Origin of the sequence: Oleidesulfovibrio alaskensis DSM 16109 (assembly GCF_000482745.1) — a bacterium.
GTDB classification, from domain to species: domain Bacteria; phylum Desulfobacterota; class Desulfovibrionia; order Desulfovibrionales; family Desulfovibrionaceae; genus Oleidesulfovibrio; species Oleidesulfovibrio alaskensis.
The window spans coordinates 632,116-689,786 of record NZ_KI519494.1; the positions used below are offsets into that span (position 1 = coordinate 632,116).

Annotated in this window: 44 protein-coding genes, 1 tRNA gene and 2 riboswitches (1 of these 47 running past the window's edge); of the genes, 25 read left to right on the top strand and 20 right to left on the bottom strand. The window is 59.2% G+C overall.

From position 1 onward, the window contains the following. Positions 1–496 precede the first annotated feature (496 nt). The 6 genes from qrcD to rfbC all read right to left on the bottom strand — a co-directional run bounded on the left by qrcD (position 497) and on the right by rfbC (position 7,415). Positions 497–1,753: a menaquinone reductase integral membrane subunit QrcD gene (gene qrcD, locus H586_RS0114990; RefSeq protein WP_011368711.1), complete on the bottom strand. Its 1,257-nt coding sequence runs from the start codon at positions 1,751–1,753 to the stop codon at positions 497–499. Positions 1,754–1,758: 5 nt separating this feature from the next. Then, on the bottom strand, positions 1,759–2,526 hold the full coding sequence (gene qrcC, locus H586_RS0114995) for a menaquinone reductase iron-sulfur cluster-binding subunit QrcC (RefSeq protein ID WP_011368710.1): 768 nt from the start codon (positions 2,524–2,526) through the stop codon (positions 1,759–1,761). 12 nt (positions 2,527–2,538) lie between these two features. Continuing rightward, complete coding sequence (qrcB, locus tag H586_RS0115000) at positions 2,539–4,608, bottom strand: menaquinone reductase molybdopterin-binding-like subunit QrcB (protein WP_027182451.1); 2,070 nt, start codon at positions 4,606–4,608, stop codon at positions 2,539–2,541. Between the two features lie 16 nt (positions 4,609–4,624). Beyond that, positions 4,625–5,254, bottom strand: a complete 630-nt coding sequence (gene qrcA, locus H586_RS0115005) for a menaquinone reductase multiheme cytochrome c subunit QrcA (RefSeq protein ID WP_011368708.1) — start codon at positions 5,252–5,254, stop codon at positions 4,625–4,627. Between the two features lie 140 nt (positions 5,255–5,394). Beyond that, positions 5,395–6,837, bottom strand: a complete 1,443-nt coding sequence (locus H586_RS0115010; protein ID WP_011368707.1) for a mannose-1-phosphate guanylyltransferase/mannose-6-phosphate isomerase — start codon at positions 6,835–6,837, stop codon at positions 5,395–5,397. Between the two features lie 20 nt (positions 6,838–6,857). Then, complete coding sequence (gene rfbC / locus H586_RS0115015; protein ID WP_011368706.1) at positions 6,858–7,415, bottom strand: dTDP-4-dehydrorhamnose 3,5-epimerase; 558 nt, start codon at positions 7,413–7,415, stop codon at positions 6,858–6,860. Positions 7,416–7,608: 193 nt separating this feature from the next. Here rfbC and H586_RS0115020 point away from each other — a divergent pair, with 193 nt between their 5' ends. The 5 genes from H586_RS0115020 (at position 7,609) to H586_RS0115050 (ending at position 14,292) form a co-directional block, all read left to right on the top strand. Then, a complete protein-coding gene (locus H586_RS0115020; RefSeq protein ID WP_011368705.1) occupies positions 7,609–9,267 on the top strand; it encodes a response regulator in 1,659 nt (552 codons plus the stop codon). A 92-nt stretch (positions 9,268–9,359) separates the two neighbouring features. Continuing rightward, positions 9,360–9,451 (top strand) — tRNA-Ser (locus H586_RS0115025). Positions 9,452–9,993: 542 nt separating this feature from the next. Then, complete coding sequence (locus H586_RS19495; protein WP_051364051.1) at positions 9,994–11,253, top strand: DUF697 domain-containing protein; 1,260 nt, start codon at positions 9,994–9,996, stop codon at positions 11,251–11,253. A 543-nt stretch (positions 11,254–11,796) separates the two neighbouring features. Next, entirely contained in the window at positions 11,797–12,258 is a 462-nt protein-coding gene (locus tag H586_RS0115045) for a cytochrome c family protein (RefSeq protein ID WP_011368654.1), read from the top strand. Between the two features lie 9 nt (positions 12,259–12,267). Further along, complete coding sequence (locus H586_RS0115050) at positions 12,268–14,292, top strand: methyl-accepting chemotaxis protein (RefSeq protein ID WP_027182454.1); 2,025 nt, start codon at positions 12,268–12,270, stop codon at positions 14,290–14,292. 134 nt (positions 14,293–14,426) lie between these two features. Here H586_RS0115050 and H586_RS0115055 read toward each other — a convergent pair whose 3' ends face one another. Next, a complete protein-coding gene (locus H586_RS0115055) occupies positions 14,427–15,293 on the bottom strand; it encodes a DMT family transporter (RefSeq protein ID WP_034619343.1) in 867 nt (288 codons plus the stop codon). Between the two features lie 110 nt (positions 15,294–15,403). Between H586_RS0115055 and H586_RS0115060 the strand changes: the two genes are divergently transcribed. From H586_RS0115060 to H586_RS0115070, 3 genes are all read left to right on the top strand, one after another. Continuing rightward, positions 15,404–16,588 carry a putative sulfate/molybdate transporter gene (locus H586_RS0115060; protein WP_011368651.1) on the top strand — a complete coding sequence of 395 codons (1,185 nt, stop codon included), beginning with the start codon at positions 15,404–15,406 and terminating at the stop codon, positions 16,586–16,588. 19 nt (positions 16,589–16,607) lie between these two features. Next, positions 16,608–17,810, top strand: coding sequence for a hypothetical protein (locus H586_RS0115065; RefSeq protein WP_027182456.1), 1,203 nt, complete (start codon positions 16,608–16,610; stop codon positions 17,808–17,810). A gap of 141 nt (positions 17,811–17,951) precedes the next feature. Beyond that, positions 17,952–19,121: a hypothetical protein gene (locus H586_RS0115070; RefSeq protein WP_011368649.1), complete on the top strand. Its 1,170-nt coding sequence runs from the start codon at positions 17,952–17,954 to the stop codon at positions 19,119–19,121. Positions 19,122–19,393: 272 nt separating this feature from the next. Here H586_RS0115070 and H586_RS0115080 read toward each other — a convergent pair whose 3' ends face one another. From H586_RS0115080 to tgt, 4 genes are all read right to left on the bottom strand, one after another. Further along, a complete protein-coding gene (locus H586_RS0115080) occupies positions 19,394–20,785 on the bottom strand; it encodes an alanine/glycine:cation symporter family protein (protein ID WP_011368648.1) in 1,392 nt (463 codons plus the stop codon). A 150-nt stretch (positions 20,786–20,935) separates the two neighbouring features. Then, positions 20,936–21,031: riboswitch (glycine riboswitch) on the bottom strand. A gap of 2 nt (positions 21,032–21,033) precedes the next feature. Continuing rightward, positions 21,034–21,127, bottom strand: a riboswitch (glycine riboswitch). Positions 21,128–21,391: 264 nt separating this feature from the next. Further along, on the bottom strand, positions 21,392–23,560 hold the full coding sequence (locus tag H586_RS0115085; RefSeq protein WP_027182458.1) for a thioredoxin domain-containing protein: 2,169 nt from the start codon (positions 23,558–23,560) through the stop codon (positions 21,392–21,394). Between the two features lie 238 nt (positions 23,561–23,798). Continuing rightward, on the bottom strand, positions 23,799–24,641 hold the full coding sequence (locus tag H586_RS20265; RefSeq protein ID WP_051364052.1) for a YdcF family protein: 843 nt from the start codon (positions 24,639–24,641) through the stop codon (positions 23,799–23,801). 319 nt (positions 24,642–24,960) lie between these two features. Further along, positions 24,961–26,094 (bottom strand): tRNA guanosine(34) transglycosylase Tgt, encoded by a 1,134-nt coding sequence (tgt, locus tag H586_RS0115100; protein WP_027182460.1) that lies wholly within the window; start codon positions 26,092–26,094, stop codon positions 24,961–24,963. A 225-nt stretch (positions 26,095–26,319) separates the two neighbouring features. Between tgt and H586_RS19505 the strand changes: the two genes are divergently transcribed. Continuing rightward, on the top strand, positions 26,320–26,709 hold the full coding sequence (locus tag H586_RS19505; protein WP_011368642.1) for a hypothetical protein: 390 nt from the start codon (positions 26,320–26,322) through the stop codon (positions 26,707–26,709). An 82-nt stretch (positions 26,710–26,791) separates the two neighbouring features. On the opposite strand, the gene H586_RS0115110 is transcribed toward H586_RS19505, so the two are convergent. The 3 genes from H586_RS0115110 to H586_RS0115120 all read right to left on the bottom strand — a co-directional run bounded on the left by H586_RS0115110 (position 26,792) and on the right by H586_RS0115120 (position 29,824). After that, positions 26,792–27,595, bottom strand: coding sequence for an AsmA family protein (locus H586_RS0115110; protein ID WP_011368641.1), 804 nt, complete (start codon positions 27,593–27,595; stop codon positions 26,792–26,794). A gap of 87 nt (positions 27,596–27,682) precedes the next feature. Next, entirely contained in the window at positions 27,683–28,525 is an 843-nt protein-coding gene (locus H586_RS19510) for a DUF1848 domain-containing protein (protein ID WP_051364053.1), read from the bottom strand. A gap of 42 nt (positions 28,526–28,567) precedes the next feature. Beyond that, the gene (locus H586_RS0115120; protein ID WP_011368639.1) at positions 28,568–29,824 is read right to left on the bottom strand and encodes a BPL-N domain-containing protein; all 1,257 of its coding nucleotides are present in this window, start codon (positions 29,822–29,824) and stop codon (positions 28,568–28,570) included. Between the two features lie 171 nt (positions 29,825–29,995). Between H586_RS0115120 and H586_RS0115125 the strand changes: the two genes are divergently transcribed. The 6 genes from H586_RS0115125 (at position 29,996) to H586_RS0115160 (ending at position 37,609) form a co-directional block, all read left to right on the top strand. Next, the gene (locus H586_RS0115125) at positions 29,996–32,647 is read left to right on the top strand and encodes a valine--tRNA ligase (protein WP_027182461.1); all 2,652 of its coding nucleotides are present in this window, start codon (positions 29,996–29,998) and stop codon (positions 32,645–32,647) included. Positions 32,648–32,951: 304 nt separating this feature from the next. Further along, a complete protein-coding gene (cobA, locus tag H586_RS0115135) occupies positions 32,952–34,463 on the top strand; it encodes a uroporphyrinogen-III C-methyltransferase (protein WP_027182462.1) in 1,512 nt (503 codons plus the stop codon). A 241-nt stretch (positions 34,464–34,704) separates the two neighbouring features. Next, positions 34,705–35,133: an MOSC domain-containing protein gene (locus tag H586_RS0115145; RefSeq protein WP_027182463.1), complete on the top strand. Its 429-nt coding sequence runs from the start codon at positions 34,705–34,707 to the stop codon at positions 35,131–35,133. A 76-nt stretch (positions 35,134–35,209) separates the two neighbouring features. Then, positions 35,210–35,884, top strand: a complete 675-nt coding sequence (gene purN, locus H586_RS0115150; protein ID WP_011368635.1) for a phosphoribosylglycinamide formyltransferase — start codon at positions 35,210–35,212, stop codon at positions 35,882–35,884. Between the two features lie 116 nt (positions 35,885–36,000). Then, entirely contained in the window at positions 36,001–36,930 is a 930-nt protein-coding gene (locus H586_RS0115155; RefSeq protein WP_027182464.1) for a LysR family transcriptional regulator, read from the top strand. Positions 36,931–36,970: 40 nt separating this feature from the next. Further along, positions 36,971–37,609 carry a LysE family translocator gene (locus H586_RS0115160; protein ID WP_011368633.1) on the top strand — a complete coding sequence of 213 codons (639 nt, stop codon included), beginning with the start codon at positions 36,971–36,973 and terminating at the stop codon, positions 37,607–37,609. A 7-nt stretch (positions 37,610–37,616) separates the two neighbouring features. On the opposite strand, the gene H586_RS19515 is transcribed toward H586_RS0115160, so the two are convergent. Together H586_RS19515 and H586_RS0115170 are read right to left on the bottom strand one after the other, a co-directional pair. Continuing rightward, on the bottom strand, positions 37,617–39,854 hold the full coding sequence (locus H586_RS19515; RefSeq protein ID WP_011368632.1) for a sensor histidine kinase: 2,238 nt from the start codon (positions 39,852–39,854) through the stop codon (positions 37,617–37,619). Next, a complete protein-coding gene (locus H586_RS0115170) occupies positions 39,851–40,978 on the bottom strand; it encodes an ABC transporter substrate-binding protein (protein WP_011368631.1) in 1,128 nt (375 codons plus the stop codon). Before H586_RS0115170 ends, H586_RS19515 begins: the two co-directional genes overlap by 4 nt. A gap of 112 nt (positions 40,979–41,090) precedes the next feature. On the opposite strand from H586_RS0115170, the gene amrA reads away from it, so the two are divergent. From amrA to H586_RS20730, 7 genes are all read left to right on the top strand, one after another. After that, positions 41,091–41,654 (top strand): AmmeMemoRadiSam system protein A, encoded by a 564-nt coding sequence (amrA, locus tag H586_RS0115175; RefSeq protein WP_011368630.1) that lies wholly within the window; start codon positions 41,091–41,093, stop codon positions 41,652–41,654. Positions 41,655–41,726: 72 nt separating this feature from the next. Further along, positions 41,727–42,917 carry an MFS transporter gene (locus tag H586_RS0115180; protein WP_034619351.1) on the top strand — a complete coding sequence of 397 codons (1,191 nt, stop codon included), beginning with the start codon at positions 41,727–41,729 and terminating at the stop codon, positions 42,915–42,917. A 106-nt stretch (positions 42,918–43,023) separates the two neighbouring features. Beyond that, on the top strand, positions 43,024–43,527 hold the full coding sequence (locus H586_RS0115185; RefSeq protein ID WP_011368628.1) for a hypothetical protein: 504 nt from the start codon (positions 43,024–43,026) through the stop codon (positions 43,525–43,527). A gap of 14 nt (positions 43,528–43,541) precedes the next feature. Then, positions 43,542–44,369 carry a universal stress protein gene (locus tag H586_RS20725; RefSeq protein ID WP_011368627.1) on the top strand — a complete coding sequence of 276 codons (828 nt, stop codon included), beginning with the start codon at positions 43,542–43,544 and terminating at the stop codon, positions 44,367–44,369. A gap of 8 nt (positions 44,370–44,377) precedes the next feature. Further along, positions 44,378–46,015: an ATP-binding protein gene (locus H586_RS20270; protein WP_051364054.1), complete on the top strand. Its 1,638-nt coding sequence runs from the start codon at positions 44,378–44,380 to the stop codon at positions 46,013–46,015. Then, entirely contained in the window at positions 46,015–47,784 is a 1,770-nt protein-coding gene (locus H586_RS0115200) for a sigma-54-dependent Fis family transcriptional regulator (RefSeq protein WP_027182467.1), read from the top strand. The genes H586_RS20270 and H586_RS0115200 overlap by 1 nt, the downstream gene beginning before the upstream one ends. A 649-nt stretch (positions 47,785–48,433) precedes the next feature. Continuing rightward, positions 48,434–48,628 (top strand): hypothetical protein, encoded by a 195-nt coding sequence (locus H586_RS20730; RefSeq protein WP_011368624.1) that lies wholly within the window; start codon positions 48,434–48,436, stop codon positions 48,626–48,628. A 162-nt stretch (positions 48,629–48,790) separates the two neighbouring features. Here H586_RS20730 and acs read toward each other — a convergent pair whose 3' ends face one another. Both acs and H586_RS0115220 read right to left on the bottom strand, forming a co-directional pair. Next, positions 48,791–50,770 carry an acetate--CoA ligase gene (gene acs / locus H586_RS0115215; RefSeq protein ID WP_051364055.1) on the bottom strand — a complete coding sequence of 660 codons (1,980 nt, stop codon included), beginning with the start codon at positions 50,768–50,770 and terminating at the stop codon, positions 48,791–48,793. A 2-nt stretch (positions 50,771–50,772) separates the two neighbouring features. After that, the gene (locus tag H586_RS0115220; RefSeq protein ID WP_027182470.1) at positions 50,773–51,687 is read right to left on the bottom strand and encodes a LytR/AlgR family response regulator transcription factor; all 915 of its coding nucleotides are present in this window, start codon (positions 51,685–51,687) and stop codon (positions 50,773–50,775) included. Positions 51,688–51,920: 233 nt separating this feature from the next. On the opposite strand from H586_RS0115220, the gene H586_RS0115225 reads away from it, so the two are divergent. Beyond that, on the top strand, positions 51,921–52,352 hold the full coding sequence (locus H586_RS0115225; protein WP_011368621.1) for an arsenate reductase ArsC: 432 nt from the start codon (positions 51,921–51,923) through the stop codon (positions 52,350–52,352). Positions 52,353–52,446: 94 nt separating this feature from the next. Here the strand turns inward: H586_RS0115225 and H586_RS20275 are convergent, their stop codons facing one another. Beyond that, positions 52,447–53,163 carry a hypothetical protein gene (locus tag H586_RS20275; RefSeq protein ID WP_011368620.1) on the bottom strand — a complete coding sequence of 239 codons (717 nt, stop codon included), beginning with the start codon at positions 53,161–53,163 and terminating at the stop codon, positions 52,447–52,449. 389 nt (positions 53,164–53,552) lie between these two features. On the opposite strand from H586_RS20275, the gene lepA reads away from it, so the two are divergent. After that, on the top strand, positions 53,553–55,358 hold the full coding sequence (lepA, locus tag H586_RS0115235) for a translation elongation factor 4 (protein ID WP_011368619.1): 1,806 nt from the start codon (positions 53,553–53,555) through the stop codon (positions 55,356–55,358). An 86-nt stretch (positions 55,359–55,444) separates the two neighbouring features. Beyond that, the gene (gene lepB / locus H586_RS0115240) at positions 55,445–56,050 is read left to right on the top strand and encodes a signal peptidase I (RefSeq protein WP_027182471.1); all 606 of its coding nucleotides are present in this window, start codon (positions 55,445–55,447) and stop codon (positions 56,048–56,050) included. A gap of 441 nt (positions 56,051–56,491) precedes the next feature. Here lepB and H586_RS0115250 read toward each other — a convergent pair whose 3' ends face one another. Then, positions 56,492–57,671 carry the 3' portion of a bacteriohemerythrin gene (locus H586_RS0115250; protein WP_027182473.1) on the bottom strand. Its footprint extends 989 nt past the window's final position, so 1,180 of the gene's 2,169 nt are visible here — the last part of the coding sequence; the start codon falls outside the window, past its right edge; the stop codon is at positions 56,492–56,494.

The following is a 57,671-nucleotide window of genomic DNA, read 5'->3' on the forward strand; positions in this document are numbered from 1 at the left end:
ATGTTTCAAGCCGTCTCGGTGTTGCGGCACCGCATGCCCTTTCCACTCCCATGCGTGCCTTCCGTCACCGGTTTCCTTCATATGCGGGGATTTTTAAACCCCGCCTTGCTCTGCATCTCATTGTTATCAACCAGTGTCTGTGTGCGGGCAGCATCGTTGCGACGGGCGTGCTTTTTTCTATGCCCCGCTGCAGCCTGCGCCAAACCGGCGGTCTTGGGCGGTGGTCCGGCACTGTGTGGCCACGGAACAGACAGGACCGGTAGCTGCTGCGTTGCAGCGGTGGATACTCCTGTTTTGCCCGCGCAGTGTTGTCTGCAGGTACGCACTTCGTTGGAGGATGTCGATGCATGCCCTGAACGGCATGGAGGCGCCAAGGTGAGGGGCCGGAGGACGTGGTGATGATGAAACTTTGTCGCTGCAGACCGTTTGCTGTGCATAAAAAAGCGGAGCGGGACAACCCCGCTCCGCCTGACTTCAAGCTTTCAATTCGACATGACTATTCCGCGTTCAGCTTCTTTTCCTGGGGGAAAACAGGCAGATAGCGGTAGGAGAGGCTCAGGATGATGGCACCGTACGCGATGACCATTGCACTGGCTCCCCACTCGGCCCAGTTCGGGTTGTACGTTTCCCACGTGTCAAAGGGCATGACCGGCATGGCCAGCGCCTGAACGGTGAAGACGTAACGGTTGATGGTGATGCCCACGCAGTCCAGAATGGCAGCCGTATAGAACAGGCCCGGACGGTTGCGCAGACTGGGGGTAAGCAGCATGATGGCAGGAATGACCCCGCACAGGCCCAGCTCGGCCCAGAGCAGCCACTTGCCGTAAATGGTGCCGAAGAAGTTCTGGTCAAATGTCAGACCCGAACGGGGCAGAACATCGGTAGCCCATGCCCATGTGTCGGCGAACTTGAATACCAGATACACAGCCAGCATGGTACCGGCTATTTTGCCCATGAGGGACTTCACTTCCCAGCTGACCAGTTTTTTGCCGGTCATTTTTTCCATCAGCGTGGCCACAAGCACGGTGAACACCGGACCGGAGCCCACTGCGGAAATGACAAACAGGAAGAATGTCCACGGCCAGATGAAGAACCCGTCACGCAGTACGTAGGGGCGGCCGAAAAGCACGCCGTACATACCGCCCAGCGAACCCTGGTGGAACGTGGAAAGGAATGCGCCCACACCTGCAAACAGCGGCATGACAACGTGAAGGTTGTGCGCCAGATGATGCAGGAAGGGGATCTTGTTCAGCTGACGCTGTTCAAGAATCAGGGGAATGTACTCAATTATCAGTACGATGCAGTAGCAGGTGATGCAGAAGATAACTTCTGTCAGCATGGAATGGACGTTGGCGTGCCAGTAGCCGAACCATGCCCTGAGCGGCTGCCCGATATCCAGCACCAGAATAAGCATGGCGCCGGAATAGCAGATAAAGCCGATGATAACTGCAAGGTTGATGATGTGTTTGAGCGGATCAATGTTCAGGATGTAGCGCAGTAATCCGGTGAAAAACGCGCCGGCACCCAGAGCGATGACCGCAAGGTCAAAGGTGATCCACAGGCCGAAACCGAAGTAGTCGTCAAGAGCTGTTTCGCCAAGACCGTAGCGCAGTACGCGGAAGGCGGCGTATACGCCCCACGCCAGCACCACACCCACGACAGCCATCCATACGGAGAACTTGCTGAAGGAACAGCGTTTGGTTCCCTCGGGGAACAGCTCGTGATCAACGGGAAGATCGTAGTTCTTTTCCATGAGAGCTACCCCTTGACCTTTTCGTGTTCAAGATAGTTGTCGCCAAGACGGCGGACCCATTCGCGACGGCTGAGGTAGTACACCTGCGTGTCGGCACCCAGACGTTCAAGCAGCCGGAAGGCGTACTTGCTGCGCGACAGTTCATACACCTTGTGGTCAGGGTTCAGCAGATCGCCGAACACTATGGCACCGTTGGGGCATGCCTCGGTGCACGAGGTGATGTATTCGCCATCTTCCAGTGCATCGGGATCACGCCCTTCCACTCTTGCCTTGTCTCTGGCAGCCATCATGCGATGATGGCAGAAGGTGCATTTTTCCACTACGCCGCGGGGTCTTACAGACACATCGGGCGTCAGTGTTTTTTCCATGCCTTCCGGCCAGATGGGATCGTACCAGTTGAAGTAGCGGGCATGGTAGGGGCAGGCGGCCATGCAGTACCGGCAGCCGATACAGCGGGGGGTTACCTGACTGACTATGCCGCCTTCTTCGTTTTTGTCGGTGGCGATAACAGGACATACCGAAACGCAGGGCGGGTTGCCGCATTGCTGGCAGGGCCGCGGCAGGTATGCCACATCGTGGTCGGGAAACGGTTTCTTGTTGGACAGCTCGTACACCACAAGCCAGTTGAGCGTTTTCAGCTTGTTGGTTGCGTCCGGAGCAGGGGCAATGTTGTTTTCTGCCTGGCAGGCGACCATGCACGCGCCGCAGCCCGTGCATTTATCGAGGTCTATTGCCATACCCCATTTGATTTTGAATTCCTTTTTAGAGGACATGACGTACTTCCCTTATGCTTTGGCAATGTTCACGCCGGCGCGGTTCCAGACAGAAAGTCCGGTAACCGGCTCGAATCCTGCTGTAAGCAGATGCATGACGTTGGCACCCTTGCCCTTGCTGAACTCGTCGAACGCCGTGTGTCCGAAACCGAGCAGCACTGCCACGGTATCGGTCATCACACCTTCGAATATGTTCACACGGGCGCGGATGGAGCCGTCCTTGTTGGACAGGGAAACGGCGTCATGCTGCTTAACGCCCAGCTTGCGCGCTGTGGCCGCGTTCATCATCACATAAAACTCGTCGCCCTGAAGTTCCCAGCGGCGGATGGTTTTTGTGTTGAAGGGCGGGGTGGCGGTGTTGCTGGTGCCTATGTTCAGCTTGTGAACAGGAGCGATGGCAAAGGGTTCTGCCGGACTGCTCAGGCTCACGGTCTGTTTGAGCACATCGGGGCGCAGGGCCAGTCCTGTAAGGGGCAGAGCAGCCTTGCTGACATAGGGCGTACCGGCGGAAACCTTGCGGTAGTTGGCACCTATGGCCGCTGCTTTGGCCTTCAGAACACTTTCGAATGATCTGTGCCCCAGATCCATGCCCAGCCGGGCCGCGGTGGAAAGCAGCACATCCCCTGCGGGGCGGGCGTCCACCAGCGGTTCGATGACCTGCTGCGCCATGCAGTACGTCACCTGACCGCAGCCGTAAGGCGTATTCACATCATCCTGACGCTCGATGCCCATGGGAACGGGCAGCACGAGATCGCACATCATGGCTGTTTCATCAAGGAAGGTGGAGAAAGATACCTTGAAGGGAATCTTTTCCATCACCTTGGCCATATCGTCCGCCTGCGGCAGAGCATAGGCGGGGTTGGCTTCGTGGACAATAAGTACCTGCGGTGCCGGGGCTTTACCCGCGTTGATGCGCGACAGGTACGCGATGAAGTCCTGACGGAGCATGCGGGCGCGCGACATGGCACCCTGCACGGCACTGTCAGCCACGGGCAGCGCCTTGACGGAGGCGGCACCCAGCAGCAGGTTGACCGCAAAACCGGCCATGGCCGTAGCGGCGCCTGCGCCCTGATCGAATTCAGAACCGGTGACCACCAGCGGGCGCGATGCCGCGGCCAGTTCGTCCGCAACTCTGGAAAGAGCTTTGGGATCGACACCGGTCAGGCTGGCCACCTTGGCGGGGGTGAATTCTGCTGTGTATGCGCGGAAATCGCCGAAGTCGGGCACGTTGGCCACGGCGCCCTTTTTAATGAGCAGATGGGCAAGCCCCAGAGCGAAGACAGCTTCGGTTCCGGGTTTGATGGGCAGCCACTGGTCGGCGCCTGCCGCGGTATTGTTCTGCACGGGACCGGCATAGACGTAACGCACCGCGGGTTCTTCGCCGTGCGGATGCGCCACGGAGAAAAAGTGACGGTGACGGATGGCCGGTCCCCATGATTCGAGGATGTTGGCCCCTATGCCCAGTACATAATCGCTGTTTTCAAAGTCATAGCCGGGCTGGCCCTGTCCGCCCATCAGTTCCCATGCGCGCTGTGCGGGCTGTGCCTCGCCGGGCATAAGGAAAAAGTTGGACGAACCGGCTTTGGCCAGCAGGCCGGAAAGCACTTCGTTGATGGTGCCGTTATCGTCGCCGGAAAGGCAGGCCAGCTTATCGCCGGAGCCTTTTACGGCGCTCAGCTGCTCTTCGAGCATGGCAAGCGCTTCATCCCATGTGATTGCCACATAGGCACCGTCCGCAGCTCTGCGCAGGGGGCGCTTCATGCGGGCGGGGCTGTACAGCATCTGCACTTCCGCAGCGGCTACGGCGGATATGCCGCCAAGGCTCAGCGGATGGTCAGGGTCGCCTACAGCGCGTACCGGACGCCCAGATACTGTGCGGACCTTCATGCCGACGGCAGAAGGACACAGCTTGCTGACGGTATGAACAAACTCTGTGGTTCCGTCGATGTTACGCGGAATCCACGGCCAGTTCTGCGTCCAGATGCTCACGTCATCGAGCAGTTTCCAGGGCAGGGGCGAAGCCATGATACCGGCGGTGCCGCCTGCGACGAACTTCATGAATCCTCTTCTATCCAGTGCCATTACACCACACCCCTTTTTACTTGTGACACACGAAGCATGCGTTGCTGGAGCGGGTCACACCGTAATGGTCGGGATGGGCGTGACACCGTTCGCATTCCCACATCTTCATGGTTTCTGAGCTGTACTTGGTCAGCTTGTTTTCTTTGTACACCGGCGGATCATCCATTCCGGCGACATCGGGGTGACACTGGTTGCACAGCTCGCGCGTGGAAAAGTCGTGACACTGGTTACACGTTTCTTCGCTGTGCGCGGCATGGCTGAAGAAGACGTTGTCGGGCTGCATCTGATAGACCAGCCATTTGACCTCTTTTCCGGGGGTCACATATTCCTCGACGTAGCGTTCTTCCTCCGGGTCGGAGCCCATGACGTCTGTATGGCAGGAAGCACATTCCTCCGTGGTGGGCAAACCTGCAAAGGTGCCGTCTTCACGGAAGTAATGACAGTCGGAACAGGCCATGCCCACGTTTTCCACGTGGACGGGATGGCTGAACCGTACCGGCTGATGCTTCTGGCTGTACAGCATTCCGGGAAACACCCACCACCCGAAGATGAGCGCAACTACCAGACCGACGAAGAAGGGGGCCGCACTACCGCGGCAGCAACGGGATTTACCGTCGCCTGAACTGTCTAAATGCCTGTCCTCCATAACCCTTCGCCTCTTAGCTATTTGAAAGATGAATAACAAATGCCCACACTTGCCACGTTGAACTAGTACGCGACAGGGTAAAAGGGTGTCAAGGTGAAAAAATTCACGAACTACCGGATGTGTTTTTTCAACATGACGATTTAATTAGATTTGTTCTTACCTCCTTTGGGCCTGCCATACACGTCTTCAAAGCGTTCTATGTCATCTTCTTCCAGATATGGCCCTGTCTGTATTTCTATGATTTCCAACGGGATGCGTCCCGGGTTGGTCAGACGGTGAACAGCGGTTTCAGGTATCTCGGCCCACTGGTTCTGCGAAAGCAGCATTTCCTTGTCCCCCACCTGCACAAGGGCCGTTCCCTGAATGACTACCCAGTGTTCGCTGCGATGATAATGGCGCTGCAGCGACAGCCGCGCGCCGGGGTGTACGGCAATGCGTTTGATTTTGTAGCCGGCGTTTTCTTCAAGCACGGTATAGCTGCCCCACGGGCGGTGCACAGTCAGGTGCACTTCCGTCAGAGGGCTGCCTTCGGCCTTAAGGCGCGAGACAACCTCGCGCACGCGCTGCACCTGGTCTTTGGCGCACAGCAGGGTTGCGTCCCGCGTCTGCACGGCAATGACATCTTTCAGCCCTATGGCCGCCAGCTTGCCCCCGCGTGACAGCAGCAGGCTGTTTTCGCAGTCAATGGCCATGGCGTCGCCCTGAACAACGCAGCCCTGTTCATCTTTTTCTCCCAGCCGGAAAATGGCTTCCCAGCTTCCCAGATCGTCCCAGCCGAAGTCCGCTTCAACCACGGCGATGCGCGAAACGTGCTCCATAATGCCGTAGTCGATGGAAAGCGAGGGGATGGCACTGTAGCCCTGACGCAATGACGTGGCGGTGCGGGTGTTCCACCACGCGGCAAGCGCAGGCTGGTAGGTCTCCAGTGCGGCTATCAGGTCTTCGCCGTTGAACACAAACATGCCGCTGTTCCAGAAATGCATACCGCCGCGCAGAAATTCTTCGGCTTTTTCTCTGGGAGGCTTTTCCACAAAGCCCTCAACGGCGTAACAGCCGTCTGCTATGCGGGCGCCGCGATGAATGTATCCGTAACCAGTTTCCGGATGTGCCGGAGGTATGCCGAACGTCACAAAGTGGTTCTGTGCGGCCAGTTCCGCCCCTGCCTGCACGGCACGCTGCCAGCTGGCGGCGTTGTGGATCATATGATCTGAAGGAAAGACCGCCAGCAGGGGGGCGGCATCCTGCTTCATGGCGGCGTTAAGCCCCAGCATGAGGGCCGGCAGAGTGTTGCGTATCATGGGTTCGGCCAGCACATTGTCTTCCAGCGCCGCATCCAGGGCTTTTGCCTGTGCGCGAACCTCGAAAACGTGCTCTTCGTTGGTAACTATATGGATGCGCTGCGGGGGAAAAATATCAAGAGCGCGTTTCACTGTCTGCTGCAGCAGGGTAAGCTCACCGTTCAGCGCCAGCAGCTGCTTGGGAAACAGCGCGCGGGAAAGAGGCCACAGGCGCGTGCCCGAACCGCCTGCAAGAATGACGGCGTGGCAGCGTTCCATGGCGGAAGAGGGGGCTGATTCACTCATAGCTTCTGTACTCCTGTGTTTCAGGGAACATAGACAAAAGGGGAGGCGAAATCGCACAGGCGGGGCAGCTCCGCATCCTTGGGAGACAGCACCGCTTCCATGTCCGGCCACGGGATATCAAGGTCCGGATCGTCCCAGCGTATTCCGGCTTCTGCCTGCGGAGCGTAATAGGCATCGACTTTGTACTGGAACTCGGTGTGGGGTTCCAGTGTCATGTAGCCGTGCGCGAAGCCCCGGGGAATGAACAGGCGCAGAAAGTTTGCGGCACTGAGCACCGCTGTGTAGGCTTTACCGTATGTGGGTGATCCCGTGCGCAGGTCCAGCGCCACATCAAACACGCTGCCCCGCGTCACCCATACCAGTTTGCCCTGCGCCGCGGGGGGCAGCTGCATGTGCAGCCCGCGCACCACGCCTGCCTGTGCAGAACAGGCATGATTGTCCTGTACAAACTCTTCCGGCAGGCCCTGTTCTGCAAAAAGGCGTGCCCGGAATGACTCCAGAAAAAAGCCTCTGCTGTCATGAAAAACCCGTGGACGGATACATGTCAGCCCCGGAAATTCTGTCCGGATGAACTCCATCAACCACTCCTATGCTGGCGGGAAGTATGGCATGCCGCGAGGCATGGCTTGCCCCTGCATACATGAAGAGCAAAGACTTTTGAAGAACAAAGCGTCGGGTCTGTCAGGAGAATTCCGGCCGGCGAGTTGCCCAGTTGCGTACGTATGGTGTAGAACCCTGCTGTCAGATTTCAAACAGAAGGCGGAAACACACATGGCATCACGTCAGGAGATGACTGAAAGCGGAGCGATAGCGGCCTGTGGCGAAGGCGCTGATTCCCGTTCGCTGGAGGCGGAGATTCTGCGCCTGCGCCAGCGTGAAAAGGAACTGCTGCATGAGCGGCAGATGCTTAAGGATATTCTGAAAGCCATTCCCGACATGCTGACGGTGCATGACCGAGACGGCAATGTCATGTTCAGCAATTGCAAGCCCAACGAGGACTGCTGGCAGCATCATGGCGGAACCAAACACGGTTTGCGCTGTTATCAGTGCCATTTCCACGGCGACCGCAACTGTGAAGACTGTTATATTCCCGATGTGTTCGATTCCGGCGAACAGCGTGTTGTGGAAATGTACAACCCCGACATGAAGAGTTTTCGCTCCATTACTGTGTTTCCCGTGCGTGACGGGCAGGGTGATGTGACCATGGTGGCCGAATATGTGCGCGATGTGACCGCCACCCGTAATCTGGAGCGCGAACTGCGCGTGGCAAAAGAGGCCGCCGAGGCTGCCGACAGGGCGAAAAGTGAATTTCTGGCTTCCATGAGCCATGAGATACGCACCCCCATGAACGGCGTGCTGGGCATGCTTGATCTGGCCATGACAACCAGTCTGGATGAAGAGCAGCGGGAGTACCTCGAAGCAGTGCAGAATTCTGCGGAAGCCCTTCTTTCGCTGATAAACGATATTCTGGATTTTTCTAAGATCGAAGCTGGAATGGTGGAGCTGGATCAGCAGGTCTTCCGTCTCAGCAAGCGTCTTTCTTCACTGCATACCATGTTTGTGCACCGTGCCGCTGAACGGAACCTTGAGTTCGCCATCAACATTTCCCCCGACGTGCCGGACGGATTGTCCGGTGACCCGCTGCGTCTGCGGCAGATTGTGGTTAACCTGCTTGATAATGCTTTCAAGTTCACCGATCAGGGGCAGGTGGTGCTGAGTGTGGAAGTGCTGGAGCGCGGAGCGGAGAATGTTCTGCTGCAGTTCAGCGTGCAGGATACCGGTCCCGGCATTCTGGAGAGACATCAGGAGCGTATTTTCGACAGTTTTGCCCAGGCCGATGCGTCGTTTACCCGCAGACATCAGGGGTCCGGGCTCGGGCTGGCCATCTGCAAACGCCTGACCGGTCTTATGGGCGGCGACATCAAAGTGCGCAGCACGCCGGGAGAAGGCAGTACTTTTGTGTTCTCCGCACGGTTCGGCGTAGCCGTGCTGGACGAGGAACCCGTACGGGTGCGCAGCCGCACAGCAGAACCTGCGCCGGTGCGCGGGCGGATTCTTGTGGCGGAAGATCACCCCATGAATCTGATGTTTATCGAAAAATTTCTTAAAAAGCAGGGGTACGAATCTGTCAGCGTGACTGATGGCAGCGAGGTGGTTCCCGCACTCACGCGGTCACGGTTTGATCTGGTGCTGATGGACATAGCCATGCCCGCCATGGACGGCATGGAGGCGACCCGCGCCGTGCGTGCTGCCACGGGTATGAAGACCCCCAGTGATGTGCCTATTATTGCCATGACGGCGCACGCCATGAAAGGCGACAGAGAGCAGTTTCTTGAAGCCGGAATGGACGATTACATAGGTAAGCCCATCAACTCCGACAATCTGCGCAGTATGATTATCCGGCACCTGCAGGCCCGGCGCAAAAGCTGATACGGCAACTGCAGGGCAGTGTGACAACAGGGTTGCACTTTTGCCGCCACGGCTGTATATGACGACTCCTGCCGTATGGCAGTTCATATCGCGGAAGGGTGGCAGAGTCCGGTTTAATGCGGCGGTCTTGAAAACCGTTGAGGGTTTGCGCTCTCCGGGGGTTCGAATCCCTCCCCTTCCGCCACAAAATCAAAGGCTTACCAGATTTTCATCTGGTAAGCCTTTTGTCGTTCCAGAGGGGCGTTTTGCTGCACTTTGCCAAGCAGAAACAGGCACCAAAGTTGTCGAATTCTGCCGTAAGATGGGCGTTTGTGAGGCTGCTTTTCAGAAATACGGTAGCTCTGACGTGGCGCTTGACGGAAGTTGTTGTGGGGAGACAAGCCCTGCATGGAGCTTTTCTCACTGCCTGTATGAAGATTCTGCTGTTGAATTGCAGATGGAACACCCTCCACTGGCTCGCACGGTACGTCTTTTTTCTTAAGCTTTTGTTGTATGACGGTCTCAAGGCCAGTTACACGTGCCTCCGGATTGAAGTGTCGGGGTATAACCATCTAATTTCACAACAGCTATGTTGAAGTGATATTTTTTTCGGGGAGATGCGGCGTCCGGTTGCCCGCCGGTATCGGTGGTGTTTGACTTGCCTGCTGCCTGAGAGGCACTAGATAGTAATTGCCGTAATCGACAGCTGCCGGTGTGGCGGCTGATTCCGCCGGCAGGAGGAATGTCATGCTGTCTGTGTTGAAGCGTTTTTTCATGGTGGCCGGGATACTGCTGCTTGTGCTTTTTGCCATCTACCTGTGGGGAGCTGTTTCCGCAGTGTGGGATATGGCCGAGCGCATGCACGAGGGGCTGGGGCCGTGGGCCGGCGGTGCGGCAGTGTCTGCCGTGGCGTGGGCTTTGTGGTATGCTGTTGCCCCTTTTTTCCGGCCCCGTGCTCTTGTGCTGCCAGCAGAGCCCGATGAACTGCAGCTGGAGGAATACAGGGCCGAGCTGGTCCGCAGGCTGGGTGATAATGCGTTTCTGCGCGGACGCGGTGTGAGTGTGCACAGCCGTGAAGATGCCGATGCGGCGCTGGCTTTGCTGGGCCACGAGGCTGATGAGATGATCCGCAGCGCAGCCCGTCAGGTTTTTACCGGAACTGCCGTGTCGCAGAACGGCAGGCTTGATTCTCTTATCGTGTTTGTGGTGCTGTGCCGGCTGGTCTGGCGTGTGAGCGCGCTGTATAACCAGCGTCCCTCCCCCGCGGAAATGCTGTCGCTGTATTCCAATGTTGCCGTCACGTCTTTTCTTGCCGCCGGTATGGAAGATCTGGGCGGTGAAGAAGCCATGGGAGGCATCATCGGTCCCGCTGTCGCTTCTTCCGCACTGGGGGCGCTGCCCGGGGCAGAAGCCGTTGCCGCCACTGTCACTGCCTCGCTTGTGGACGGTTCGGCCAACGCCCTGCTGACACTGCGGACAGGTATACTCGCGCGCAATTATGTTTCGGGAACACTGCCGCCGGCAGGGTCATACCGCAGAACGGCCACGGCGGAAGCTCTTTCCATGCTGGCAGGCATAACGGGCGAAACCGTGCGGCTGGTGCTGGCGCGCACGGGCCGCGCTGCCGTGCAGGTATGCGGAGATACGGCCGCCGGAGCCGTCAATGCAGGCGTGCGTACAGCCCGCAAGGCCGCCGCGGGTGTGGCGGACGGCATGGGTGGTGCCGCGCGGGCTGTGGGCTGGGGTGTCCGGCGTTCGGTATATGCCACGGGTGCAGGGGTGAGCGGTGGCGCCCGGGTGTTGCGTACCGGTGCGGGACAGGCGGTGTCGGCCGTGGGAGGAACTGCGGCGCTGTTCAGCAGGGCGGTGGGCCGCGGAGCCCTGCGGTCTGCCGAGGTTATCGGAGCGGGTGTCAAAGGCGGCAGCAAAATGGCGTCCGGTGTGTGGACGCGTACCGGCGGCAGGGCTGCATTGTTTTTACGCGGGGCGGTCCGTTTGCGGAAATAGGTTCGCGCATAGATAGCGTGCCTGCCTGTATCCCGCATGCTCTTTTCTGCGTATGTATTGCCCGAAAGCAAAGTGCCCGGGCCCTTTGCCGCATTGTTTCCGCATCGTTTTTTTTCTTTTTCATTTCAAATAAAATATAACATAAGTGCAGTGCCGGTTTTCAACTGCACAGATATATTGCTTTTGCAATTCATTAAGCTGTGCATTGCAAAGTGTGCAGTCTTTTTTTCATATATTGGTGTTGTTGTATGTCGTTTCAATATTGCTGACACTGTGTACTGGTCATTTCCGATGTGTGCATTGTTTTTGGCATTATGTCCTTAAGTATGCTTTATGCTGTCTTGTCCGATATTGCAGTGTGCACAGCTGCTGAAAAAACACATGCCTGCCTTGTGGTGAGTTGACAGTGTTAAGGTTTTGGCATAGCAGCCGATAGGATGGTAACTGAAGGCATTCCGGCAGTTTCCGGTCAAGGGGGTTCGTTTGAGTGGACAATCGGGAAACGGCGGGGAAGGAATGCGTTGCGGGTAAGCAGGAGGAACCATGAAGAAGGGCTTTGTACCTGTGGCCTTGCTGGCGCTGATTGCGGTGTGCGGTCTGTGCATTGTGCAGCAGGCTGTGGCGGGTGCGTATGTCGGGTCGGCGCGTTGCGGAGAATGCCACGAAACGGAATATGAAACGTTTCAGAAACACTCTGTAAAGGCTAAGTCATGGAAAAGTGTGTCCATTATGGCGTCAGATCTTACGCCGCAGGAGCTTGAGGGCTGCTACGACTGTCATACAACAGGGCACGGTAAAGGCGGTTTTGTAAGCATTGAAACCACACCGGAACTGGCCGACGTGGGGTGCGAGACATGCCACGGTCCCGGAGCGCAGCACGCGGAAACAGGCGATCCGGAAATGATAACCCGTAAGCCGGACATCAAAACCTGTGAAACGTGCCACAACGAAAGCCGCGTACAGGCATTCGGGTACAAGCCGCTGATTTCCAGCGGTGCCCACTAGGAGGTCTGTATGCTGCATTTCATCCGTAAATCCATAGGACTGAAGACGCTTACGCTTATTGCCGGCATATCCGTTGTGGTGTTCACCATACTTATAGGTGTGACCACCCAGCGTCAGTATGACGGCATGCTGGGGCAGATGGACACCGCACTCACGCGGGTTTCTGAGCTTATCAAACTGGCAACTGACGGTCCCATGCTGGTGGGCGATGATGACGGTACAAAGGCTCAGTTCGCTCTGCTGGCAAAACGGTATCCCGATACGCAGGTGTATATAACAAATTTTAAAAACAATATTACCTACAGCACGCGTACGGGCACAGTCCGCAAGGATGTGGAAGATGTTTTTTCCGACCCTTCGGTGCTGGCGCTTACCGAAAAGGCAGTGAAAACAGACGTGCACGAGGGATTGCTGCTCAAGGAGGGCGGAAAATCCTTCATGCTCCGCAGTACCAGCATTCCCAACGACGATTCGTGCCACCACTGTCATGGTTCGTCTCAGCCCATTCTGGGGCAGCTTGTGGTGGTCAAGGATGTCACCCCCATGGTCGCGGGTATCCATCGTCAGGTGCTTGAGACGGTGGCGTTTTCTGTGGGCGGACTGGCAACGCTGATCTGCATCGTGTTCTTTTTTCTGCGCAAGACAGTCATCAAGCCCGTACAGGAGATCACCGAGGCCAGCCACAGAATCGCCCACGGCGAGCTGGAGACGCAGTTCACTGTCCATTCGCAGGACGAACTGGGCAAGCTGGAGAGCAATCTCGGCGAGATGGTGGGCAAGCTCAAGGAGCAGCTGGGCTTTTCGCGCGGGATACTGCAGGGCATGACCACGCCGTTTCTGGTTACGGATACGGAAGGCAATGTGACTTTCACCAATAAAGGCATGGTGGACTGTCTGTGCGAACTGGGTGATCCTGACCAGCATGTGGGCAAAACCGTTGGAGAGTTTTTCTACAACGACGTGAGCCGCGAAACGCTTACCCACAAGGTGCTTGCCAACCGCAAGGCCATTACCGGCGTGGAGGTGGAATTTACCGACCGCGACGGTGAAACCCGCTACAGTGTGCTTGACAGCTCGCCCATATATGATCTGGACGGCAACCTGATGGGAGCCTTTACCGTTTGTACTGACATGACGGAATTCCGCCGCCAGCAGCGTCTGGTGGAAGAGCAGAATTCGCGCATCACCCGCGCGGCGGAAGCTGCGGGAGCCATCGCCGTACAGGTGTCTTCAGCTTCCGAGGAGCTTTCGGCGCAGGTGGAGCAGTCCAGTTCCGGCGCGGAAGAGCAGCGCAGCCTTACTGCCGAAGGGGCCACAGCCATGGAGCAGATGAACGCCACTGTCACCGAGGTGGCGCGGAATGCTTCCAATGCGGCCGAAATGGCGGGAAAAGCACAGGACGTGGCCAAGAACGGGGTTTCCGTGGTGGAAGATACCGTGCGCCACATCAACGATGTTGCACGACAGGCTGAAAGTCTGAAAACGGAAATGGGCGGACTGGCGGACAAGGCGGAAGGCATAGGCGAGATTATCAACGTGATTGAAGATATTGCCGACCAGACCAACCTGCTGGCCCTCAACGCCGCCATAGAGGCTGCGCGCGCGGGCGATGCCGGACGCGGGTTTGCCGTGGTGGCCGATGAAGTGCGCAAGCTGGCGGAAAAAACCATGAGTGCCACCCGTCAGGTCGTGGATTATGTGGGGTCCATTCAGGAAAGCACCCGCAGAAATATGGCTGCCACGGAACAGGCGGTGAAGCTGGTGGAGCAGTCCACGGCCATGGCCGGAGAATCGGGCCGTACCCTGCATTCCATCGTCCAGATGGTGGTGGAGACGGCGGATCAGGTGCGTGCCATTGCCACCGCCGCCGAAGAACAGTCTGCCGCCAGCGAGCAGATAAACCGCTCCATGGAGCAGATAAGCCGCATTTCTTCGGAAACGGCCGATGCCATGAACCAGTCGGCACAGGCGGTTTCAGACCTTGCGCGGCTGGCTGTGGATCTTAACGCCATTATTACCGACATGCGGCGCTGACCGCCGCCCGATGTATGAAAAAACAAAAAAAGCCGGAGCAATACGCTCCGGCTTTTTGTTTTTGCGGCGGCGGGTGCCGGCTGCCGGAGAAACCGGAGGACAGCAGACCGCAATGCTCTGCAGACGTCAGGGGCTCAGGCCGTGGCCGCGGTGTTTTTTTCGCGCACCACCACAAATACTCCGGAAAGAACAAGCGCACTGCCCGCCAGTCCCACAGGCGGCAGAATCTCGTTCCACCACCAGTACGCCAGCACGGCAGCGGCCACCGGTTCCAGATTGGCCACTATGGCCGCCCGCGACGCGGCCAGCCGTTTGAGCCCTGCGCAGTAGGCAAGATATGCCAGCCATGTGCACAGAAAGCCTTCCATTATCAGCGCGAACCAGCCCAGCGCACTGTGCTGCGAAAAAGTGACCCACGGCAGCAGAGCCAGTGCCCCCGCAGGCAGGCAGTAGGAATACAGAGTGACTGACGAGTAGCGGTGCAGGTAGGTTTTGCCGAAAACGTAGTGCAGCGAATAGCTGAAACCGGCCACAAGTCCCCACAGCACGCCTGCCGTGACCGACCCGCTGCCAGCGCCGCCGGACAGACTGACCAGCATGGTGCCGCTCATGGCCAGCGCCAGCGCAGCCAGCCTGTGCGGCGTAAGTGCCTCGGCAAAGCAGATACGGGCCAGCAGCGCCACCCATGCGGGTGCGGTGTAGAGCATTATGGAGGCCAGCGCGGCCCCGCCTTCGCGCACGGAAATCTGATACGAGCCGAAAAACAGCGCTATTCCCACCAGACCGAACGCCGTGAACACGGGGGCATCACGCAGCCCGGCGCGCCACCGGCCGGTCACCGCAGCATGCGCCATGAAAAACAGCGCACCGGTAAGGCACCGCCAGAAGGCCACCTCCATGGGGGTGGTGCCTTCGTTAAAGCATATCTGGGCCAGCGGACCGATAAAGGCCCACATGAGCGCGGCCAGAGCAACATATACATATCCCAGTGCAGACTGCATGGCGGGGCTCCCCTGTGGTTGCCGGCGGCGGAGCAACCTGTTTTCATACTTCATTGTTCTGCAATACAGTGTTAAAAGACACAAAACAATCCTCCAGCAGGAGTCTGCCTATGCAACTGGGACGCTACAGATTTGACAGGATGGAGCTGGCGGGATCGCTGGGCGATCTGGGCACCCTGCTGCCGCTGGCCGTGGGCATGATAATGGTTAACGGCCTGGATCCCATGGGACTTTTTTTTGCGGTCGGGCTGTATTATATCATCGCGGGTCACTATTACGGCGTTCCCGTGGCCGTGCAGCCCATGAAATCCATCGGCGGTTATGCTGTGGCCACAGGAGTGGGCACAGGTTCGGTCAGCGCTGCCTGTCTTATCATGGGGCTGGGTATGCTGGCTGTGGGCAGGTGGAATCTGGCCGAAGCATTGCGCAGGCATATTCCGCAGGCAGTCATCAGGGGGGTGCAGGCTTCCACCGGGGTGTTGCTGGCAACGCAGGGGGTCCGCTTCATGCTGGGCACCCATTCACTGCAGCAGCAACTCAGCGAGCCTTTTCTGGGGCTCGGGGGGCTGGGCCCCGTGCCGTGGAGTCTCATTCTGGGGCTTGCTTTTCTGACCTGCGCGCTTTTGCTGCTTAATAATCCGCGTTTTCCCGCTGCGCTGGTGGTTGTGGGATCCGGTCTGCTGCTGGGGCTGGTTTTTTCCGATGCCACTTTCTCCTTCGGGCTGCATCTGCCGCGCCTGCTGCCGCTGGGGTTGCCTTCGCTGGCTGATTTCGCCTATGCGCTTCCTGTACTTGTCATGCCGCAGCTGCCCATGACGCTGGGCAACGCTGTCATTGCCAATGCCGATCTTTCACACACTTATTTTCCCGAAAGCAGTTCGCGGGTGACACCGCGTTCTCTTTGCTACAGCATGGGAGCGGCATGCACCGGGGCTTTTCTGCTGGGCGGCATGCCCATGTGCCACGGTGCCGGAGGTCTGGCGGCACATTATCGTTTCGGGGCCAGAACATGCGGATCAAACCTCATCATCGGCGCTGTGTTTGTGCTGTTTTCCGTTATGCTGGGAGCGGGTATGCTGGACGCGGTGCGCCTGCTGCCGCTGGCCGTGCTGGGCACGCTGCTGCTGCTTGCGGGCCTCGAATTGTGCCTGACGGTGCGTGATGTGCTGGACCGGAGCGGGTTGTTTGTGGTTTTCTGCATGCTGACATTGACGCTGACAACCAATCTGGCGGTGTCCTTTGTGGCGGGTACCGCACTTGCCCTGCTGATGGCGCGGGGCAGAATAACGCTGTAAGACAGGCTACGGAGAATACATGAGCGATAAAAGACAGTCTCTGGATATGACACCTCCGGCCCGTCGGAAGGGCGGACTGGCTATTCTGGCGGTAATAGTGCTTGTGGTTGCTGCTGCAGGCTATTTCCTGCTGCGTGACGGCGGCAGCGGCATTCCGCCTGTGGGGCAGACCGGCCCGTCCGGCCAGATGCGGCAGGCCGTGCCTGACCGGGAGGCTCCGGCCGTGCAGGGGGCTTTGCCTTCCGCCAATGGCTCACGGTCGGGGGCGGAAGGGTCTGCCGCGGTATCCGCGGGACAGGCCGCAGGAACCGGACAGGCAGCGCCGGGCGGCATGATGGCCGGTGACAGTGCCGGCGACAGTGCCGGAGCAGGCATGGAACCGGACGCGGTCGCAGTGCCGCCGGTTTCCGAAGATTCCGTCATCGGGCCTGACTTCATCGATGATACGGCCCGCTGGCTGGTGGAAGGGTATTATCCGCGCGGCACATACCCCACTGCCCTTAACGAAGGAGTGGTGGTGCGTGATGTGAAAATGCTCAATACCCACGTGGGCGTGGGCATGCCCGGTATCCGGTGGCAGGGTGACGACATACGCAAGGCGCGCGAGGCCGTGCTGGCCTATGTGCTGTCTCCGGCCATGGTGCGGGGGCTGTATGATTTGTACAGCGGGCAGTTTATGACGGCGGTGGAGCGGCATGCCGACGGTCTCATGCGTGAACGCAGAGGCCGCGAGGTGAATCTTTCCGCCGCGGAAAAAAAGGAAATGTACGCTATTTACAGCCGCCTGATACGGGGGCTGGCCGCCATAGCCGAGAATGTGCTGGATATGCCCGATGCCGGCGGGCGTGTGCAGGGCTGCCTGCAGGCGCGCCGTGCCACGCTGGACGCCAACGCAGCTTTTGCCGAGGCGCTGCATACCTATCAGATGCTTGTGGAACAGAATGCACCATATGCGGAAGTGCAGCAGGCCCTGAAGGATAAAGATGCCGCCGGCAAGGCGTTTCAGCAGGCCATTGTGGAGCGCGAACGCAAGATAGCGGCTCTGGCAGCGGAACTGCGCCGTCCGGGCGTATCGCGCGCGCTGGACGATGAAGGCGCCGTATATGTTGCCATGTGGATAGCCCGCAGGCTGGAGACCGGAGCCGGTGTGGAACCTGCCCTGCGCGAGGCCGTGGACGTGCTGCGTGACGTGGCGCAGGAATTTGAGCGGCGTTCCCGCTGAGTGCGGCGGGCCGTCCTGCAGCGCGCTGCCAGTGGCGCGGCGGAAGAAACGTATCGGTAAGCGGAGGCCGGAGCAGTTGCTCCGGCCTTTTTGTAAACGCGCCGCCGCAGGAATGCGGCGGAATGTGACGGGGGAGAGCGCATGGCCTCGATGATTGTTCTGGAAGATTCTCCTGCGGTGCTGCGCATCGGGCCCGGTGCGGAGCACCGCGTCTCGGTGGCGGTGGTGGCTTTGCTGGGCACCGGAATGATGGGGGGCGCGGTGCTGGCAGCAGGCGATCCGGCGCTTACGGCTGTCTGCATTATCGGCGGGGTGGTGCTGGGGCTGGTGGCTTTGATGCTGCATAATCAGTCGCGGCAGCTGGAATGGAATCTGGACGAGCGTATGGTGTATGTTCTGGGCAGGCAGGCTTCGGACATGTATGCAGTGCCTTTTGCCGATATCGCCTGCCTGCGTCTGACAAAACGAAGGGTGGCCCGCAGTCTGGCGGGGGCTTCCATCACCTCGCAGCCGCCGGGCGGCCGTCGCGGGCGGGAACGCTATTATCTGGAAATGGCCATGCGTGACACCGGGTATGAAGGTATTGACCAGTCGTTCAACGAGTCCGAGCTGCGCGGGCTGTGCACGGTGCTGTGCCGGCGCACGGGGCTTGCGCTGTGTGACGAAACAGACGGGACCCGTAACCGTCCGGCCGCGGGCGATGCCGTGTCCTCTGTGGTGCTGCCCCCGCGCGAACCTTCACCCGCTTCGGTACTGCGCAGAACGGCACAGGGAGTCGAATGGCCGCTTTCGCCGGGGTGGCCGGCCGTGGGGGTTATGTTCATGGTGCTTGCCAGCCTGATGGCCGGTGCGGGCTCCGCCTATACGCACGTCGCGGCGGGAGGGGACGCCAGCCCCGCGCTGATGATCATGGCGCTGGGCATTTCGTTTTTTTTCATGGTCATAGTGCTGGCGCGGCTGGCCCATGCCTTTACGGGGCGCGGCAGAATAACGGTACGCGGCGGGGTGCTGGTGCGGGAGCTGCTGAGCCCGCTGGGTAACAGAAGTCTGGAAGTTTCGCTGCGCGAAGTGGTGGCGTTGCGCGTCATTGCCCCGCGCACGGCTGTCTGTCAGCTTCAGGTGCTGGGCCGTACGGGACAGGCGGCAGTGCTGGCCAGTGTTTCCAGCGGGGTCACGCCGCTTACGGTGGGCGATCTGTACTGGCTGCGCGGTACGCTCAACCGTATGCTCGACCTGCAGCGCGCGGCAGAGCATGAAGAGCACCGCAGAAAGCAGGTCATGGAACAGGATTCTTCCGGCCCGCTGCAGTAGCGGCTGCACGGGTCTGCCGTCGGGTGTTGGCCGCCGCGGCTGTCCGGCCGCGGTGCTGTGCCACAGGCCGCAGTGTTCATTCGGGCAGATTTTTACGGGGTGCGTGTGCCTGTGTACACGGCCGCGGTACTTGTTTTTTCCGGCAGGTACGCTGCCGCGGCGGCGCGGCAGCGGCCGTCACCGTCTGCCGGATGTTCCGGCTTTGTAAAACGCGGAAAGGCCGGACCCGATGTCCGGCCTTTCACCAACCACACACTTTCTATGGAGAAGGCCTAACGCTCCTGCGGGAGCGCGGCCGAATCCGCTTCAGCGGTACGCTCTGCCTCGCGGGCTGCGAAGTAGGCGCGTGTTTCTGCCACAACAACACCGGAAAGACCGAGCAGACCGATGAGGTTGGGCACAGCCATCAGGCCGTTGACGATGTCGGCAAGCAGCCAGATGAGGTCCAGATGGACAAAGGCGCCGATGGCCACCAGTCCGATGTATATCAGCCGGTATGGCAGAATGCCTTTGACTCCGAACAGATAGGTTGTGCAGCGCTCACCGTAGTAGTTCCAGCCGAGAATGGTGGTGAACGCAAAGAACATGAGCCCCACGGTAACAACCTGCGGTCCCATGCCGCCCATGCCCAGAGCAAAAGCCGTGTTGGTCATGGCCGCTCCGGCCAGAGCACCGTCATTCCATACGCCGGTCATCACCAGTACAATGCCGGTCATGGAGCATATGACAATGGTATCGAAGAAGGTGCCTGTCATGGCGATAAGTCCCTGCCGGACGCAGGAGTCCGTGCGGGCTGCCGCCGCGGCGATGGGAGCGGAACCGAGACCCGATTCATTGGAAAACACGCCGCGCGCGATGCCGCTGCGCATGACCATGAGCACAGACATGCCTGCTGCTCCGCCGAATGCCGCCGAAGGATTGAATGCCGATTCGACGATGAGTGAGACGGCGGCGGGCACCTGACCGAGGTTGAGCATGAGCACGATGAGCGAGGCACCCAGATAGAACGCAGCCATGAAGGGGACAACACGCTCGGCCACTCTGGCTATGGAACGGATGCCGCCCAGTGTGACCATGGTGACCAGCGTGGTAAGCACGGCCGCGGTGCCCCATGAGGGAATGCCGAAAGTCAGCTGTGCGGCGTCTTTGATGGCGTTGACCTGAGCAAAGGTGCCGATGCCGAAAAAGGCCACCAGAATGCCGAACAGCGCAAACATGCGTGCCAGCAGGCGGCTGCCCAGCCCCCGCTCAAGATAGACCATGGGTCCGCCGGTCATCTGTCCGTTGGCGTCTTTTACGCGGTACTTAACCGCCAGCAGGCATTCTGAGTATTTTGTGGCCATGCCGAAAAAGGCGGCTATCCACATCCAGAAAAGCGCACCGGGACCGCCGGCCGCAATGGCCGTTGCCACGCCCACGATGTTGCCCGTGCCGATGGTGGCCGACAGAGCGGTGCACAGTGCGGCAAAAGGGGAAACATCCCCCTCGTTCTGGTGTCCCTTGTCGCGGCTGAAGACCAGCGAAAGCGCCATGGGCAGGCGCCGTATCTGCATGATGCCCAGTCTGAGGGTAAGGTAGATGCCGGTGCCGACCAGCAGGGCCAGCAGTGGCGGCCCCCACACGAATGCATTGATAGATTGCAGTAGAACAGTAAGGTCAGTCATCTCTATTTCCTTGAAATTGTTAAATTCCCAGGTAGAGACGGACTTCGAGTCTACTTGAAGAGGAAGCGGCGCTGCGCGTTGCGCAAAGCGCAATGAAGGCTAAGTGGTCCCTGACGCACGGCCGTGAGGGTGCACTGCGTCATAAAGGGCCCTCTGTCCTTTTACCTGAGAGTTTCACCGGTCGTGGAGGAGATCTACGACCGGCTTGCTCCTTCGGTGCTCCCACAGGGGGAGTCTCTCCAGAGGCTCGTCAAACAGCAGTCCTTTTGCCTGAAAGATTTACTTCTTCGGCGTTTCCGTCCGGGGGTGTGGAACGGCGGAAATCTCTCCTGCTGTCGTCATCCGAATCCAATACAGGGACAGTCTGTTTACTCAACCGGAAAAAAGAAGGCAAGAGGAAAACGCATTTTTTGCATAATATGCTGTTTTTATAAAGATTGAACGGGGCAGGAAGTGGCGTGGGCATCTGCGGCGGCTGCACAGAGGGCTGTGCGCATGCGCACTATGCAGCCGCTGCAGTGGACATTTTGTGTACCGGTACGGCGCTGCCGTTGTGCGGCGCATGCAGGCATCCGGCACACAACGGCAGGTGTGCGGCATGCGCCCTCAGTCCAGACTGCCGCCTGCGGGCTTCACGATATGTTCCAGCAGTTCGCGCGGGTCTGTCACAGGCTGCGAACAGGTGTAATTTTCGCACACATAGGCACACGCCGTGCGTCCCTTGTGTGTAAGATGCCGGGTGAAGGGCGCTGCCTGAGCCAGTTGTCCGGCATTCATGGGCGTGCGCAGCAGCAGGCATGTATCCGGACTGTATGCCGAAGCCACCGTGGTCAGCAGTGCTTCCGTGTCGGGAGAGTCCTGCTCGCCGCTTACCACCACGGTGCGTCCGCCGCCGGAAAGAAAATCCACTCCGCACAGCAGCATGGTGTAGCCTCCGGGCATGTGGCGGACCTGTGTGGAAAGCCCTTCCAGCAGACGGCGGGCACTGTGTTCATGTTCCTGATTGCCCGTCAGCCGTGCCAGCCGTGCCAGATTGAGCAGCGTGACGGAGTTGCCCGAAGGGCAGGCGGCGTCATACGCTTCCACCGGTCGCATCAGCAGGTCGGGGGCATCCGCCGCGGTCAGGTAGTAAACGCCGCTTGTCCCGTCTCTGTGCAGGGTATCCTGCACCTGCTGCAGCGCCGCGGCTTCGCGCAGCCAGCGGACTTCGTGTGTGGCTTCGTACAGTGCCGTCAGACCGGCAATGAAGAATGCGTAATCATCCAGACAGGCAGTTACCGATGCCTTGCCGTTGCGCCAGCGGTGCAGCAGCCTGCCGTTGCTGTCGCGCATGGCTGACAGAATGAAATCGGCGGCACGGGCGGCGCATTCGGTGTAATGCGGTGCATCAAACGCCATACCCGCCGTGGCCATGGCTGTTATCATCAGTCCGTTCCAGTCGGTCAGCACCTTGTCATCCAGATGCGGGCGCGGACGGCGGCTGCGGGCCTGTATCAGCGTGGCGCGGATTTCGTCCACCAGCTGGGTCAGGGTATGTTTCTCCATTCCCAGCTGACCGGCAAGAGCGGAAAGCGGCGCCGGAAGATGCAGAATATTCAGGCCGGTTTTCCGGCCGGTGGACTCGTCGTGGTAATTACCTTCTTCCTGCAGGTTCCATATCTTTTCCGCCAGCAGCGCGTCTTCCCGGGAAAGCAGTCCGCGGATTTCCTGCAGCGTGAAAAGGTAGAAAAAACCTTCGCCTCTGTGCGGCAGCCCCATGGCGGCAAAATGAGGGGGCGCGTCGCTGTCGGCATCTTCCGCGGCGTAAAAGGCTCCCTGAGGCGAGGTCAGGTCGCGCATCACATACATCATTATTTCTTCTGCGGTGCGCCTGAACAGAGGTCTGCCCGTCAGCTGCCAGCCGCGGGTATAGGCCAGCACATGCATGGCCTGATCGTAGAGCATTTTTTCAAAATGCGGCAGCAGCCATTCCTTGTCGGTGCTGTAGCGATGAAAGCCATAGCCCGCATGGTCAAAAATACCCCCGAGCCGCATGGCTTCGAGTGTATGGGAAACCATGCCGGTCAGCTGTGCGCGCCGGGCGGCATCCTGTGTGCGGTGCGCGTGGCGCAGCAGCAGTAGCAGCGAATGCGGCGCAGGAAATTTGGGCGCGGACCCGAACCCGCCGTGGCGGGCGTCATATCTCTGGCATAGGGTATCCACTGCCTGCCGCACGGTGGTGTCGTCAGGCGCCCCGCCGCCGGAAGGGCGCAGCAGTCCTTCTGCATGCCGTCGCATGTGTTCCGCCACAGAGTCTGCCGATGCGGTGACATCGGCGCGTTGTTTGCGCCATATGTCGCGGATGCGCGGCACCAGCTCAAGCATGCCGGTGCGTCCGCCGCGGGAAAGGCGCGGAATGTAGGTGGCGGCAAAAAACGGCCTGCCGTCCGGCGTCATGACAATGGTCAGGGGCCACCCGCCGGAGCCGGTAAGCATCTGACAGGCTGCCATATATATGCTGTCTATGTCGGGACGGTCTTCGCGGTCGACCTTGACGTTGATGAAAGCTTCGTTAAGCAGAGCGGCTACGGCTTCATCCTCAAAGGATTCGTGCGCCATCACATGACACCAGTGGCATGTGGAATAGCCGATGGAAAGAAATACGGGTTTATCTTCGCTGCGGGCCAGCGCAAAAGCTTCTTCACCCCAGGGATGCCAGTCCACGGGATTGCGGGCGTGTTGCAGCAGATAGGGGCTGGACTCGTTGATCAACCGGTTGGGGCGCTGTGCTGTCATCGGGCACTCCCTTTGGCGTCTTCGCTGTGCGTGAAAAGCATTAACCGGATTATTCTGCCTGTGTCACTGGTGCATGCAAAAATCATCCCCGCGCAGGGCGGGACGGCAGTGCGGTCTAGTCACGGTGCGCCGTACTGCCGGAAACAGAAGACACTGCGTCCATGGCCGTAATATAATGCCCCCGGTGCAAATGACCAGTGCCGTGCCCGCACCGGTGCTGTAACGGCGGTGGCGCAGGCTACTGCAGACCGCCGGTACGGAATGCTCCGCCCGCAAGGTAGAAAAGGGTTTTGATGCCTTCCAGCAGCAGATTGCGTGCCGCGTCCTGATCGTTCCACCAGCGCTGCGGAAAGGGATCATACGGACTGCCGGCGGTCAGGATGCTGCAGCGGGGCAGGGCATGGCGGAAGACCATGCCCGCACGAGGGGCATGGACCGGTGCCGTCACCACCAGAACGGTAAGTTTCCGGTCACCCAGTATACCGGCCAGCGCTTCTGCCTCGCCCACGGTACTGATAAGATCATAGCCGTACATGCGGATATCGCGCATGGGCACGCCCTTGTCCGTCAGAATGCGGACATACATTTCCGGCTCGTCCGGCACCCGGTAACCGTGCTGCTTCATTACTCCGGCTTCGCGGCGGGGACGCGTGCGCGAAACATACACGACCGGCGCATAGCCCCTGTTGTACAGGTCGGCCGCAAACATGGCGCGGTGCAGTCCGCCGCCCAGCACAACCATGACATCGGCTTTGCGGGGGGGATAATCTGTTGTGGCATTGCCGGCAATCCACAGCAGCCCGCCCGCGCCCAGCACGCACAGCAGTATGGCGGCTGCGCCCGCGACGGCAAGGAACGTTTTTACAGCGTGCAGAGTGCGCTGCCGGCGGGATATGTGGCGGACCCTGCCGCCCGCGCCCGATGTGTTGCCGTCGGCGGCAGGGCGCGTGCCCTGCTTTTGCCGCGGGGCGGAAGAGACCGCCCGTCCGGCTGAAGAAGCCGCGGCGGCAGACGGAATTTTCTGTACAGCGTTGGAGCGGGATGAGTGTTTGCGGCGTTTGTCATCGGCGGAGTCTGGCATGGCTGCAACCTGTGGGCATGAATTGTTGAAGCGGGTGAACAGTCTGCGCGATGGTATACTGTCGCGCCGCTGCGGGCAATGTATGGCTGCGGTGTGCGGAAACAGCGGCTGCACCTGTGTACCGCATGATGCAGAAGCGCTGTTTAAGCCGGTGCGGCGCGCAGACCTCCGGCAGCATACGGTATTGCGGCTGCGGGGAGAAGAGCGCGGAAGTGCAGGGGAATGAAAAAGGCCGCACGGGGTATGCCGTGCGGCCTTTCACTGTATGAGCTGGCAGAGTCATCAGGCACAGATGCCCGACGCGTCCGCTGCGGCGGGTTTACGGGCAGAGCGCGGCTTCCTGCGGGTAGATGGCATCATAGCGGCTCTTGTATTCCGCAAAGGTTCCCTGTGCGATGGCTTCACGCGCACCGCGTACAAGGTCGAGAAAGTACGTCAGGTTGTGAATGGAGTTGAGTCTGTATGACAGGATTTCCTGCGCATGGAAGAGATGGCGCAGGTACGCCCTGCTGAACGTGCGGCAGGTGTAGCACGAACAGTTGGGGTCAAGCGGTCCGTCGTCTTCTGCAAACTCGCGTCGTTTGATGTTTATTTTACCGGCCGATGTATACAGCGTGCCGTTGCGGGCATTGCGGGTGGGCAGCACACAGTCGAACATGTCTATGCCCGCGTTGATGCCGTTGATGATGTCCAGCGGGGTGCCCACACCCATGAGATAGCGCGGTTTGTGCGCGGGCAGCATGGGGGCGGTATGATAGAGAATATCCATCATTTCCGTTTTGCTTTCTCCCACCGACAGCCCGCCCAGTGCAAAACCGTCAAAGTCGATGCGGGTCAGCTCGCCTATGGATTCCTCGCGCAGGTCTTTAAAAAAGCCGCCCTGCGTGATGCCGAACATCAGGTTGCCGCCGCTGCCCGCGGGATAAGCATCGCGGCAGCGCTGCGCCCAGCGGGTGGTCATTTTCAGCGAGCGGGCTGTGTAGTCTTTGTCCGCGCCGTAGGGCACGCACTCGTCAAGCACCATCATGATGTCGGAGTTGAGATTGCGCTGGATGGAAACGACTTTTTCCGGCGTGAAAAGATGCTTGGAGCCGTCCAGATGCGAGCGGAACTCCACGCCTTCTTCGGAAATACGCCGCAGACCGCTGAGGCTGAAAACCTGAAAGCCGCCGCTGTCGGTAAGTATGGGCTTGCGCCATGCGTTGAATTCGTGCAGCCCGCCGCGCCGCGCCACCAGCTCGTCACCGGGGCGCAGATACAGGTGGTATGTGTTGCCGAGAATTATTTCAGCGCCGATGGCATCCAGATCGTCCGGAGCCACGCCTTTCACACTGCCCACCGTGCCAACCGGCATAAAGATGGGCGTGCGCACCGGTCCGTGCGCTGTCTGCAGCACACCGGTACGCGCCTTGCCGTCCGTCGCGTGTAGCGTAAATTCACCAATTGTTGCCATGGCGCGCACCATAGCCGCGACAGGGAGTCTTGAAAAGTCAAAAACGCCGCCCGAAGCCGGAGTGCCGGAAAAATGTCATGGCAAAGTAAAAAATAATTGCCCGTTATGAACTAAAAAAACAATACAATGAAAGTAGGACTCCAAGTACCGCCCAGGGCGGCGCACAGTGCGATGCCGTTTTTACCATTATGATTTCTGTACCAACTTTCCCGAGGGGGTTTCATCATGAACGAAATCAAGATTAAACGTAACGGCAAGGATGACCTCGTTTTTACCGGTGAAGAGCTTGTGACCGTTGATGACCGCGAATGGATGGGCGTTGCGCCCAACTGGTGGGAATTGAAACTGTACCGTTCTGCCGTGGGCAAATACATTCTGGCTTCAACCTTTCATCTGAACTACCCCCGCAGAAGCCGGATGTACGGTGCTGTGGTTTTTTCATCTAAAAATGACGTGGCGGAATATCTGCGCGAGTGCAACAGCCCCAACATGATAGTGGACGCCTTGATGCGTCGCGCCAGTCTGCACGAACGCCGCGCGGAAGAGCGCAGCACGGCCATGCACATGCCTTTCGTGGAGGCACTGCTGGAAGCGGGCGCCGGTGCCGCATCCTGAATTTTACGCCATGAAGCATGAAAAAGGCGGCCTGAAATCAGGCCGCCTTTTATAAGCGGGCAAGCAGGGGCGCAAAGGGCGGTCAGTTAAACAGTCCCTTCACCGCGTTACCGACTTTGTCGGTCTGCTCTTTTACTGCATCACCGGCGGTGCCGGTTTGCTCCTTAAGCGTTTCTGCGCCCTTGCCCAGTCCTTCCGTAATGCTTTTGGCTGCCTCGCGCATGCCGCTGGTGGCAGCCTTGCCCACGGCATCGTTCAGCGCGTTGAATATCTGTTCAAGAGCCTGTGCGGGGCTGGTGCCCTGCTTTTCACGGCCGATATCCTGCAGACTGATGACGGGCAGGGGAACGGTAATACCTTTGCCGCCCAGTTCTGTCAGTGCCAGACTTACCTGACCGCCGCGCACGACGAATTTATCGATGATCACTTTGCGCTGGCTGCCGGATTCGGCAGGCTGTTCCTGTGCCGGAGTCTGTCCGCTGCCGGAGGCTACGGCCTTTTTAACGTTGTTCAGCAGCGCGGTGAAGTTGTCCGTCCTGCCTGATTTTTCGTAGATGATGTCAGGATTAACTATTTCCACAAGGTTGATGACGATGGTGTTGCTGGTCAGCGTGTCCTTGTTGATTTTTACCAGTACGCTGTCCACTTTCATGGCGTGATCGCTCTGGAATCCTGAGGGGTTGCCCAGCACAAATCCTTTGAGCGAGCCTTCTCCGGACATGAACGACACATCGGCACCGGACAGCGAAACCTTGGCCTGTGTCAGTTTGGGGCCGAATGTGTTTACGGCTTTTTCAATAATGGGATTGATGGACAACACCAGTGTGACCACAAGACCTGCAATGATAACGCCCAGTACGGCCACAAGGGCCAGCAGTTTTTTCATGGCGATTCTCCTCGGATGGTGTGAAAAGGCAGCTTTGAATATTGTATAGGGTAAATATGCCGTCGGGGCAACCGGTGGCGGTGTTTTTCAGCGGCGGGCATAGCAGTATACGCATCCGAACCGGCAGGTGCCGTACCTGCCTATGTCTGTACTGGGGGCGCACAGACAATGCTCTCTCTGGTTTTTGTCAGTGGCGGATGCGCCGGTCGCGTTGCCGCCGATGCGCTGCAGCAGGGCTGCATCCACGCAGGGTGCTGCCAGCGGCAGTGATGCATGTATGCCGGTGACCGGTGTGCAGCAGGTTTGCAGCGTGATGTTATGATTTGCCGCTATGCTGTGCAGTGCGGCCGCCATGGCGGCTTTGGCGTGTTCACCGGGCAGGTGCGTGTGCACTCCGCTGCGGGCCAGCGCGGCCAGCGCCCTGCGGGTTTTGACGTATGGTTCCACAAAACTGGTTATGCATCGCTGTGTGCAGCCTTTCAGGGCAGCGCACAGCCGGGCGAAATTTTCTTCGTGCCATTGTGCCGGAGTTATGTCGGTAATGATGACAGGGTCGTACCGCCATATCATTCTTGCCGGACCCAGCCGCACAGCCAGCGAACGGAAACTGTCGACCGCCTGCTGCATATCCGGCGTGCGGGCTTCCAGAGCGCGGGGATATCCGGTGATGGTCCATAAAAAATAATAGGGAATCTGGCGTGCATCCACTTCATGCAGCCACGGTGCAAGCGGGGCTGCGTTGCGCGTCCAGAACACGATGCCGTCCACGTCCTGCGGCAGCAGCGAAATGGTACGCTGCCGGGCGGGATTGAACGGGTCGGGCACCTGACACCGCCCCTGCCGCAGGCTTTCGATGAACCATGCGGTATGGAATGCGGGCAGGTCGGTGCGGCGCGATGCCGAAATGATGCGCGGGTGTCTGGTGTCCATGGCTGCAGCCGCGGTGCGGCACCGCGGCGTGTTTTCCGCTGTCTACAGGCCGTGGGGCAGCTGCCGGTACAGCAGTTCGTCCAGTGTATCGAGCAGTTCCTGATACAATCCGCCGCTGTCCATGGGAGGCCCGAACAGCGCTGCGCGCTGGTTGCGCAGCGATTCACGCGACACGGTTTCCGGAAATGTTTTGGAAAGCGTCATGGCAAGTCGTTCTGCCAGCAGGTATCCTTTCACTCCTTCGTGGAACAGGGCCAGCTTGCGCATGAACGGCTGCCGCTGTTCCTGCCAGTATGCAGTGCATTCGGCGGTGGGCGGGTTGGATACTGCTGTGACCACAGCGGCATACAGGTTGTTGAGGTTTGCGCCGGGTATGCCCGCACGCCAGCCTATAAGCCATGCGTTGCGTTTGAAAAACAGACAGTGGTTGCGTCCTATGGTGACAATGTCGTCGAAGATGCCGCGGGCATGCAGCAGGTCGGGGTCGAGCCATGCGGCCTGCTGGTTTTCCAGATCCCATGCGGGAACGCGCTGCAGAGGCGGTTCTATGCCCCCCAGCGTGCGGATGATGTGCAGCAGCCAGCGGTTTGCCGTGGGTGAATCAGGCGTTTCCAGATGTGTGTAGCTGAGCACATAGCGGCCTTTGCCGTACCGTCCGGAAAGTATGCAGGGCTGATCTTCCAGAAAAGTGGGCCGCAGCCGGATGTCGTACAGTGATTCCCACTCTGAAAACGTGCCGGGGGGCAGCGTATCCAGCGGCAGGTCCGCCACCCAGAAATCGTCGCAGGGAGTGGTGTATGTGGCCAGTACTTCCACGTCGCCGGTTTTTTCCGGCGCAAATCTGCCCGGCCACCAGATGGGCACCGGCGGCTCGGCGCAGGCATCCGTGCACAGGTCTGCGGGAACAAGGTCATGGCCCCGCGCCACGCGGGCATGCACATGGCCGCTGACAAAATGCTGCATTCTGTCGGTAAAGCGGGCACGCCCCCACGGGCACAGCCCCAGCCCCTCGCTGCCGGAAAGCCCCAGACCGGCCCCGCCGCAGAACCCTACATAAGCCCCGCCGCCGCGGACATAGTCGCGGATGGCCTGCATTCCGGCGGCTCCCAGCGCCACGGATTTCATGCGGGCGTTGCCGCCGGGAACCAGCAGCAGTGCGGGCGGCTTGCCAGAAAGCAGTCCCTGCGCTATTTCTTCCCCCCTGACAAGCCGGTAGGGCAGGTCGAGGGACTGCGCAGTGCGCCACGCCAGCAGCCCCCAGATATGCGAGGCGTCCCACAATATATAGATGCTTGACATCGTTCTTCCGCTCATTAAGAGTTGACCACTTGGCTGCCGTCAGGCGCAGCCATACGGTTTGTCTGTATATTCGGGTATCTTACCAATCCCCGCCGGTAATTGCAAAAGGCTCACGCATCCCTTTGCGGGTGCGTACCACATACCAATAGTATAGTTCCGGAGTTTTTCAAAATGGCCGAAAACGCGCTACCCAAAGGCTACGAGCCGCAGGATATAGAAAACCGGTGGCGGACCCACTGGGAGGATAACAAGACGTTCACGCCGGACCCCGATGCCCCGGGTGAACCGTATTCCATTGTCATTCCTCCGCCAAACGTCACCGGCGCACTGCACATGGGGCACGCGCTCAACCTTACCCTGCAGGACATTCTGTGCCGTTTTCACCGCCAGAAAGGGCGCAAGGTGCTGTGGGTGCCCGGTACCGACCACGCGGGCATAGCCACCCAGAACGTTGTGGAACGGCAGCTTGCCAGAGAAGGCAAGGGACGTCACGACCTGGGACGCGAAAAATTTATCGAACGCGTGTGGCAGTGGCGTGAAGAATACGGCAACCGCATTCTGAGCCAGATACGCAAGATGGGTGCCTCCGTGGACTGGACGCGTGAACGCTTCACCATGGATGAAGGGCTCTCGCGCGCTGTCAGACAGGTTTTTGTCAAACTGTACGAAGACGGCCTGATCTACAAAGGCAACTATATCATCAACTGGTGTCCGCGCTGCCATACCGCGCTGGCCGACGACGAAGTGGATCATTCCGCCGAAAAGGGTGCCCTGCACTATGTCAGGTATCCTCTGGAAGACGGTTCCGGTCATCTGACCATAGCCACCACCCGCCCGGAGACCATGCTTGCCGATACCGCCATTGCCGTGCATCCCGAGGATGAACGGTTCAGCCATCTTATCGGCAAATACGCCATACTGCCTCTGGTGGGCCGCAAGCTGATAATCATCGGCGATAAATATGTCGACCGTGAATTCGGGACAGGCTGCCTCAAGGTAACCCCCGCCCATGACCACAATGACTGGGAATTGGGCCGCAAGCACGGGCTTGAGGTGCTGAACATCCTTACCGACGACGGTGTGCTGAGCGAAGATGCCGGTCCCGACTTCGCCGGGCTGGACTGTGCCGCCGCGCGCAAGAAGATTCTTGTCATGCTGGAGGAAAAAGGCTTCCTCGACCGCATAGAGCCGCACGAACACAATGTGGGCCACTGCTACCGCTGCAAGACCGTGGTGGAACCGTATGTTTCCACCCAGTGGTTTGTGGCCATGACTAAACTGGCCCCCCGCGCCCGCGCCGCGGTGCCTGCCCAGACTCAGATTTATCCCGAAAACTGGGAAAAAACGTACTATAACTGGCTCGATAACATCCGCGACTGGTGCATATCCCGCCAGATATGGTGGGGGCACCGCATTCCCGCGTGGACCTGCGAAGACTGCGGCGAGCTTATTGTCGCCATGGATGCGCCGCAGGCCTGCAAATGCGGCAGCACCAGACTGACACAGGACGAAGACGTGCTGGATACGTGGTTCTCTTCGGCGCTGTGGCCTTTCAGCACGCTGGGCTGGCCTGACAGTACCGAAGAACTGAAGCAGTTTTATCCCACCTCCGTGCTGGTGACCGGTTTTGACATCCTGTTTTTCTGGGTGGCCCGCATGATGATGATGGGTCTGCAGTTCATGGACGAGATTCCGTTCCACCATGTGTACATCCACGCGCTGGTGCGCGACGAACACGGCAAGAAAATGTCCAAATCCACGGGCAACGTCATTGACCCCGTGGAAATGATAGACAAGTACGGCACAGACAGCCTGCGGTTCACCCTGACCGCGTTTGCCGCCATGGGGCGCGATATAAAACTGTCGGAAGCCCGCATCGAAGGCTACAGACATTTTATCAACAAAATCTGGAATGCCGCACGGTTTGCTTTGATGAACCTGCCGGAAGAACAGCCCGCGCCCTGCGACCTTGCCGCAGTGCAAGAGCTGCATCACCGCTGGATTCTGCACCGTCTTGAAGAAGTTAAAAGTTCTGTGGACAGCGCGTTTACCGGTTACCGGTTCAACGAGGCTGCGCAGACGCTGTACAAGTTCTTCTGGAACGAGCTGTGCGACTGGTACCTTGAGCTTTCCAAGCCGGACATGCAGGCCGGCGGTGAACGCCGTGCCCGTGCACAGTTTGTTCTGTGGACAGTGCTTAAGGAAGTGCTGGTGCTCATGCATCCTGTCATGCCTTTTGTCACTGCGGAAATCTGGAACGTGCTGCCCGGTGTGGCCGGTACCGACATTGCCTGCGCAAGCTACCCCGAGACCCGCCCCGCATGCGTTTCACCTGATGCGGAAAAGCGCATGGCGCTGGTGCAGGGGGTCATTTCCGCCATCCGCACCATCAAGGCGGAACTGAATATCGCGCCCACCACACGCCTGAACGCGCTGGTGCGCACGGTTTCTGATGCGGCGCTGGAAGAACTGGAAGCCAGCCGTGAGGTCATAAGCGTGCTTGCACGCCTTGAAGGGCTGACCATGGGCGCCGATGCTGCGGGCCCGAGAGCTTCGGCTTCCGCCGTGGTTGAAGGCAATGAAGTCATTGTTCCGCTTGCCGGACTGGTGGACTTTGAAGCCGAACTGGCGCGGCTGGACAAGGAGCTTGGCAAGGTGGGCAAGGAAAAGGAAAAGCTGGAGGCAAAGCTGGCCAATGAAAGCTTTGTGAGCCGCGCCCCTGCCGACATTGTTGCCAAGGAGCGTGCCCGCTCGCAGGAACTGGCCGAAACGCAGGAAAAGCTTGAAAGTCTGCGCAAGCGCCTTGCGGATGCCATGGATTAGCCCTAAAACAGGGCAGCTTATGTGATTATGCTGCGGGTGCGCCGCGCCGGTACCGCACCGCCTCGGCGCCCCGCTTTTTTTTACGGGCCGCGGCCCGCATGATGTGTCCGTTTCTGTGCTCCGCCGGAACGTTTTCTGCCGTCAGTCAATGGCGTCAGGCATGGTTCCGGCCCTGTGGTGCGGCTGCGCCGCAGGGCCGCCGGTCAGGTCGGACAGACCGTTCCGGACGCAAGCACCGCGCGGGGCATACGCCGCACAGAGCATTTTATAGACGCCGGAGCGCTCCGGCCCATACGGAGGAAGGATGAAAGTTTACCTGATCGGTGCCGGTCCCGGCGACCCCGGACTGCTGACCATCAAGGGCCGTGATATTTTGAAGCGCGCCGATGTCATTGTGTACGACTATCTGGCCAACGACGCTTTTCTGAATTACGCGGCCCCCGGCGCGGAAATCATCTATGTGGGCAAAAAAGGCGGCGACCATACCCTGTCTCAGGAAGGCATCAACAGGTTGATTGTTGAGAAGGCCAGAGAAGGCAAGGTGGTGGCGCGTCTCAAGGGCGGCGATCCCTATGTGTTCGGACGGGGTGGCGAAGAAGCGGAAGAACTGCTTGACGCCGGCGTGAACTTCGAGGTTGTGCCGGGAGTCACTTCGGCTGTGGCAGGCCCCGCATACGCCGGTATTCCGCTGACGCACCGCAGCTATTCCTCCTCCGTTTCATTCATAACCGGCCACGAAGATCCTTCTAAGCCCGAATCGGCTCATAACTGGAAGGCGCTGGCCTCCAGTGCCAGCACGCTGGTGTTCTTTATGGGCATGAAAAATCTGCCCGAAATTTCGCGCAAGCTCATTGAGGCCGGCATGGACCCCGATACGCCTGCGGCGCTTGTGCGCTGGGGTACCACATCGCGCCACCGCAGTCTGGCAGCCACCATTGCCACCCTGCCGGAAGAAGGCAAAAAAGCGGGATTTTCTTCTCCCAGCCTTATTGTTGTGGGGCATGTGGTCAAACTGCGCGACCGGCTGAACTGGTTTGAGCAGCTGCCGCTGCTGGGCAGGGGCATTGTGGTTACCCGCGCCCGCGAACAGGCCAGCGGACTGGCAGCCAGCCTGACGCAGCTGGGAGCGGAGGTCATTCAGTTTCCCACCATTCTCATCCGCCCGCTGGAAGATTATGCTCCCGTGCATGACGCCATTCGCAGGCTTGCCGAATATGACTGGCTTGTTTTCACTTCTGTGAACGGCGTGAAACATTTCTGGCAGCAAATGGGCCTGCTGGGGCTGGACAGCAGAGCGCTGGGCGGTGTGAAAGTGGCTGCCATCGGACCGGCAACGGCGGACGTGCTGCGTGAAAAAGGGATAGAGCCTGATTTTATTCCTGAAAAATATGTGGCCGAAGGCGTGGTCAAGGGAATGATAGAGCGCGGAATGGACGGCAGCAGGGTGCTGCTGCCCCGTGCGCGTGTGGCTCGCGAAGTGCTGCCGGAAGAGCTTGCCCGTGCCGGTGCGCGTGTGGATGTGCTGCCGGTATACGAAACCGTGCCGGGCGACGCCAACCGCAGTCACGTGCTTGAAATGCTGGAAGAGGGCCGCATTGACTGCATCACCTTCGGCAGTTCTTCCACTGTGGACAATTTCTTTTCACTGGTTGAACCGGAAGCCATGCGCCGGTACGAACATGTGCATATGGCCTGCATAGGACCGGTAACCCGTAAGACTCTGGAACGCTACGGTTTCACCTGTTCCATCCAGCCGGAAGATTATACCATTCCGGCACTGGTGGATGAACTGGTGCGTCAGCTTGGCGCGCAGTAGCGCATCGCTGCTCAGCTGTCTGGCGGGCCGGTTTTCCGGCCCGCTTTGTTTTAACAGCCTGCAACTGCGGCGCGGCTGCCTTTTTCTTGCGGCCCGGGCCGAAGCAATCTACCCTGTGCTGAACTGACAGGTAGCCCGCACCGGCTGGCGCCGGACTGCGGTCTGGTGCATCATGCTCCGTCATCTCTGCAGCGGAGATGCTTCGGTAAGCAATCAACACAGCGAGGACGTCATGAACCGTATAGGAACAGTGCGCGCGGTATGCATCAGTGAACGCAAGGGAGAACGCAAGCAGGTGGTCGATGCCATCGAGCTGCGCGAAGATTACGGTGTTGCGGGTGATGCCCACGGCGGTTCGGGAAGGCAGGTGAGCCTGCTTGCGGTGGAAAGCGTGGATAAAATGCGTTCGCGCATGCCCTCGCTGGCTGCAGGTGATTTTGCCGAAAATATTCTGGTGGAAGGTATCGCGCTCACCCGTCTGTTGCCGGGGGGCAGGCTGCGCATCGGTTCCGGTGTTGAGCTGGAAATCACGCAGATAGGCAAAAAATGTCATAACAAGTGCAATATTCATAAAACCGTCGGGTTCTGCATCATGCCTACAGAAGGTGTGTTCGGCCGCGTGTTGTGCGGAGGCACTGTGAAAGACGGTGATCCCGTGCATGTGTTGTGATACGAGATGATGTTGTTACGGCTGCCCGTCATGTGCGGCGTGCAGTGTCTTTGATTATAGCAGGACAGGAGGCATTATGCCGCTGCAACTGGCGGTGCTGGCATCGGGCAACGGGTCAAACCTGCAGGCCGTGCTGGACCGCGCTGCACAGGGTGTGCTGGATGTAGAGGTGCGCCTTGTGGCGTCCAACAAGGAAGACGCCTGCGCCCTTGATCGGGCGCGGCGTGCAGGCATTCCCGTGTGGGCGCGCAATCACGGCAGTTTTGCCGGCAGAGAGGAATTTGACGCGGCGCTGGTGGACGCCATACGGGCCAGCGGGGCCGACACCATCATGCTGGCGGGATACATGCGTCTGCTTACACCGTATTTTCTCAATGCCTTTCCGGGCAGGGTGCTCAATGTGCATCCGGCCCTGCTGCCCAGCTTTCCCGGAGTAAGGGGAGTAGCCGACGCCGTGGAGTACGGTGTGCGTGTGGCAGGGTGCACAGTGCATTTTGTTGATGAAATAATGGACCACGGACCGGTGATCATTCAGGCGGCTGTTCCCGTGTCTGCCTGCGATTCCCGCGATGACGTGCTGCAGCGGGTGCATGCGGCAGAGCACCGCATTTATCCTCAGGCATTGCAGTGGCTGGCCGAAGGCCGGCTGTCGCTGCAGGGCCGGGTGGTGCATCTGGCACCGTCACGGCGTCCTGCGGCCGGTGCAGCGGCGGATATGCTGGTTTCGCCCGCGCTGGAACAAGGTTTTTAACTCTTCCGGGCAGAGTGGCTGCCGCGGTGTGCCGTGGCGGCATGTGCACCCGTGCGGCCCCTGCGGCCGAGGTCCGGTGCCGTTTGCAGCGGTGCATGGTATAAAGAAGGCGGACAATGGATATATCTTCCGTGAATCTGAATCTGCTTGTGGCGCTTAAGGCGCTGCTGGACGAAGGCAATGTGACCCGCGCGGCGGAACGGCTGCATATCACACAGTCCGGCATGAGCAAAAATCTTGCGCAGCTGCGTGAACTGTTTGACGATCCGCTGCTTGTGCGCTCCGGCAATGCGCTGGTGCTTACCGAGCGTGCCCGCGAGCTGGAAGGGCCGCTTGAGATGGTGCTGGGCAATGTACATGCTCTTTTCGAGGCACAGCGGTTTGACCCTGCAACCTGCCGCCGTTCGTTTACTCTGGCGGTGACGGACTATGTGGCGCAATACATTCTGCCGGATGCGCTGGGGGCCATTCTTGCCGCCGCGCCGGGCATCGACATTCAGGCCATCGGGTGGGAGCCTGACAGCATGCGTGCACTTGCCGAAGGCAAAATCGATATGGCCACATGCCTGACAGAAGGCGTGCCTGCCTCTGTGGAGCAGTTGCGTGTGGGGGAAGACCGCTTTGCCTGTCTTATGCGCGCGGGGCACCCTCTGGCAGCTGCAGGAGCCATGAGACTTGACAGATATGTGCAGGCGGACCATGCGGTTATCACCATAGGCGGCGACAAGGTGCGCATAATCGACAGGGTGCTGGGCAAGCTGGGGCATTCCCGCAACATCAGGCTGCGGGTGCCGTTTTATGCCTCTGCCGTGGAAATAGTTTCGCGGACGGATCTGCTGCTTACCCTGCCGGCGCATGTGGCGCGCAATGTCATTCAGGCGCGCAACCCCAGTGAACCGGCCCTTGCCTGGGCTCCGCTGCCGTTTGCCGTGGATTCGTTCGAATATTCCATCATATGGCACGCCCGTTTTCATGGCGATCCCGGACACCGCTGGGTGCGCGAGATGCTTTTTGCGCAGATGCAGTCCTCACTTTTTGCACATTGATATGCGGCGGGATACCGCCGCGCAGTATTCAGGAGCTAGTATGACAGAGTCGGTGCTGACCCTGCTGACCATCTGTTTTTTTGCCCGCATGACTCCGGGACCGGACATGCTGCTGATCATCCGTCATGCCACGGCCGCCCCGCGGGGCGGAGCGCCGCGTGCTGCCTATGCCTGCGTTCTGGGTGTTTGCGCCGGGCTCAGCGTGCACGTTGCGCTTTCTGTGCTGGGGCTTGCACTGGTGCTTAAGACGTATCCTCTTGTGTTCCGCGGTATCCAGATAGCCGGAGCTTTGTACCTTTTGTATATAGCGGCACGGTGTCTGGCTGCCGCCCGCGGAGGCGGCGGTTCGCTGTTCGCCGCGCGCAGCACGGCACCTCAGGCCGGCATGGCACAGGGATTCCGTGACGGGCTGTTCTGCAACCTGCTCAACCCCAAAGTCACGTTGTTTGTGCTCAGCGTGTTCACCCAGTTTGTTTCGCCGGAATCAGCCATGGGTGACAAGGCCCTGTATGGCGGTGTCATTGTGGCGGAAGCTCTGGTCGGATGGGCGCTTTTTGTCCGTTTTCTGGATACGCCTTTCGTACGGCGGGTCTACGACGGCAGGCAGGGCGCGCTGAATCTGGTAACAGGCCTGCTGCTGGGTGGACTCGGCTCCGTGATGCTGCTGGGGCGCGACTGAACCCCGTTTAGGTGAAGCTGTCCTGCGTGCGCACGGCGGCCGGTCCGTTTACAGGAATGCGGATGGTGAAGGTGGTTCCTTCTCCTTCCTGCGAATCCACCGTCAGGGTGCCGCCATGGTTTTTGGTAATGATGAAATATGAGACCGAAAGCCCCAGTCCGGTGCCCTGACCCGCCTGCTTGGTGGTAAAGAACGGCTCGAATATGCGCCTCCGGGTGGCGGCGGACATGCCGGTGCCGTTGTCTTCTATTTCGATGACTGCCCAGTCGTCTTCTCTGCGTGTGCGCAGGTGTATGGTGGGCCTGTACTCTTCCGCGCCCGTTTCTTTCAGTGCCGCTCCCTGCGTGGCCACGGACTGGGCGGCATTGCGCAGCAGGTTGAGCACCACCTGCTCCAGCTCAATGGGGTGACAGATGATGTCTCCCACATCGTCCGCAAACTCGCGGACGATGTGCACCTGCCTGAAGTCGTATTTTTTTTTCAGATCATAGTCGCTGGAAGCCAGCTGTACCGTGCGGTCCAGCGCCGCATGCAGATTGGCTGTGGTGGGGCTGGCATCGCTGCGGCGTGAAAATGTAAGCATATTTGATACTATGTTGGCGGCACGCTGGCCGGATTCCTGTATGCCCTGCAGAAAATCGGGAATTTTTCTTTCGTGCATATAGGCCTGAACGGCCTGCATGGAGCACCCCGCCTTCTGTGCGGCAGCGATATTTGCGGGCAGCGTGTCGGTGATGCGCCTGCGGATATTCTGGGTTCCCTGCAGTATGGCACCCAGCGGGTTGTTGATCTCGTGGGCCATACCCGCTGCAAGCCCGCCCACAGACATCATTTTTTCAGTCTGAATCATCATTTCTTCCAGCTGGATGCGCTGCGTCACATCGTCTATGCGCAGTACGCCGCCTTCGGATTCGCCGGGCAGCGGGGCCAGCTGCACTTCTTCATGCACGGTGCTGCCGTCGGCGTCTTTGCCTGTCAGGTGCAGCTCAAGGGGGGTGCGGGTGTGCAGGGCATGGTGCAGCTGCGGCAGAAACGGTGAAATCTGCGGGGCAATGGCTTCGATGGGCAGCAGGGTTTTGCCGGCGGGTGCGTTGTGCTGCATGCGTTCTGCCGCGCGCCTGTTCATGTGGGTGACATGCCCCTGTGTATCCAGAGCCACAACAACGGAAGGCATGGCGTCTATGATGTTCTGGACAAAAAGGTGCGCCCGGGTGAGATCCGCCTCGCGTTCCTCCAGCGCTGCGGACATGTTGTCAAATTCAAGGCGCATTTCCTGAAATTCATCATAGGTTTCCGGGCTGCCGGATCTGCCCGGCCATGCTCCCACAGAAATGTCCTTGATGGTTCTGGTGAATTCTCTGAGCGGGCGCGCAAGCCCGCGCTGCAGCTCGTACAGCAGCGATGCGGCGAGAACTGTATACAGCGCGGCAAACACCGCCACAAAGGCCAGTATGTCGCGCGCGGTGCCCGTGATCACATTCATGGTGGGCATTATGTGCAGAATGACCCACCCTGTGGAAGCGATGCGCATGGCCGAAACCTGCAACAGGCGGCCTTCGGATTCCGTCTTGCCGAAGAATGATCCCGTGTCGCGGGTGGCATGAAAGACCGGCTGCAGACCTATGTTGGCAAAACGCCGCACCATGGCCCAGTCGGGGTGCACCATGGTGTTGCCCCATGCATCTGTCAGTACCAGCAGACTTGATTCTTTGGGAAACAGCTCTGCAAGATGCTTCTGCACGGCCCGCAGGTGCAGCTCGGCCACCAGCATGGAGCCGTCCTGCTGCTTTACGCCCAGATACACCCCCATGTCTCCGGCATCGGTCATGCCCTGCGGCTGGCTGATGACTCCGCCGGCCACAGCAACCGGCAGCAGAGGGACAGCCAGTTCCTGCCCCGGCAGTGCCGGGGGCACACTGGTGGTTATTTTGCGGTTGCCGTCCACCAGCATGACTCTGGTGAACTGCGGGTACAGCCTTTTCAGCATGGTCATGGTGTGCGGCAGTGTGCCGTCGGGTTCGTCCATGGTGTTTTGCAGCGCGGCGTAGGCACCCTGCATATATTCATTGATGTAGTTGGCGATGATTCCGGCGTTGTAGCGGCTGCGCGCTTCGAATTCGCTGATGCGGCTCTGGTAGGAGAATGCGGCCAGAAAAAGCGCGCAGAGCATTCCCAGCACGCACATCCAGCGGATAAGCTTGACAGACATGGTCCGCGAAAGCGAAGGCAGCTGGGTGGTTTTCATCGTACCGGCTCGAATGCGCCGTTGCGCACTGTGGAAATGAAGAACGGCATGTGTGCGTCTCCGTATGCATCCAGCGTGATGGGGCCGCACAGACCATCCAGTTGTCTGATACTTTTCAGGGCTTCACGCAGGCCCGCCGTCCGTCCCTGTGTTTTTTCCAGCCCGCGCTGCAGCAACCGCACGGCGGTATAGGCAAACAGGCCCGGAAAGCTCGGTTCCCAGCCGAACCGCTCGCTGAACCGGCTGATGAAGTTGCGGTGGGCGGGCAGTTCGGCCAGTGTGGGATAAGGATGGCAGAAGAACGTGTCTTCCACTGCGGTACCGCCCTGTGCTATCAGCGCGGGAGTCAGTGCCCATGTGGAGGAGAATTTCGGGCCCGAGAATCCGTTCTGGGCCATCTGGGCCAGCACAAACGCGGTGTCACGCGCAGAAGCCGCCACAAATACGGCCTGCGCGCCGGAATCAGCGGCCGAGGCGGCGGCATCCAGCAGCGAAGAAGGAACGGACGAGGAAAACGGAATGATGTTGACTACCGTGCCTCCCGCCGAGGTGAAGCCTCTGGCCGCAGCGTTGATAAACGTCCGTGAAAAATCTTCATTCACCGTGTCCAGCAGGGCCACGGCCGTCTGCACCCCGCGGGAGGCGGCAAACAGGCCCAGATCACGGGCTGTGGCGTCGTTGTCTGCAATGACACGGAAAAAATTGTCATCCATGCCGGTAAGCTGATACGTGGAGACCGTGGGCGAGACATAGACCACAGACCTGTGTACGGCCATCACGGCCAGCTGCTGGCTGCTGGTCATGTGCCCTATGACGGCGGCCACCCGCTGTCCGGCAAGATGGCTGTCGGCCTCCACCGCGTCTTTTTGCGTGTAACCGTCATGTGCGGTGACAAGGCGCAGCCGCCGCCCGTCAATACCGCCTGCGGCGTTGATGTCTTCGATGGCCAGCTGCGCGGCGTTACGGCCTTCCACGCCGAGGTCGGAGAATTTTCCTTCCAGCGGGCCGGAAAAGCCCACCAGAATGTCACCGGGAGGCGTTGCCAGATACAGGGCTGCCGCCATCAGCAGGCATGCTGCCCCCAGTGTGAGCGCAAACAATGTTCGGCCGCGAGGATATGGCATACTTTTTCCCCCTGTGCTCCGGCACCGGCCGGATGGCTGTGGCTGTATACTTATAGTATCACTTTGATGCACCGCTTTTGCAACCCCTTATAACCGGACAGCCGGAGGGTATATGAGCGATTTTGTACTGGCGCCTGCGGACGCCGACAAAGAATTTCTGCTGCGGACAGCCCGTGGCGCCGTTGCGGACGGACTTGCAGGACGCGAGGCGCATCCCGCAGCTCCCCCGCCGGAATGTTCGGCCGTGCCGCAGATGGAACTGGGGGCTTTTGTCACACTGGAACTGGACGGCGTGCTGCGCGGCTGTATCGGGCAGCTTACGGGCAGCGGTCCGCTGTACGTCACGGTGGCACGCATGGCGCAGGCTGCGGCCTTCGGCGACAGCCGCTTTGCACCGCTCACCGCGGCAGAGGCCGGTCGTGTGACATATTGCGTGTCTGTAATGGGACCGGTGACGCCGTGTCCTGACCCCGCGCTTATAGAAACGGGCAGACACGGGCTGGTTGTCCGCCGGGGGGCGCATGCGGGGCTGCTGCTGCCGCAGGTGGCCGCAGAGCACGGCTGGAACCGCGAAACATTTCTGGAGCATACCTGCCGCAAGGCGGGGCTTGCCCCTGATGCGTGGCGCAGTGCCGGCACACAGATTTTCTGGTTCGAGGCCGTCATCATCCGCTGACGTCTTTGCTGCAGAAGCGCAGGCACTTCAGCAGGGACCTGCGCATCATGTTTTTTTACGGAGCAGACTTATATGTCCAGTGTTCTTCCTGTCTCTCCCGCCGAGGAGAGAAGCGCGGTGGATAACCGCCGCATGCTTGTTTTTCTTGTGGTTCTTGCATTGTGCTCCGCATTTGCCTTTCAGGGCTGGCGTACCCTTTTGAACAACTATGCTGTTGAAACCGCAGGGCTTTCTGGTCTGCAGATGGGGATTGTACAGTCTCTGCGCGAGGTTCCCGGCTTTATGGCGCTGGGGGTGGTTTTTCTGCTTTTGCTGGCGCGCGAACACCGCCTTGCGGCGGTTTCGGTGTGCATCATGGGGGGCGGCGTCATGCTGGCGGGGCAGTTTCCCACATTCGGGGGAGTTGCGGCCACCACCATGTTGATGTCCTTCGGGTTTCATTATTACGAAACCCTTAATCAGTCTCTGACCCTGCAGTATTTCGGCAAAAAAGAAGCCCCTGTCATCATGGGGCGCATACGCGGGTTCACTGCCGGAGCAAACCTGGCTGTGGGCGGCACCATCGCGCTGCTTTCTCTGTGGCTGCCCTACAGCGCCATTTTTGTGGTGGTGGGCGGTGTGGCAGTGTGCGGAGGGGTGTGGGCGCTGCGGCAGAATCCGGCCAGCCCCACGGCGCCCAGACAGAACAAAGGGATCGTTCTGCGCGGCCGGTACTGGCTTTTTTACCTGCTTACCTTTCTGAGCGGGGCGCGCAGGCAGATTTTTGTCGCGTTTGCCGTATTTCTGCTGGTTGACCGTTTCGGTTTCGGTATCGGCGAAATCACGGCGCTGTTTATTGTGAACAACGTGGTCAACTGGTTTCTCAGCCCTGCCATAGGGCGGGCAGTGAACCGGTACGGCGAGCGCGCTGTACTGACTCTGGAATATGCCGCGTTGCTTTTTGTTTTTCTGGGATATGGCGTGGCGTGGAGCAAGTGGCAGGTGGCCGCACTGTATGTGATAGACCACATATTCTATAATTTTGCGCTGGCCATCAGAAGCTATTTTCAGAAAGTGGCCGATCCGGCGGATATCGCGCCCAGCATGGCGGCCAGCTTTACCATCAACCATATAGGTGCGGTCATTCTGCCCGCGCTGGGCGGTTATCTGTGGATGGTCGATTACCGCATACCGTTTCTGGGGGCTGCCGGACTGGCGTTGTGCTCGCTTGTTTTTGTTCAGCTTATTCCGCACAGTATGCGCAAGGCCGGTGTAGCTGCCTGACGGGGCGGCGTCATGCGGCCGGTTTGCAGGCCGGGGGATTCTTGTCTCGAAACCGGCATGGGGCTATTGTTATGCTGCGGTGCGGTTTAATCACAAGGAGTGTGCGATGAACCATATGCGTACTGTCCCGTTGTACCTGCGGGCCGCCTGTATTGCGGTGGCCTGTGTGGCTTTTGCGCTGCTGTTGCACCATGGTGCGGCAGCTGCCCCGCCCGCCACGGGCAAGACCCTGCCGGATAAACCCGCCGCACTGCCGGACAGAAGCGTGCCCGTGGCCGTGGAGCATGACGGTGTGGATACCGCCGGTACCAGACTGGCTTTTGAACTGAAGGAGCTGTTCAACGGTTCGGGCCTGTTCACCCTGACGGACAAGGATGTGCCCAAGTACCGTGTGCTCATTTCATCGGTGGCGGAGTTTCCTTCCCGCCCTGAAGTCGGATCGGTATATTCCGTCATCTGGGTATATTCAGAAAGTGAAGAAACCCTGCGGCACTATCTTGCCCGTGATGTGGGAGTGGTGACACAGGATACGGCGAAAGCGCTGGCACTGAAGCTTGCCGAGCGCACAGACGGTATCGGCGTGAAGTATTCATATCTGTTCGACCGCTGATGCGGAGGTGACGCATGGACAAGCATCTGCTGGTGGCGGTGAGCGAACACAGGGAATCTTCGGCCGGAGTGCGTTTTGCCTGCAGTCTGTTTAATGGTTCCGCCGGAGTGCGCATGACGCTGCTGCATGTGCTGGGTACGGCAGGACAGGATGCTGCAGCGGCTGCCGCCATGCAGCGCAGAGCTGCAGACATGCTGCACGGTGTGCGTCAATGGGCGGAAGGACAGGGCGTTTTGCCTGCAGATATTGAAACGCTGGTGCTGCCGCGCCGGTACGGCGTGCTGCGCGACATTGTGGATACCGCCCGCAAAGGACTGTACGATGCCGTGGTGGTGGGGGGGCGTTATCTGAGCAGACTGGAACAGATGTATGAAGACAGTGTGAGCCGCGGTCTGCTGTGGGAGTCCGTTGATTTTCCCGTATGGATATGCCACCAGCCGGACGCTTCAAGACGTAACGTGCTGCTGTGTCTGGACGGCGAAGAGCCTTCTTACCGCATTGCGGACCATGCGGGGTTCATGCTGCGCGACTGTGCGGGGCATGCGTTCACTCTGCTGCATTTCAACCGTGCCCGGACTGCTGCGGAAGAAGTGCTGGAACGCGGCCGCATGCTGCTGGAAGAAAACGGTGTGGGCAAAGACCGCATTGAAACGCTGGTCATGGAAAGCTCCGATCATGTGGAGAGCATTTTGAATGTGGCGGACCGGGGGCACTATGCCGTTGTGGCGGCGGGCCGTAACAAACGTCAGCCGGATTCTTTTTTCAACAGGCTGTTCACGCGTTCCGTCACCATGCGGCTGCGTGATAACACCCAGCGGTTTGCCCTGTGGGTGAGCCAGTAGGGGACAGCGTGGACAATAACGGATATCTGACGCACTGCGGGCGGCCTGATACTGAACGGGAACGTCCCGGCGTGCTGCTGGACACCTCGCCCGTGGGGGCTTTTCTGGTGTCGTGTGACGGAGCACTGCTGGAGTGCAACCGGACCTTTGCATCACAGGCCGGGCTGGGTGCCCGGCAGGCTGCAGGACACACGCTGCGCTCTCTGCTGGGCGATGCCGACTGGCCGGTGCACGCAGCCGCGCTTAAACGGTGTGCCGAACATGCCGAGCCCGTGCGTTATGAAGTGCTGCTGCCGCAGGGCTGGAGGGCGTTCGCCCTGTATCCTGTGGCTGCCGCGCTGGGACGCGTGGCCTGTGTGGCCGGATATGCGCTTGATCTGTCAGGTCCGTCTGGGCGCCGTCCGTCCGGCTTTGCACCGGATTCTGCCTTGCATCCCGAGGAGTGTGCAGGGAGCGGTCAGGATGATGAACAGCCCCCTGAACCGGCTCGTGAACTGGCGGCTGCTCCGGCCGGTGTTTTGTCCGGCGGCGCAGTGCGCCGGGCTGATGCTGCCGGACAGCCGGTACATGCGGTGCAGAACTCCGGCGGTGCTGCGGTGGGGTATATTTCGCCCTCGGGGCGGCTGCTGCAGCTCAGCGCTGCCCTGTGCACCATGCTGGGCGGCTCGCACGACCAGTTACGCGGCAGCGATTTTGCGCTGTTGTTTAATGAGAATGACCGCCCCGCAGTGCGCGAGCGTCTGCGGGCCGGGGTGGGTTCCGGCGTGGAAGGAGTGGCTTTCGAGGCGCGTCTGAACGCTCTGCAGGATGAGGACAAATGGTGCCGGGTGCATTGTCTTGGCGTATGTGCCGCAGAAGACAAGCCCCTGTTCGGCATTGTGGTGGCGGAGGATGTTTCGCACATCCGCAGACTGCGGGCCGAAGCAGTGCGTGCCGGACAGCTTGCTTCGCTGGGCGAACTGGCTGCGGGTGTTGCTCATGAAATCAATAACCCCGTGAACGGCATCATCAATTACGCCCAGCTGCTGCTTGATGCAGCGGAATCGCGCAAGGCACAGGCCGAAGCGGGGATAGCCAGAAAAATTATCAAGGAAGGCAGCAGAATAGCAGATATCGCTCATAATCTGCTGTTTTTTGCCCGGGACAGGCGTCAGGAGATGGCCCTGCTGCGTCCCGAAGCCGTGCTGCTTGAGTCGCTGGACCTTACCCGTGCCATGATCAGCCGTGACGGCATAACCCTGCAGATTGCCGTAGAGCCTGATCTGCCCATGGTGCGGGGACGCAGCCGTGAATTGCAGCAGGTTTTTCTGAATGTCATCAGCAATGCGCGTTATGCACTTAACAGGCGCTTTGCAACGCCGTGTCCGGAAAAGCACCTTGCCATATCGCTGCGCAGCCGCCGCGGGGGCGAAGGCATGGTGGTGGCGGAATTTGTCGATCAGGGCGGAGGAATTCCCGGGCATCTGCGTGCCAGAGTGCTGGAGCCTTTTTTTTCCACCAAGCCGGAGCGTGAAGGCACCGGGCTTGGGCTGTCCATCAGCCAGAGTATTATCAGAGCACATGGCGGCCTGCTGGAACTGTACAGCGACGGGCACACGTATACGCGGGTGCAGATCAGCCTGCCCACCCCCACAGGAGCGCAATAATGGCCTTTATTCTGGTGGTTGATGATGAAGAATCCATCTGTTTCACGTTCCGCCTGTTTCTGGAACAGGCGGGATATGACGTGCAGACGGCCTCGTCCTGCGCGGGGGCGCTGACGGTTATTGACGGGCAGACACCCGACCTGATTTTTGCCGACATCATGCTGGGCGGACCCAGCGGCATAGACCTGCTGCGCGAAGTGCGCCACCGCGGGCTGACAATGCCCTTTATTCTCATAACCGGTGAACCCAGCATGGAAACCGCGGTGGAGGCTCTGGCTCTGGGGGCGGACGAGTATCTGTACAAACCGGTGGATAAAGACAAGCTGCTGCTGGCTGCGGAGCGCTGGCTGCGCTACAAGTACGTGGTGGATCAGAAACAGCGGCTGGAACGGGAAAAAGACGAACTGCGCAGACATCTGGAAACGGTGTTCAATGCCGTGCCGGATGCCATTGTGACAGTCTCTTCGGGCTTTACGGTGCTCAGTGTCAATGAAGCCTGCCGGAACATACTGGGCATGGATACGGCAGCCGCAGGCGGACAGCCGTGTGACAAGGCGCTGGGAAGCGCTGCGGCGGAATGCATGCCGCTGCTGCGGGAGGCCGTGCGCGCGGGGCACATTGTACAGCGCGGCGGTGTGGCTGTTCAGCATGACCGTGGCGAGATAATTGTTGATATAAGTGCCGTGCCGCTGGCCTGTGCAGCGGCCGCTACTGAGCACCCCCCCGGGACCGATGCTGCCGGCGGAGTCATGCTTATAGTGCGTGATGTCACCAGACTGACCGGTCTTGAGCGTGCTCTGGCGGCGCAGCATATCCGGCGCAGCATGATCGGGCGCAGCAGCGTGATGCGCGGGGTCTTCCGTCTGGTGGAAAGTCTGGCCGACACGGACACCACCGTGCTTGTCACCGGTGAAAGCGGAACAGGTAAGGAACTGGTGGCCGATGCGCTGCACCATTCCGGTGCGCGGGCGCAGGGACCGTTTGTCAAAGTCAACTGTTCGGCTTTATCCGAAACGCTGCTTGAAAGTGAACTGTTCGGCCACGTGCGCGGGGCGTTCACCGGTGCCACAAAGGACAGAACCGGCCGCATACAGATGGCTCACGGAGGAACTCTTTTTCTGGATGAAATAGGGGATATTTCGCCCTCGGTGCAGCTTAAACTGCTTCGGGTGCTGCAGGAAAAAGAAATTGAGAGGGTGGGTGAAGGGCGCCCCGTGAAAGTGGACGTACGCGTGGTGGCCGCAACCAATAAAAGCCTGCGTGCACTTGTGGCCCGCGGCAAGTTCCGCGAAGATTTGTATTACCGGCTGAAAGTGGTCGAGGTGCACCTGCCCGCACTGCGCGAACGGCGCGAAGACATTCCGCTGCTGGCAGAACATTTTATTGAGGAATTCAACGAGCATTTTCACCGGCGTGTGAGCGGGCTGGACAGCAGCGCGCAACAGCTGCTGGTGCAGTATGACTGGCCGGGCAATGTCCGTGAACTGCGGCACGCGGTGGAACATGCGTTCATCATGGCCGGCGGCAATGTCATTCCCGCTGCGGCATTGCCTGCAGAGCTCATGCAAAGCGGCCGTTTTTCGGCACAGAGCGCCGGTACGGGCGCCTTGCGTCATGATGCTCCCGATGCCGCCGCGCAGGGGGCGGAGTGGAAACAGCGTCTTTCGGCAGCGCTTAAGGAAACAGGCGGCAACAAAGCCAAGGCCGCCCGTCTGCTGGGTATTTCGCGCCAGACCATGTACCGCAGACTGCGCGAACTGGGTATGTGATTCCGCAGGGCGCCTGCGGCTGCAGCCGGTGGCCGGTTGCACGGCCTGCCGGAGCTGGCAAGTCGGGCAGCGGGCCTGTCAGATCTGGTAAGTCCGGCAGCTCCGCTGCTGTGGTGAGTACTGGTTTTCAGTTATGGCTGTTTTCCGGCGGCAGATGATATTCTGCCGCCGTTTTCCTGTGCTGGTCCGGCAGACGGAAGGCTGACGGGCCGTATCCGTACGGCATCCGGCTGTTTTTTCCGGTGCTGCCGCGGCGGATATGGTGTCATCGGCCGTGTTTTCGGTCGTGTTTTCGCCGGTGTTTTGCCTGAGAAGCCGGTTGCCGCGGTGGTGCATGCCTGAGGTCTGTGCCGCTTTTTTTTTTGTGCTGTTTGCGGAACGGGGAGGCCGGCTGCCGTTATCACATTGATTTTATAGTTGGTTGTGTAACCAAAAAAATACTGGCTGCAAAAGTAAGTACTTGTATGGGGTGAGTAATCAGTCATTCAGGTAAAATATGTAAAAACAGAAGCTTGTCGGAGTATGTTATTTTTTTCACATTGTGCTTGACTGATTTTTCGGGCGGTCGTATAAGGAAGTCAACGTGATTGAGCGCTCAGTTTGAAAGGTGTTCAGTCAGACTTCGCAGAATCAAAGTGAGGATATGCTCATGCGTACAAGAAGAAGAATGAACAGAGACGACCGTCAGCAGATTTACCGTTGGGTTACCCGTGCTGTCATGGGATGTCTTATTCTCGCACTGGCAGCCGGATGTTTCTCTTCCCGTTCTGACAACAGCAAGCTGGTTCACGGCATGCCTGTAGCTGCCATGTCGGCTTTGCAGTCTCCTCAGACAAATTTCTAGCAGTTTAGCCATTGCCGGCCATGGGTTTTTGTACCCGCCAGCCCGCCCGATGTTATCGGGCGGGCTTTTCTTATGCGGGTAAAAAAAGGGGTACGGGCGGGTGATATCTGTACGCGGCACAGTGCATGCCTGCGGCGGGTGCGGCGCACGTGCACGCAGGGGTCAGATGTCCGTGCTCAGGGTGGAAAGGTCGCCGGTGGACTGTCCGGTACTTTCGGCGCGCAGCAGGCGTCGCATGATCTTGCCGTTTTTATTTTTCGGCAGGGCGCTGCGGAATTCAACCTCGCGGATGACGGCCACGGGGCCGAGTTCGCGCCGGGCGTGTTCTATGAGGTCCTGATCGGTTTCTCCGGTCATCATCATGGTGGCCACGGGGGGTTGGTCGTCATGCAGCACCACAAATGCTTTGGCCACTTCTCCGCGTATTTCGTCAGGCACGCCCACTACGGCGCATTCTGCCACGGCAGGGTGCGAAGCCAGTGCGGCTTCCAGTTCGGCGGTACCTATGCGGTGCCCCGCTATAAGCATCACATCATCGGCACGTCCTTGTATCCACAGGTAGCCGTCTTCGTCTTTGCGGGCCACGTCGCCGGAAAAATACCAGCCGGGAAAGCGCTCCCAGTACAGCCTGCGATAGGCTTCCGGATCGTTGAAGATGGTGGTCAGCATGGCGGGCCACGGTTTTTTGATGACCAGATATCCGCCTTGTCCGTGCGGTACCGGAGCACCGCTTTCGTCCACCACGTCCACTTCCACCCCCGGCAGCGGGCGTGTGACGGAACCGGGCTTGAGCAGCGATACCGGCAGCGGGGAAATCATGAACATACCCGTTTCTGTCTGCCACCATGTGTCGAGCACGGGGCAGCGGCTGCGGCCGATATGCTTGTGAAACCACGTCCACGCTTCGGGGCTTATGGGTTCGCCCACGGTGCCCAGCAGCCGCAGGGTGCCCAGCGTGTGGCGGTCGGGGTTCTGCCGCCCGAAGCGCATCAGCATGCGTATGAGCGTGGGCACCGTGTACAGCACCGTGACACCCCAGCGCTGTACGACGGACCAGGCCCTGCCGGCTTCGGGGTACAGCGGATGTCCCTCGTAAAGCAGCGTTGTGGTGCCCGCCATGAGCGGCCCGTATACCACGTAGCTGTGTCCGGTGATCCACGCGGGATCGGCCGTGCACCAGAAAATGTCAGTGGGTTTAAGGTCGAACACCCAGTCCAGAGTGCGGTTGACGCCTACCATGTACCCGCCGTGAGCATGTACAATGCCTTTGGGAGCGCCCGTGGTGCCCGATGTGTACAGGATGAACAGCGGGTGAGCGGCATCCAGTGATTCGGTGAATGCTTCATCGGGCTGGTCGCGCACAAAATCGTGGTACCAGACGTCTCTGTCGTCTTTCATGGCGGTTTCCACCAGCACGCGGTGCACCACCACAACTTTTTTCAGCACGGCAGCCGCCGCGCCGGAACATTTGGCCACCGCGGCATCCACGGTGCCTTTCAGCGTTATCACCCTGCCGTTGCGGTAGAACCCGTCTGCGGTGATTATGGCAGCAGGTGTGGCGTCATTAATGCGGTCGCGTAGGCTGCGTGCGGAAAATCCCCCGAAAACAACGGAATGTACCGCGCCGATTTTTGCCGCAGCCAGCATGGCTATGACGGTTTCCGGCAAAGGCGGCATGTGGATGAGCACCCGGTCGCCTTTACCTATGCCCGCGGCCCGCAACGCATTGGCGGCTTTATTCACTTCGCGGTACAGTTCGTAATAGGTAAGCTTGCGTGTGTCTCCGGGTTCGCCTTCCCATATGAGCGCCAGTTTATTTTTGTTTGCGGTTTCTATGTGCCTGTCCAGCGCATTGTAGACAATGTTGCAGCGGGCACCGGCAAACCAGCGGTAGAAGGGAGCTGCGGAATCATCCAGCACGGTATCCCATTTGCGGAACCACGAAAGTTCTTCCGCCGCTTCTTCCCAGAATCCCAGCCAGTCGCTTTCCGCGCGGGCGCGGGCGATGGCCACATCCTGCGGGTTCATGTTCGCCTCTGCCACGATGCGCGGCATGGGCCGGAACACACGTTCTTCGCACAGCAGGGTGTCCAGAGTTCCTGAACCTTCAGGGGCGGTGCATAGCGGTTGTTTGGCGGACATGGTTACAATCCCAGAACCTGTTTGAGTTCGCCGATGCGCCGGCGGCTGATGGGCAGTTCGATCCGTGTGCGGCCTGCGGTGCGCAGCATAAAGCTGGAACCGGGCAGCGAAGCGATTTCCGTGACCATATTCAGATTGACCAGATACTTGCGGTGCACTCTGAAAAAACGGTGCGGTTTGAGTTTGCCTTCAAGAATTTTAAGCCGGTACGAGGTCAGATACTTCTGCTCGGCCGTGTGTACATAGGTATAGTCTTCGTAGGCTTCCACAAAAACTATTTCGTCATAGGGCAGCAGCAGGGTTTTGCCTTCGTAAGTGATGGCCAGTTTTTCTATTTCTACAGGGCGGTAGGTGCTGTTGTAGTCCCATGCCTGTTTCAGCGCATCCAGAAAGCCGTCCTGTTCGTCGTCAGCCAGCGGTACCTGAACTGTTGCATCGTCTTCTGCCGTGGTATCGGTCTGAAGGCCGTGTCCCGCTGTACCGGCGGGTGCGGGCGCGGCTTTTTCGTTCCAGCGGGTTTCCGGGTCGGGCGCCAGCTTGAAGTGGCTGCAGAACTGCCGCAGCCGGGCAATTGTTCTGGAAAAACGCTGCGCCGTACATGGCCAGATGAGGTAGTCGGTGGCATCCAGCTCGAATCCGGCAAAGGCATGGGTTTCGTCGGAAGCAATGAACACCAGTGCCGGACGGTGCCTGCGGCCCATAAGTCGCTGGGCGAATTCCAGCCCCTGCTCCGGCTGCTGCAGGTCTACCCCGCAGAACACCGCACCGTAATGGATGGCGTTCAGCAGTTCCTGCGCCTCGTTTGCACATACCGCTTCGCCCACCACGCGCAGAAAGGGTACCTGCGAAACATGCGCACGCAGGCTGTGCCGGACGGCAGCGTCCGGATGCAGAATGAGCGATGTCAGTCTGGGCATTGATATCCTGACAGAAGAATAGGGTTTTCAAGACTGTACACGGCCTGCCGACTTCTGTGAAGCATAATGGACTGTTTGTGCAGGCAGTCACCTGTCTCGCAGCGGGATGGCGCACAGGGTGCCGGGCCGGTTTTTGTGACATTTGCGCGACATTCGCCCGCCGCCGGGGCTACGTTCTTTTGTTACGGCCTGTCGGGGTGTAAGCTGTACGGCATAACGCAAGGAGGCAGAGCATGCCGATGAAGAAAACCATATTGTTTCTCTGTACGGGCAATTCGTGCCGCAGCCAGATGGCCGAAGGGTGGACCAGAAAGCTGAAAGGCGATGAATTCGAGGTGCGTTCCGCCGGAGTGGAAACTCACGGACTCAATCCGCTGGCGGTGGAGGTCATGGCCGAGGCCGGAGTGGATATTTCCGGCCATCGGTCAAAGCTGGTTTCCGAACTGGATGTGGATACATTCGACTATGTGGTCACTGTCTGCGACCATGCCAGTGAGCACTGTCCGTTTTTTCCTGCCGAAAGCCGCAGAATTCATGCCGGATTTCCGGATCCGCCGGCTCTGGCGCGTACGGCGGCAACGCATGAAGAAGCGCTGGAGCACTACCGCCGGGTGCGCGACGCCATACGTGATTTTGTACAGAGCCTGCCTGCGCCTCTGCTGTAATCCGTGTCCGGAATTCCGGCCGCAGAAGCACGCAGAAAAGCCCCCTTGCGGGGGCTTTTGTTTATTTGCGGGCAAGACGGGGGCGCCGCGGGAGTTACAGCGCGAAAGAGACGGCCACAGGCTCTGCCGCCTGATTGCGGTGTCCGCCGTTGCTGCCGTGGCCCAGACCGTTCATGCGGGATCCGGAGCCGCCGCCGAGGCAGGCCACAAGATTGCTCTCTGCATTGTTCAGCTGTGCGGACTGTGCATTTTTATGCATCATGCCTTTCTGCATGTGTGCGCCTTTGTGCATCATGCCTTTCATGCCTTTCATGCCGCAGCCCTGCGCGCCGCCGGTCAGAAACATGCCGTGCCGCAGAGGCAGGCTGATACCCAGCGCCTTTTCCAGCTTGTCATTCATGTCCATGCGGGCAGTATCCAGAGTGGTACGCAGCCCTGCTATGGCGTCGGCCAGCGGAGCAAACATTTCAGGCGAAGCGTTGGGATTCATACGCAGTGCATCCAGTTCAGCGGAGCGTGCCCACAGTTCACTGCGTACCTTGGCCGTGTCGGCGTAGGTTTTTTTCACAATGGCATCGTACTGCTTCTGCTGTTCTTCCGTCAGCATGAGCCGGTGTGCGCCCATGCCGTGGCCCATCATGTGTCCGCCGGTTTCATGGTTCATATGCCCGGGGGCCTGCTGATGCATCTGATGATTCATAGCGGGTGACTGGGCAGAACCGGTGGTGGTCTGTGCGGCCACGGCGGCACCGGCGGTGCCGAGAGTGAGTACGAGGGCAAAAGCGGTTACGTTGCGGCGAATGGTATTCATGGTGATACTCCTTGATGGTTGCTTAATGTTGGCAGCAATACAGCAATAGGTGTGCCAAATTGTTAATTACATATAATTATTGAATAATATTTTTCGTTGCATCCGGCGCGCATCAATTGTGTACAATTTTTATACACCGAGTAGAAGAAGAGCCCTGTATAAAAACAAGACACTGTCTTTTTTTTATACACCGGCGGCCCGCGGCACGGCGCCGGTGTCATGCGGCAGGGCTTTCCTGAGGGCGGGGGTCGTAGTATTAGACTTTGAAAGGCAAATACCGTATGAATTCCTGTTCAACGCGGGGCGGCCATGTGTGCCGGTGCCGCGTTTATTGAATCTATCACCCAAGTCCACACAGGAGGCGTGCCGCTTCGCGCGGCCACCGACATATGGCTAAACAGTCAAATATCCGCAATTTCAGCATTATCGCTCATATCGATCATGGCAAGTCCACGCTTGCCGACCGTATTCTGGACGTGACCGGTCTGGTGACCGAGCGTGACAAACGTGACCAGTATCTGGACAGAATGGAACTGGAGCGCGAACGCGGCATCACCATTAAGGCGCAGGCGGTGCGCATTCCGTACAAGGCCGCGGACGGCAGGGAATATGTGCTCAACCTGATCGACACTCCCGGCCACGTGGACTTCAGTTATGAAGTTTCACGCTCGCTTGCGGCGTGCGAAGGTGCGCTGCTTGTGGTTGACGCCACACAGGGGGTAGAAGCACAGACGCTGGCCAACGTTTTTCTGGCCCTTGATCATGATCATGAAATCATTCCGGTGCTGAACAAGATTGATCTGCCCAGTTCGGATATTGCCCGTGTAAAGGCCGAAATCGAAGACGGCATCGGGCTGGACGCAGCGGAAGCCGTAGAGGTGAGCGCCAAGACCGGTCTTAATGTGGACAAGGTGCTGGAAGCCATTGTGGAACGTCTGCCCGCGCCCGAGGGTGACTCCGATGCGCCGCTTCAGGCGCTGATTTTTGACTCGTGGTATGATTCGTATCAGGGCGTCGTGGTTATGTTCCGCGTGATGCACGGCACCATCAGAAAGGGTGACAGCATCCAGATGATGGCCACCGGCAAAAAGTACGAAGTGACGCGGCTGGGGGTGTTTTCTCCCGAAGCAAAAGACGTCGACTGCTTTACCGCCGGTGATGTGGGCTTTTTATGCGCTGCCATCAAGGAACTGGGCGACGCCAAAGTGGGCGATACCGTAACCCATTCGTCCAGACCGGCCGCCACGCCGCTGCCCGGATTCAAAGAAGTCAAGCCCATGGTGTTCTGCGGACTGTATCCCACTGATTCCAGCGAATACGAACAGTTGAAGTATGCGCTGGAAAAACTGCAGCTTAACGACGCGGCGTTTTCGTTTGAGGCGGAAACATCGCAGGCGCTGGGTTTCGGGTACCGTTGCGGCTTTCTGGGACTGCTGCATATGGAAATCGTGCAGGAGCGGCTGGAGCGTGAGTTCAATATAGGGCTTATCGCCACGGCTCCTTCTGTCGTCTACAAGGTGCTGACCGTGGACGGCGAGGAAAAATACATAGAAAACCCCGCAGCCCTGCCCGATCCCACCAAAATCGAAGGGCTGTACGAGCCCTATGTGCGGATGGAAATTCACGTGCCCAACGAATTCGTGGGCAACGTATTTAAGCTGTGCGAAGAAAAACGCGGTATCCAGAAGGATATGCGCTACCTTGCGGTCAACCGTGTGATCATCACCTATGAGCTGCCCTTTGCGGAAATCGTGTATGACTTCTTTGACAAGCTGAAGTCGCTTACGCGCGGGTACGCCTCCATGGATTACGAGATCATCGACTACCGCCAGTCAAACCTTGTGAAGCTGGATATGCTGATCAACGGCGACCCCGTTGACGCGCTGGCATGCATTGTTCACAGGGACAAAGCCTATTATCAGGGGCGCGCCATAGCGCTCCGGCTCAAACGTACCATACCCCGCCAGATGTTCGAGGTGGTGGTGCAGGCGGCCATCGGCAACAAGATTATAGCCAGAGAGCGCAACGCCCCCCTGCGCAAGAACGTGACCGCCAAGTGCTACGGCGGTGACATTACCCGTAAAAGAAAACTGCTTGAAAAGCAGAAAGAGGGTAAAAAACGCATGAAGCGCATGGGCAACGTCGAACTGCCGCAGGAGGCCTTTCTTGCCGCGCTGCAGGTGGATGACGAATAGCGGCAGGGCGCCCGGCACAGCAGAAAACGATGCAAAACAAGCACGGCGACTTCTGCGCCGCCGCGCGCATGAGAAAGGAAAAACCCATGTCGGAACCGAGAAAGCATCCCTTTGTGGAATTTCTGGAAGCTATTTCCGTGGCCGTGGTGCTGGCCCTTGTCATACGCACCTTTATTGTGCAGGCCTACACCATCCCTTCAGGCTCCATGCTTGAAACATTGCAGATAGGTGACTACCTGCTGGTGAACAAATTCAGCTACGGTGTGAAGATTCCCTTCACACATGACTATCTGCTGGAGCGTTCCGGCCCGGAACACGGTGATATCATTGTCTTTGAGTTTCCCGACAATCCCGATGTCGATTATATCAAACGTGTCATCGGCGTGCCCGGCGATGTCATAGAAGTGCGTGACAAAGAAGTATACCGCAACGGCCAGCGGCTGGAAGAACCCTATGCCGTGCACGGTGACCCCGGCTACCAGATGCGCCGGGACAACTTCGGCCCTGTGACCGTCCCCGGGGGCAGCTACTTCTGCCTTGGTGACAACCGCGACTTTTCGCAGGATTCGCGCTTCTGGCAGAACACCTTTGTGCGTAAGGAAGCCATCAGAGGCAAGGCGCTGTTCATTTACTGGTCCATGGACGGCTTCACCGACATCCGCTGGGGCCGCATAGGCTCTTTTGTGCATTGACCCCGCCTGCGGGGCGGCTGCCGTACACAGGTTGCAGCCGCCGCAGCCCCGCAGCATATGATATGACAACGCCCCGCCGTCCCGTGTGACGGCGGGGCGTTTCTGCATCTGCCGTACGGCGGTCACGTGGCGGAACACATTGCGGCAGTTGCCGGTTATGCGCCTTACTCCGGCTGCAGCGGCAACGTGCGGCAGGCTCGATTGCACATGCCGCGCGGGGCTGCAATGCCGTAATCTGCGATGTCCGCGTTTTTCAGACTGGCTGTGCACCGCGGGCTGACCGTCCGCTGTTCATGGTGTGCCGTGTGCAAGCGCCCCGCGGGCTGTTCTGTCCTGTTGCGTGCTGCATGAGCGGAAGCAGAGTGCGGCGGCATGAAAAAGCCCCGCCAAAGCGGGGCTGGAAAGGCTGCGGAGTCTGTCATGCGCGTGCGGGGCGGCTGTTCAGCGCACGCCTTTGCGCACCAGATAGCCGCTGTATTTTTTGTCCGTGCCCTTGATATGTCCCGTGAGCCAGTTTTTAAGAAACCGCATGACATCCATGGTCACGGTAACCTTGCCCTGCTGCAGGTCTTTTTCAAAGGCCAGTACATTCTCCACGAACTTGCGGTGTTCCTGTATATGTTCCGCCGTGGCCGGGTAGCCGTGTTTGTGGAAGAGTTTTTCTTCGGTATCGAAATGGTACACGGTATAGTCTTTAAGCCTTCCGACTATGGCTATGAGATGGCTTGCGCTTTTGCGCCGGCGCATGGCTTCGTGCAGTTCGTTGATCAGGTTTACCAGTCCTTTATGCTGTTCGTCGATGGAACTGATTTTGACCGAGAGGTCATCCGTCCAGCGGAAAAGCTGCCCTGTGTCCGCCGTGGCCGCACCGGTTACAGCCGAGCCGTTGCCCCGCGCGGCAAGGTCGCGCAGTATGCTGTCCAGCTCTTCCACAAGGCCGGATACCTCCATGAGGGCGTGCGCCGCCGCATTCATGCCGTCTGCTGTTTCCGTGGCCACGCGGGTCACGTCGGAAACGGCGCGGTTTATCTGTTCCGACGCGGCGGATTGTTCTTCCGACGCGGCGGCGATGGACTCCACCTGCCCGGCTGTGTCTTCCACAAGATGCACTATTTCTTCCATGAAGCGACCTGATTCGCTGGCGGTGCGGGTGCTGTTTTCCAGATCTGCGGCGGTCTGTTCCACGGCGGTCATGTTTTCGCGTGTGCGTTCCTGAATCAGCAGCACGCTTTCGCTTACTTCCTTGGTGGCGGTCATGGTTTTTTCGGCAAGCTTGCGGACTTCATCGGCCACCACGGCAAAGCCGCGGCCTGCATCGCCGGCGCGTGCAGCTTCGATGGCTGCGTTCAGCGCCAGCAGGTTGGTCTGGTCGGCAATATCGTTGATGGTGGTGATAATGGTGCCGATGCTTCTGGCCTGTTCGCCCAGCTGCCCCATGGTTTCCTTGAGATGCAGAAAACGCTTTTCGATGATTGTTATGGATTCCACCGCGCTGTGCACACCCTTTGCGCCTGTCTGGGCGTTTTCTTTGGAACGCGCGGCGCTGCCGGCTGCATCGGCGGCATTGCGGGCCACTTCGTACACGGTGCCGTTCATTTCTTCCATGGCGGTGGCTGTTTCC

Coding starts and splice junctions, on each gene's coding strand:
- H586_RS0115110 (WP_011368641.1), bottom strand. CDS start 27,595: ATGAAAAAACTGCTGGCCCTTGTGGCCGTACTGGGCGTTATCATTGCA.
- H586_RS0115055 (WP_034619343.1), bottom strand. CDS start 15,293: ATGCAGTCTGCACTGGGATATGTATATGTTGCTCTGGCCGCGCTCATG.
- H586_RS0115220 (WP_027182470.1), bottom strand. CDS start 51,687: ATGCCCAGACTGACATCGCTCATTCTGCATCCGGACGCTGCCGTCCGG.
- amrA (WP_011368630.1), top strand. CDS start 41,091: ATGAGCGATTTTGTACTGGCGCCTGCGGACGCCGACAAAGAATTTCTG.
- H586_RS19510 (WP_051364053.1), bottom strand. CDS start 28,525: ATGGACACCAGACACCCGCGCATCATTTCGGCATCGCGCCGCACCGAC.
- H586_RS0115020 (WP_011368705.1), top strand. CDS start 7,609: ATGGCATCACGTCAGGAGATGACTGAAAGCGGAGCGATAGCGGCCTGT.
- H586_RS0115225 (WP_011368621.1), top strand. CDS start 51,921: ATGCCGATGAAGAAAACCATATTGTTTCTCTGTACGGGCAATTCGTGC.
- qrcB (WP_027182451.1), bottom strand. CDS start 4,608: ATGGCACTGGATAGAAGAGGATTCATGAAGTTCGTCGCAGGCGGCACC.
- H586_RS19515 (WP_011368632.1), bottom strand. CDS start 39,854: ATGAAAACCACCCAGCTGCCTTCGCTTTCGCGGACCATGTCTGTCAAG.
- H586_RS0115180 (WP_034619351.1), top strand. CDS start 41,727: ATGTCCAGTGTTCTTCCTGTCTCTCCCGCCGAGGAGAGAAGCGCGGTG.
- H586_RS20275 (WP_011368620.1), bottom strand. CDS start 53,163: ATGAATACCATTCGCCGCAACGTAACCGCTTTTGCCCTCGTACTCACT.
- H586_RS0115085 (WP_027182458.1), bottom strand. CDS start 23,560: ATGACAGCACAGCGCCCCAACCGGTTGATCAACGAGTCCAGCCCCTAT.
- H586_RS0115045 (WP_011368654.1), top strand. CDS start 11,797: ATGAAGAAGGGCTTTGTACCTGTGGCCTTGCTGGCGCTGATTGCGGTG.
- acs (WP_051364055.1), bottom strand. CDS start 50,770: ATGTCCGCCAAACAACCGCTATGCACCGCCCCTGAAGGTTCAGGAACT.
- qrcD (WP_011368711.1), bottom strand. CDS start 1,753: ATGGAAAAGAACTACGATCTTCCCGTTGATCACGAGCTGTTCCCCGAG.
- H586_RS19495 (WP_051364051.1), top strand. CDS start 9,994: ATGCTGTCTGTGTTGAAGCGTTTTTTCATGGTGGCCGGGATACTGCTG.
- purN (WP_011368635.1), top strand. CDS start 35,210: ATGCCGCTGCAACTGGCGGTGCTGGCATCGGGCAACGGGTCAAACCTG.
- H586_RS0115080 (WP_011368648.1), bottom strand. CDS start 20,785: ATGACTGACCTTACTGTTCTACTGCAATCTATCAATGCATTCGTGTGG.
- H586_RS19505 (WP_011368642.1), top strand. CDS start 26,320: ATGAACGAAATCAAGATTAAACGTAACGGCAAGGATGACCTCGTTTTT.
- H586_RS0115120 (WP_011368639.1), bottom strand. CDS start 29,824: ATGTCAAGCATCTATATATTGTGGGACGCCTCGCATATCTGGGGGCTG.
- H586_RS0115155 (WP_027182464.1), top strand. CDS start 36,001: ATGGATATATCTTCCGTGAATCTGAATCTGCTTGTGGCGCTTAAGGCG.
- H586_RS0115200 (WP_027182467.1), top strand. CDS start 46,015: ATGGCCTTTATTCTGGTGGTTGATGATGAAGAATCCATCTGTTTCACG.
- cobA (WP_027182462.1), top strand. CDS start 32,952: ATGAAAGTTTACCTGATCGGTGCCGGTCCCGGCGACCCCGGACTGCTG.
- H586_RS0115065 (WP_027182456.1), top strand. CDS start 16,608: ATGAGCGATAAAAGACAGTCTCTGGATATGACACCTCCGGCCCGTCGG.
- H586_RS0115010 (WP_011368707.1), bottom strand. CDS start 6,837: ATGAGTGAATCAGCCCCCTCTTCCGCCATGGAACGCTGCCACGCCGTC.
- H586_RS0115050 (WP_027182454.1), top strand. CDS start 12,268: ATGCTGCATTTCATCCGTAAATCCATAGGACTGAAGACGCTTACGCTT.
- lepA (WP_011368619.1), top strand. CDS start 53,553: ATGGCTAAACAGTCAAATATCCGCAATTTCAGCATTATCGCTCATATC.
- H586_RS20265 (WP_051364052.1), bottom strand. CDS start 24,641: ATGCCAGACTCCGCCGATGACAAACGCCGCAAACACTCATCCCGCTCC.
- H586_RS0115125 (WP_027182461.1), top strand. CDS start 29,996: ATGGCCGAAAACGCGCTACCCAAAGGCTACGAGCCGCAGGATATAGAA.
- qrcA (WP_011368708.1), bottom strand. CDS start 5,254: ATGGAGGACAGGCATTTAGACAGTTCAGGCGACGGTAAATCCCGTTGC.
- qrcC (WP_011368710.1), bottom strand. CDS start 2,526: ATGTCCTCTAAAAAGGAATTCAAAATCAAATGGGGTATGGCAATAGAC.
- tgt (WP_027182460.1), bottom strand. CDS start 26,094: ATGGCAACAATTGGTGAATTTACGCTACACGCGACGGACGGCAAGGCG.
- H586_RS0115170 (WP_011368631.1), bottom strand. CDS start 40,978: ATGCCATATCCTCGCGGCCGAACATTGTTTGCGCTCACACTGGGGGCA.
- H586_RS20725 (WP_011368627.1), top strand. CDS start 43,542: ATGGACAAGCATCTGCTGGTGGCGGTGAGCGAACACAGGGAATCTTCG.
- H586_RS20730 (WP_011368624.1), top strand. CDS start 48,434: ATGCGTACAAGAAGAAGAATGAACAGAGACGACCGTCAGCAGATTTAC.
- H586_RS0115060 (WP_011368651.1), top strand. CDS start 15,404: ATGCAACTGGGACGCTACAGATTTGACAGGATGGAGCTGGCGGGATCG.
- H586_RS0115185 (WP_011368628.1), top strand. CDS start 43,024: ATGAACCATATGCGTACTGTCCCGTTGTACCTGCGGGCCGCCTGTATT.
- H586_RS0115160 (WP_011368633.1), top strand. CDS start 36,971: ATGACAGAGTCGGTGCTGACCCTGCTGACCATCTGTTTTTTTGCCCGC.
- lepB (WP_027182471.1), top strand. CDS start 55,445: ATGTCGGAACCGAGAAAGCATCCCTTTGTGGAATTTCTGGAAGCTATT.
- rfbC (WP_011368706.1), bottom strand. CDS start 7,415: ATGGAGTTCATCCGGACAGAATTTCCGGGGCTGACATGTATCCGTCCA.
- H586_RS0115070 (WP_011368649.1), top strand. CDS start 17,952: ATGGCCTCGATGATTGTTCTGGAAGATTCTCCTGCGGTGCTGCGCATC.